The 57671-nt window shown below is 65.4% G+C and carries 42 protein-coding genes and 1 tRNA gene (1 of these 43 running past the window's edge); 18 read left to right on the top strand and 25 right to left on the bottom strand.

From position 1 onward, the window contains the following. The 5 genes from OKA04_RS08485 to OKA04_RS08505 all read left to right on the top strand — a co-directional run. Window positions 1-5110, top strand: partial view of an InlB B-repeat-containing protein gene (locus OKA04_RS08485; protein WP_264500720.1) — the 3' portion only. 3698 nt of this gene lie to the left of the window's left edge; only the last 5110 of its 8808 coding nucleotides appear in the window; its start codon lies beyond the left edge, outside the window; the stop codon is at window positions 5108-5110. Window positions 5111-5331: 221 nt separating this feature from the next. Then, window positions 5332-6762 carry a hypothetical protein gene (locus tag OKA04_RS08490; protein ID WP_264500721.1) on the top strand — a complete coding sequence of 477 codons (1431 nt, stop codon included), beginning with the start codon at window positions 5332-5334 and terminating at the stop codon, window positions 6760-6762. A gap of 70 nt (window positions 6763-6832) precedes the next feature. Continuing rightward, the gene (gene asnS, locus OKA04_RS08495; protein WP_264500722.1) at window positions 6833-8200 is read left to right on the top strand and encodes an asparagine--tRNA ligase; all 1368 of its coding nucleotides are present in this window, start codon (window positions 6833-6835) and stop codon (window positions 8198-8200) included. Between the two features lie 350 nt (window positions 8201-8550). After that, window positions 8551-12009: a helix-hairpin-helix domain-containing protein gene (locus OKA04_RS08500; RefSeq protein ID WP_264500723.1), complete on the top strand. Its 3459-nt coding sequence runs from the start codon at window positions 8551-8553 to the stop codon at window positions 12007-12009. Window positions 12010-12035: 26 nt separating this feature from the next. Then, window positions 12036-12707 (top strand): hypothetical protein, encoded by a 672-nt coding sequence (locus tag OKA04_RS08505; protein WP_264500724.1) that lies wholly within the window; start codon window positions 12036-12038, stop codon window positions 12705-12707. A gap of 435 nt (window positions 12708-13142) precedes the next feature. On the opposite strand, the gene groL is transcribed toward OKA04_RS08505, so the two are convergent. From groL to dnaK, 4 genes are all read right to left on the bottom strand, one after another. Continuing rightward, entirely contained in the window at window positions 13143-14771 is a 1629-nt protein-coding gene (gene groL / locus OKA04_RS08510; protein WP_264500725.1) for a chaperonin GroEL, read from the bottom strand. 40 nt (window positions 14772-14811) lie between these two features. Then, window positions 14812-15102: a co-chaperone GroES gene (locus tag OKA04_RS08515; RefSeq protein ID WP_264500726.1), complete on the bottom strand. Its 291-nt coding sequence runs from the start codon at window positions 15100-15102 to the stop codon at window positions 14812-14814. A 108-nt stretch (window positions 15103-15210) separates the two neighbouring features. Continuing rightward, window positions 15211-15969 carry a Fic family protein gene (locus OKA04_RS08520; protein WP_264500727.1) on the bottom strand — a complete coding sequence of 253 codons (759 nt, stop codon included), beginning with the start codon at window positions 15967-15969 and terminating at the stop codon, window positions 15211-15213. A 136-nt stretch (window positions 15970-16105) separates the two neighbouring features. Then, complete coding sequence (dnaK, locus tag OKA04_RS08525) at window positions 16106-18037, bottom strand: molecular chaperone DnaK (RefSeq protein ID WP_264500728.1); 1932 nt, start codon at window positions 18035-18037, stop codon at window positions 16106-16108. A gap of 358 nt (window positions 18038-18395) precedes the next feature. Between dnaK and OKA04_RS08530 the strand changes: the two genes are divergently transcribed. Further along, a tRNA-Ser gene (locus tag OKA04_RS08530) sits at window positions 18396-18482 on the top strand. Window positions 18483-18773: 291 nt separating this feature from the next. Here the strand turns inward: OKA04_RS08530 and nagZ are convergent. Continuing rightward, window positions 18774-19841, bottom strand: a complete 1068-nt coding sequence (gene nagZ, locus OKA04_RS08535; protein WP_264500729.1) for a beta-N-acetylhexosaminidase — start codon at window positions 19839-19841, stop codon at window positions 18774-18776. 108 nt (window positions 19842-19949) lie between these two features. Between nagZ and OKA04_RS08540 the strand changes: the two genes are divergently transcribed. Together OKA04_RS08540 and metX are read left to right on the top strand one after the other, a co-directional pair. After that, the gene (locus OKA04_RS08540) at window positions 19950-20504 is read left to right on the top strand and encodes a YqgE/AlgH family protein (RefSeq protein WP_264500730.1); all 555 of its coding nucleotides are present in this window, start codon (window positions 19950-19952) and stop codon (window positions 20502-20504) included. Window positions 20505-20732: 228 nt separating this feature from the next. Next, window positions 20733-21884, top strand: a complete 1152-nt coding sequence (gene metX / locus OKA04_RS08545) for a homoserine O-acetyltransferase MetX (protein WP_264500731.1) — start codon at window positions 20733-20735, stop codon at window positions 21882-21884. 170 nt (window positions 21885-22054) lie between these two features. Here the strand turns inward: metX and OKA04_RS08550 are convergent, their stop codons facing one another. The 8 genes from OKA04_RS08550 to OKA04_RS08585 are packed head-to-tail and all read right to left on the bottom strand — an operon-like array spanning window position 22055 to window position 30590. After that, complete coding sequence (locus OKA04_RS08550) at window positions 22055-22879, bottom strand: metallophosphoesterase (RefSeq protein ID WP_264500732.1); 825 nt, start codon at window positions 22877-22879, stop codon at window positions 22055-22057. Next, the gene (rlmB, locus tag OKA04_RS08555; protein WP_264500733.1) at window positions 22876-23472 is read right to left on the bottom strand and encodes a 23S rRNA (guanosine(2251)-2'-O)-methyltransferase RlmB; all 597 of its coding nucleotides are present in this window, start codon (window positions 23470-23472) and stop codon (window positions 22876-22878) included. Before rlmB ends, OKA04_RS08550 begins: the two co-directional genes overlap by 4 nt. A gap of 36 nt (window positions 23473-23508) precedes the next feature. Further along, window positions 23509-23814 carry a type II toxin-antitoxin system PemK/MazF family toxin gene (locus OKA04_RS08560; protein ID WP_264500734.1) on the bottom strand — a complete coding sequence of 102 codons (306 nt, stop codon included), beginning with the start codon at window positions 23812-23814 and terminating at the stop codon, window positions 23509-23511. Continuing rightward, window positions 23811-24002 (bottom strand): hypothetical protein, encoded by a 192-nt coding sequence (locus OKA04_RS08565; RefSeq protein ID WP_264500735.1) that lies wholly within the window; start codon window positions 24000-24002, stop codon window positions 23811-23813. The genes OKA04_RS08560 and OKA04_RS08565 overlap by 4 nt, the downstream gene beginning before the upstream one ends. A gap of 53 nt (window positions 24003-24055) precedes the next feature. Then, complete coding sequence (locus tag OKA04_RS08570) at window positions 24056-27328, bottom strand: efflux RND transporter permease subunit (RefSeq protein ID WP_264500736.1); 3273 nt, start codon at window positions 27326-27328, stop codon at window positions 24056-24058. Further along, window positions 27325-28464, bottom strand: coding sequence for an efflux RND transporter periplasmic adaptor subunit (locus tag OKA04_RS08575; protein WP_264500737.1), 1140 nt, complete (start codon window positions 28462-28464; stop codon window positions 27325-27327). The genes OKA04_RS08570 and OKA04_RS08575 overlap by 4 nt, the downstream gene beginning before the upstream one ends. Before the next feature lie 17 nt (window positions 28465-28481). Further along, window positions 28482-29876, bottom strand: coding sequence for an efflux transporter outer membrane subunit (locus tag OKA04_RS08580; RefSeq protein ID WP_264500738.1), 1395 nt, complete (start codon window positions 29874-29876; stop codon window positions 28482-28484). Between the two features lie 12 nt (window positions 29877-29888). Beyond that, window positions 29889-30590: a TetR/AcrR family transcriptional regulator gene (locus tag OKA04_RS08585; protein WP_264500739.1), complete on the bottom strand. Its 702-nt coding sequence runs from the start codon at window positions 30588-30590 to the stop codon at window positions 29889-29891. 345 nt (window positions 30591-30935) lie between these two features. Here OKA04_RS08585 and OKA04_RS08590 point away from each other — a divergent pair, with 345 nt between their 5' ends. Beyond that, window positions 30936-32135, top strand: coding sequence for a DUF5690 family protein (locus tag OKA04_RS08590; RefSeq protein ID WP_264500740.1), 1200 nt, complete (start codon window positions 30936-30938; stop codon window positions 32133-32135). Window positions 32136-32141: 6 nt separating this feature from the next. On the opposite strand, the gene OKA04_RS08595 is transcribed toward OKA04_RS08590, so the two are convergent. After that, window positions 32142-34904 carry a purple acid phosphatase family protein gene (locus OKA04_RS08595; RefSeq protein ID WP_264500741.1) on the bottom strand — a complete coding sequence of 921 codons (2763 nt, stop codon included), beginning with the start codon at window positions 34902-34904 and terminating at the stop codon, window positions 32142-32144. A gap of 35 nt (window positions 34905-34939) precedes the next feature. Further along, window positions 34940-36775: an autotransporter outer membrane beta-barrel domain-containing protein gene (locus OKA04_RS08600; RefSeq protein ID WP_264500742.1), complete on the bottom strand. Its 1836-nt coding sequence runs from the start codon at window positions 36773-36775 to the stop codon at window positions 34940-34942. Window positions 36776-36996: 221 nt separating this feature from the next. Between OKA04_RS08600 and OKA04_RS08605 the strand changes: the two genes are divergently transcribed. The 4 genes from OKA04_RS08605 (at window position 36997) to OKA04_RS08620 (ending at window position 42855) form a co-directional block, all read left to right on the top strand. Continuing rightward, window positions 36997-38877 (top strand): HAD-IA family hydrolase, encoded by a 1881-nt coding sequence (locus tag OKA04_RS08605; protein ID WP_264500743.1) that lies wholly within the window; start codon window positions 36997-36999, stop codon window positions 38875-38877. Between the two features lie 87 nt (window positions 38878-38964). Further along, window positions 38965-40251, top strand: a complete 1287-nt coding sequence (locus OKA04_RS08610) for an NAD(P)/FAD-dependent oxidoreductase (protein ID WP_264500744.1) — start codon at window positions 38965-38967, stop codon at window positions 40249-40251. Between the two features lie 121 nt (window positions 40252-40372). Beyond that, the gene (locus OKA04_RS08615; protein WP_264500745.1) at window positions 40373-41680 is read left to right on the top strand and encodes a hypothetical protein; all 1308 of its coding nucleotides are present in this window, start codon (window positions 40373-40375) and stop codon (window positions 41678-41680) included. A gap of 794 nt (window positions 41681-42474) precedes the next feature. After that, window positions 42475-42855, top strand: coding sequence for a hypothetical protein (locus OKA04_RS08620; RefSeq protein ID WP_264500746.1), 381 nt, complete (start codon window positions 42475-42477; stop codon window positions 42853-42855). 9 nt (window positions 42856-42864) lie between these two features. On the opposite strand, the gene ptsP is transcribed toward OKA04_RS08620, so the two are convergent. Beyond that, window positions 42865-44640 carry a phosphoenolpyruvate--protein phosphotransferase gene (gene ptsP / locus OKA04_RS08625; protein WP_264500747.1) on the bottom strand — a complete coding sequence of 592 codons (1776 nt, stop codon included), beginning with the start codon at window positions 44638-44640 and terminating at the stop codon, window positions 42865-42867. 134 nt (window positions 44641-44774) lie between these two features. Here ptsP and OKA04_RS08630 point away from each other — a divergent pair, with 134 nt between their 5' ends. Beyond that, window positions 44775-45041, top strand: coding sequence for an HPr family phosphocarrier protein (locus tag OKA04_RS08630; protein ID WP_264488916.1), 267 nt, complete (start codon window positions 44775-44777; stop codon window positions 45039-45041). A 770-nt stretch (window positions 45042-45811) separates the two neighbouring features. Here the strand turns inward: OKA04_RS08630 and hprK are convergent. After that, complete coding sequence (hprK, locus tag OKA04_RS08635; RefSeq protein WP_264500748.1) at window positions 45812-46765, bottom strand: HPr(Ser) kinase/phosphatase; 954 nt, start codon at window positions 46763-46765, stop codon at window positions 45812-45814. A gap of 234 nt (window positions 46766-46999) precedes the next feature. Further along, the gene (locus tag OKA04_RS08640) at window positions 47000-48223 is read right to left on the bottom strand and encodes an OmpP1/FadL family transporter (RefSeq protein ID WP_264500749.1); all 1224 of its coding nucleotides are present in this window, start codon (window positions 48221-48223) and stop codon (window positions 47000-47002) included. Between the two features lie 194 nt (window positions 48224-48417). Between OKA04_RS08640 and OKA04_RS08645 the strand changes: the two genes are divergently transcribed. The 4 genes from OKA04_RS08645 to OKA04_RS08665 all read left to right on the top strand — a co-directional run bounded on the left by OKA04_RS08645 (window position 48418) and on the right by OKA04_RS08665 (window position 50754). After that, a complete protein-coding gene (locus tag OKA04_RS08645) occupies window positions 48418-48741 on the top strand; it encodes a DUF3817 domain-containing protein (protein ID WP_264500750.1) in 324 nt (107 codons plus the stop codon). Window positions 48742-48774: 33 nt separating this feature from the next. After that, entirely contained in the window at window positions 48775-49527 is a 753-nt protein-coding gene (locus tag OKA04_RS24625; protein WP_343226876.1) for an FKBP-type peptidyl-prolyl cis-trans isomerase, read from the top strand. A gap of 121 nt (window positions 49528-49648) precedes the next feature. Next, window positions 49649-49981 carry a pyrimidine/purine nucleoside phosphorylase gene (gene ppnP / locus OKA04_RS08660; RefSeq protein WP_264500751.1) on the top strand — a complete coding sequence of 111 codons (333 nt, stop codon included), beginning with the start codon at window positions 49649-49651 and terminating at the stop codon, window positions 49979-49981. 35 nt (window positions 49982-50016) lie between these two features. After that, complete coding sequence (locus OKA04_RS08665) at window positions 50017-50754, top strand: DUF2459 domain-containing protein (protein WP_264500752.1); 738 nt, start codon at window positions 50017-50019, stop codon at window positions 50752-50754. Between the two features lie 10 nt (window positions 50755-50764). Here OKA04_RS08665 and OKA04_RS08670 read toward each other — a convergent pair whose 3' ends face one another. The 7 genes from OKA04_RS08670 to OKA04_RS08700 all read right to left on the bottom strand — a co-directional run bounded on the left by OKA04_RS08670 (window position 50765) and on the right by OKA04_RS08700 (window position 57665). Beyond that, window positions 50765-51127: a DUF5615 family PIN-like protein gene (locus tag OKA04_RS08670; RefSeq protein WP_264500753.1), complete on the bottom strand. Its 363-nt coding sequence runs from the start codon at window positions 51125-51127 to the stop codon at window positions 50765-50767. Continuing rightward, window positions 51124-51351: a DUF433 domain-containing protein gene (locus OKA04_RS08675; RefSeq protein WP_264500754.1), complete on the bottom strand. Its 228-nt coding sequence runs from the start codon at window positions 51349-51351 to the stop codon at window positions 51124-51126. Before OKA04_RS08675 ends, OKA04_RS08670 begins: the two co-directional genes overlap by 4 nt. Before the next feature lie 30 nt (window positions 51352-51381). After that, entirely contained in the window at window positions 51382-52074 is a 693-nt protein-coding gene (locus OKA04_RS08680; protein ID WP_264500755.1) for a GNAT family N-acetyltransferase, read from the bottom strand. A gap of 21 nt (window positions 52075-52095) precedes the next feature. Beyond that, window positions 52096-52392 carry a hypothetical protein gene (locus OKA04_RS08685; protein ID WP_264500756.1) on the bottom strand — a complete coding sequence of 99 codons (297 nt, stop codon included), beginning with the start codon at window positions 52390-52392 and terminating at the stop codon, window positions 52096-52098. A gap of 221 nt (window positions 52393-52613) precedes the next feature. Beyond that, the gene (locus OKA04_RS08690; protein ID WP_264500757.1) at window positions 52614-53018 is read right to left on the bottom strand and encodes a GreA/GreB family elongation factor; all 405 of its coding nucleotides are present in this window, start codon (window positions 53016-53018) and stop codon (window positions 52614-52616) included. Between the two features lie 411 nt (window positions 53019-53429). Further along, window positions 53430-54128, bottom strand: a complete 699-nt coding sequence (locus OKA04_RS08695; RefSeq protein ID WP_264500758.1) for a hypothetical protein — start codon at window positions 54126-54128, stop codon at window positions 53430-53432. A 24-nt stretch (window positions 54129-54152) separates the two neighbouring features. Then, complete coding sequence (locus OKA04_RS08700) at window positions 54153-57665, bottom strand: hypothetical protein (RefSeq protein ID WP_264500759.1); 3513 nt, start codon at window positions 57663-57665, stop codon at window positions 54153-54155. Window positions 57666-57671: the final 6 nt, after the last annotated feature.

Here is a 57671-nt window from a genome sequence, read left to right on the forward strand (position 1 = left end):
GGATGTGAGGCTGGCGAATATCACGAGTGGCCTGCCGCAGATGGTGGTGCGCCGCGACCTGTTGCCGAATGGCACGGGCACGAACAACGGTGCGGGATCGAGCTGGAATCCCTCTTCCGAGACGGTCTGGCCGAGTGGCTATCAGTGGGCCGCAGGAGTGGATTGGACCGGCCGCAACTACGACCGCGCGACGGATCCGCGCCGTCCGGTCGGTGGTCGCCTCTTCGCCTCGATGGGCCGCCCGCTGACGCCGGGCACCTACATCGTCGGCGTGCTGAACAATACCGGCAGCGACCCGCTCACCGGCGTGAACGGTGCTCCCGCGAACTACACCGTGGAGAGCCGCGGCGTGGGTGCCGGGCAGCCGGTCACGGTGGGCGAGATCCCCTTTGCCACCGGCAGCAGTGTCTCGGTCATGGACCTGCCTCGCCGCGAGGCCGCCTTCTTCAAGGTGACGGTGCCGCCGAATACGCCGCGCTGGGAATTCAAGCTCACGCCGACCGCAGGCGAGGCGATGATGGTGGTGCGCCGTGGCGTGCTGCCGGACTTCACTGCCGCGGACGACGGGAATATCTCGGGCAATGGCCCGCGCTCCTCGAAGATGCAGCGCACCGGCATGGAGCGCTATCTCCTGCTGCCGCAGGACAACCAGGACGCGATCATCCCGGGCGACTACTACATCGCGGTGGTGAGCGAGGGGGTGAATCCGCCGCATTCATCCGTGACGGGCACGGGCAACAGCAGCGCGACCTTCCGGATCGAGGAGCCGATGGCGGTGACGGATCTCGGCACGATCAGCGCGACACAGACGACGCGGCAGGTGGAGCTGGAGGCCGCGCAGGTGAAGGCGTATCAATTCACCGTGCCGGTGGGCACCATCAGCATGGAGCTGGGTCTGGAGAACCGGCAGGGCGAGGCCTTCATGGCCTTCATGTCCGGGACACGCATCCCCGAGCCCGACAACTATGCCCAGGACTACGGCATCGGCGGCGGCCAGAGCACCACTCCCGCGGGAGGCCTGGCGCGACGCACGACGACGGGACTCGTGACCATCACCGCGCCGCCGGCCGGTGTCTATACGGCGACGGTGCGCGCGGACGACGTGACGAATGCGGCGAGCGCACGGCTGGTGATCCGTGCGAACGTGCCGCAGGATCTTCCTCTCGGCGGCGGCACCACGCAGGTCACGGATCACGGTCCGAACTCGTGGAAGTACTTCCGCGTCGAGGTTCCTGCCGGCATCGCGGGCTGGGACCTCCGGGTGAAGGGCATCACCGGCGGCGACCTGAACTGGGCGATCCGCCGCGACCAGGTGCCGTCCGGCACCGGCACGAACAACGGTGCGGGCAGCACGTGGACCGCATCCAGCTCCGCCACCTGGCCGAGCGGACACCAGTGGGGCAGCACCACCGATTGGACGGGCCGCAATTTCGACGTCACGGGCGGTTCGCGCCGCGCCGTGGATGACCGGCTGGTGATGGCGATGGGCCGCCCGCTGGAGCCGGGCACGTATTACCTCGGCATCATCAACAGCGGCACCGATCCGGTGGCAGGCGGCAGTGGCAAGGCGTCGTCCTACACCATCGAGAGCCGCTTCATCGGCGAGGGCCATGCGATCCCGATCGGCACGCTCGGCTTCGCCGCGGGCAGCAGCGTCGCGGTGAATAGCCTCGTGCCGCGCGAAGCCGCCTACTACAAGGTTAGTATTCCGGAAGCCACCCCGAGCTGGGAATTCACCTACACGCCGTCATCCGGCGAGGCGCTGGTCGCGGCGCGGCAGGGATACATCCCGGACTTCGGGGCGGTGTACGACGGGAACCTGCAGAATGCCGCGGGACCCCGGCAGATCAAGGTGCAGAAGGCGGGTGCCGAGCGCTACCTGCTGCTCCCGCCGGAGAACCAGGACAAGATCGTCGCGGGTGACTACTACCTCGCGGTCGTCTCGGAAGGCGTGAATCCACCGGCCAGCGACACGATCGGCACCGGCACGAGCAGCGGGACGCTCGCCAGCAGCGGCAGCCATGCCGTCACCGATCTCGGCACGGCACAACTCGCGCCGATCACCCGTGCGGTGACGCTCGCGGGGGCGCAGGTGAAGGGCTATCAATTCACCGTGCCGGAGGGCGTGGTGAGTCTGGAGGTGCAGCTCAACAACCGCACGGGTGCGCCGCGCATGGCGCTGATCTCCGGAAACCGCCTTCCTTTCCCGGATACCACCGTGAATGAATTCGGCACGGGTGGCGGCCAGTCCGCGGCTCCTGCGGGTGGCTTCGGTCGCGTGATCGCGGACAGCCTGATCACCGTGCCGAATCCCCCGGCCGGAACCTACAGCCTCACGGTGCGTGCGGACGATTCCCCGACGGGAGTCTTCCCAGATGCCACGGCTGACCTCGTGATCGTGGCGCGGCCGCGCACGGCGATGAACTTCGCCGCCAGCCAGAATGGCAACGGCCTTTCGCACAGCGACACCAAGCAGCTCGCCAACGGCCAGAAGCAATTCTACGAGGTGAGCGTGCCCGCCACCTTGTCCGGCCAGCCGGTGCTCGGCTGGATCCTGAAGGTGAACCACGCCCAGGGAGACACCACGCTGAAGATCTACAAGACCTGGGGGAACACCGGCACCGGCATCACGGTCACGGGAAATACGGCACTCATCGTACCTCCTTTCCTCACCTTCGACGAGACGTGGTTCATCGAGGTCGCGGCCACGGGGCTGACGAACTACACGCTGACGAGCCAGCCGGTGACGCTGGAGCGCCCGGCATGGCAGATGCCCGCGGGCCACAACTTCACCTTCGGCGACAGCGGGAACGACAGCTCGGGCAATCCGCTGCCCGGCGACCGCGGCGTGGACATCGGCCAGGACGATTGGCACGTGTATGCGATCGACGTGCCGCAGGGAAATTCCGGCCTGCTGCGCACCGAGCTGCGTGCGATCAGCGGGAATCCGGATCTCTTCATCCGCGAGGACGGGGTGCCGACCACCGACCACGATGCGAATGGCGGGGCGTCCGGAGGTGCCTCGCTGGTCCACCGCGAGATGAAGGACGTGGGATCCGAGTATGGGAACTGGGTGCCCTTTGACGGCACCTCGGAGCGCCAGCTCCGCCCCGGCCGCTGGTATCTCGGCGTGAAGGCGAGCGGCGGCAGCAATGCCCGCTACCGCCTGATGGCCTCCACCGGCAACGTGACCGACCTCGACCTCGCGAATGCCAGCGTGACCAACCAGACGCTGATCGGCCGCGACTGGCGCTACTACCGCTTCACCGTGCCGGTGGATGCGCCGGCGACTTGGAACCTGGGCTTCACGCAGCAGGTGGGCGACGTGGTGATGTGGGTGCGCGACACCGTGCCCTCCGGCCAGAATTCCGGCACGGGATCGTCCAACGGCGTGATCGAGAGCTGGGCTTCCGACTCGAAGAACCAGGGGCCGTACACGGCTGCGGGCTACGATCCGCCGCAGGTGTATGGCTTCAATACGCCGCCGCTGCGCCCGGGACACACGTACTATGCGGGCTTCCGCGCGACGACGGATGCGACCTTCAGCGTGACCAGCACCACGACCGGCAGCGCCCCGGTGGCGACGCCCGTGAGCTTCTACAACGGGGTGATCGACACCACCATCGCGGCAGGCGGCAGCGCCTACTACAAGATCGGGGCGCCGGCCGAGGCCACGCGCCTGAAGTGGACCTCCATACATCCGGCCACGGTGCAGATCCGCGTGGAGCAGGGGACGCTGCCCGGCGCGACGGGCACGCAGCACTCGAGTAGCACGGTGGCGAACAGCACGCTGAACCAGGCGCTGACCGCGACCGGGTGGCCATGGCAATCCTCGCAGACCTACTACCTGCGCATCGTGAACAACGGCAGCAGTCCCGCGACGGTGAAGGTGAACGTGGCGGGAGTGAATGCCACGACGGAGGACGAGGACAACGATGGCCTGCTCGATGCGTGGGAGCGGCAGTACTTCGGCAATCTCAGCCAGAACGGTGCCGGGGATCCGGACGGCGATGGCGTGACGAATGCGGTGGAATTCACCGACGGCACCATCCCGAACGACATCAACTCGGCGAAGTACTTCCTGAACGTGAACGCGAACTTCGGCAGCGTGGCGAAGTCGCCGGACCTGCCGAAGTATGACCGGGGCACGCAGGTGACGCTGACGCCGACGGCGAATGCCGGGCTGATCTTCACCGGTTGGTCGGTCGGTGCGACGGGCACGAGCAATCCGCTGCAGTTCGCGATCATGGAGAACAGGAACATCACGGCGAACTTCGGCGTGAGCCTGCCGGAGGCGCTGGATACGCCGCTCGCCATCACCACGGGTGGCGACGGGATCTGGCTGGGCCAGACGGTGACGAGCAAGGACGGCACGGATGCGGCGCAGAGCGCGCCCATCGGCCACAGCCAGCAGGCGTGGATGGAGACGACGGTGAGGGGACCGGGCCAGATGAATTTCTGGTGGAAGGTTTCATCGCAATCCGGCGACTACCTGGAGTTCCTCGTCGATGGCGTGCTGAAGACCGGCCGCATCACCGGCGAGGTCGATTGGGCGGCGAAGACATATGCCATCGAGCCCGGCGAGCATGTCGTACGCTGGCGCTATGTGAAGAATGCCTCGGGCACCGCGGGCTCCGATGCCGCGTGGGTGGATGGCGTCCAGTGGCTGCCCAGCGCGGGCTACTCGCAGTGGGTCGCGGAGCACTTCACGCCGCAGGAAGCGGGGGACCCGTCGATCGTGGGACAGGATAGCGATCCGGATGGCGATGGCGTGTCGAATGTCATCGAGTATGCCTTCGGCTCCGATCCGCGGGCGAATGACCTGAGCCTCTCCCGCGTGACGCCGGAGGTGGTGCAGGTCTCCGGCCAGCGACGCCTGCGCCTGCGCTTCACTCTGCCGGAAAACCTGCCCGCCGACGTGATCTATCAGATCGAGCTGTCCGATGATCTCCGCGCGTGGACGTCGGTGGCCCGGCAGACGGGTGTGGCGGGGTGGCCCGGCACCGCGACCTCCACGGTGGCCCCGGCGGTGAACGGCCGCCGCGAGCACGTCATCACCTCTCCCAATGCCACGGCACGCTTTGGCCGGTTGAAGGTGACGATCCCCTGAGCAGATGAACTTCCGCCTGCTGCCTCCCGCGACGGAGGCAGCGGGCCTTCCGGCGGTTGCGATGGTGTGTGTGTTCCGAGTGCAGTGTCAGGCCCGCTTCTTATCCGTGACAATGGGTGATCGAGGAGGATCGCCCGGGGAGACACGGAGAAGCGGGCCTCACCCTTCACTCGGGACGGCAGCGACTTGTCAACTTCGCCTCAAGATGAGCAGATCCCGGGATGAAGCATGGTTCATCCCGGATTGCCGGTCTGGTTGTCATCCTGATCGTGCTGGCTGCGGCGGGATGGTGGTTTGTTAGGTCGGCTCCGCTGGGGGCCGGCGGCGGGGCTTCGCATGCGATGGACCTGCGGGCACCGGAGGCGACGGTGCGCTTCGACGATGGATCGGTGTTGGAGATCCTAGGTATCGCCGAGGGTGCGTGGGTGGATGGCGTGATGTCGAAGCCCGCGGGAGGTTGGGGCGCATCGTCCACGGGGAGGAATACGACGTCATTCGGGCAGGACAGGGACTACCTCGAGATCGAGCGCTTCACTTTGAGCAAACGTCTCGCCGGGGTTCGCCTTTCCTACTCGGCAGGGAGTCTGGTGATGTCCCTGCGCTATCTGGATGCCACGGGGAAGGTGGTCCCGGCCGCGGCGATGGAGTCCGGTGATCTCCGTCTCCGCCTTTCCGATGGGGCGGGCGAGTGGCTCGACGGCAGCGCTACCTTCGGAGCGGACGACGACCCGGAGGGACGCGGCGCGACATCCTTCGCCGGGTGGCCGCGGGGAGGGAAGGAACTCGTTTTCCAAGCGACACGCTCCGGTCTTCCTCCTGAGGAATTCCGCATGCCGAATCCCGTGGCCGGGGTCGCGCCCGCCGCGTGGACCGCTGTCCCACTGCCGCAGTCGAGATCGGGAGATCATTGGAAGATGAACTTCAGCAAGGTGTGGGAGGTCACGGTTCCGGGAAAGGGCAAGTGCCTGGTGCCGGACATCGACTTCCAATCGGACTTTCCGAGCAATGGATCGTTTTCGCCGGTCTCCGGATGGGTGGGCGAGGTGGCCGGCGCGCGGGGAACCCGCTCGGAGCGGGGCATATGGGTCAGGGGCCCGGGTGATCTTTCCTCAGGCTACCCGATGCCTCCGGATGAAGATCAGTTCAAGTTCCTCTACCGGATCCGCTACACCGAGTCCTATCCGATGCCTCGCAAAGGAGTCGGCTTCATCTTCAGCGGAGGCGTGGTCTCGGCGGACGGGACGACGATCGATCACGGGGCAGCCAGCAAGGACCTGGGAATCCAATCCCTGGAGCTCGGTGCCGTGGAGGAAGCGAAGGACTCCTTCTATCCTGGATCCCGCCAGTTCACCATCTCCCTGGAAGGGGCGTGGAAGGATGCGGCGGAAAAGAGCGCTGCGGAAGCTCTGTGGGGAGGATGGCAGGAATGGATGCCGGTGGTATTCGTGAACGGAGGGGAGCGCTCGTCCGGGGCGGTGGGATTCAAGGGATCGAATCAATCGTCAAGCTCCGGGGAAACGACCTTCAAATGGTCGGGGACCTGGACCGGGGACCTGGAGCCGGGTGACAAGGTGGAGATCGGCATCATGCCCCGTCCGCCGGATGAAGTCATTGAGTTCATCGTGGACCGGAAGTCGCTCACGCCGGAGTAGCGGGAGCTGCCTGCGGTTGGTTCGTCGCCGGATCTCTTGCAGCGGCCACGGCCCCTGCTAGAACTCCGCCATGCGCACTCTCGTCCGTGATTTGCTCCGCTCGACCGCTCCGTCCGATTCCATCCATGCCGCGGGGTGGGTGCGGACGCGGCGGGACTCGAAGGCATTCTCCTTCCTCGAAATCAATGACGGCTCTTGTGCGGGGAATCTCCAGGTGATTGCCGACGTGGGCATCTCCGGGTCGGAGCTGCTGGCAAAGATGAGCACGGGCGCATCCGTCGCGGTGGAGGGCAAGCTGGTGGCTTCGCAGGGCGGGAACCAGGCGTGGGAAGTGCAGGCGACCTCGATTCGTCTGCTGGGCGAGGCCCCGGATGACTTTCCCCTTCAGAAGAAGGGCCACTCGCAGGAGTTCCTGCGCAGCATCGCCCACCTGCGCCCGCGGACGAATCTCTACGGCGCGATGTTCCGCATCCGCAGCCGCATGAGCCAGGCGGTGCACCGCTTCTTCCAGGAGCGGTCCTTCTACTACGTCCACACGCCCATCATCACCGCGAGCGATTGCGAGGGGGCGGGGGAGATGTTCCGCGTGACGACGCTCGATCCGATCGGCGGCGCGAAGCAAAAGATCGAGGACGATTTCTTCGGCAAGGCCGCGCACCTCACCGTCTCCGGCCAGCTCGAGGGCGAGCTCTTCGCCACGGCGCTGGGAAATATCTATACCTTCGGCCCCACCTTCCGCGCGGAGAATTCCAATACCTCGCGCCACGCGGCGGAGTTCTGGATGATCGAGCCGGAGATGGCCTTCTGCGACCTGCAGGGCGACATGGATCTCGCCGAGGCGATGGTGAAGTATCTCGTGAGGGAAGCGCTGGACGGGCAGGACGGCGATCTGGCGATCTTCGAGAAGTTCGTGGACAAGGGCCTGCGCGAGCGCCTGGAATTCGTCGCGGAGAATCCCTTCGAGCGCGTCTCCTACACCGAGGCGGTGGAGATCCTGCTGAAGTCCGGCAAGACCTTCGAGTATCCCGTGGAGTACGGACTGAATCTCCAGAGCGAGCACGAGCGCTGGCTGACCGAGGAATTCTTCAAGAAGCCGACGACGGTCTTCAACTACCCGAAGGAGATCAAACCCTTCTACATGCGCCTGAACGATGACGACAAGACGGTGACCGCGATGGACCTGCTGGTCCCGGGTATCGGCGAGATCGTCGGCGGCAGCCAGCGCGAGGAGCGTCTGGACGTGCTGCTCGGCAACATGGAGCGCCACGGCCTGAGCGTGGATGACTACTCGTGGTACGTGGACACGCGGAAGTACGGCACCGTGCCGCACGCGGGCTTTGGCATGGGCTTCGAGCGCATGCTGATGTTCGTCACCGGCATGCAGAATATCCGCGACGTGATCCCCTTCGCACGCACGCCGGGGCACTGCGAATTCTGATGCGGGGCCGCATTCGTGGCGGCGATTTTTCTAACAAGAGCGGGATGGGAAGCTGCGGAATGCGCGGCTTCCCATTCTTGCTGTACGGGGGATGGGGGTTCATTCGCCCCGCATGTGTGGGCGGGAGCGGGAGATGTCGATTTTTGGACAAGGGGCAGCGGGGACCTACCCTCCGGAGGCAGGAATCTGTATGTCAAATCGGCCGAGATTGTTGGTAGTGAGCGGGAAATTTTCGTGTCAGGAGCAACAGAATAGTTGTCAGACAGGTTTTGGTGTGTATTTACATCCGAAACGCAAGTTGCCCGAAACCCATGAAAAACCCGCGCCCTCGCGCCCTCATTGTCGCTTTTTTGCGCCAGCCCCGAGGCTTTGCCTTGGTCATATCGCTCTCGCTGATGGTCCTGCTGACGGTCCTGGCGGTCGGCCTGCTGGGACTGTCCAGCCTGTCGCTGGCCACCTCGTCCCGTGAGTCGGACCTGGCCGAGGCGCGTGCGAATGCGCGGATGGCGCTGTCGCTGGCGATCGCCCAGCTCCAGAAGCAGACCGGGCCGGACCAGCGGGTGACGACCGCGGCGGACCAGCTCAGCACGGGCGATGGCTCGGAGAGCGCCGCCGCACCGGGCCAGCGGCACTGGACGGGCGTGTATCGCTCGTGGGGCACGACTTCCACGACGCGGCCCGCGCCGGAGTTCCTGACCTGGCTGGTGTCGGGCGAGACGCGCTCGCTGAATACGGTGGATGCGGCGAAGGGCGGCTCGGCAGGTGGCCAGGGCGAGATCTCGCTGGTGGGTGCCGGGACCGTGGGTAGCAACCGCCCGGAGAGCGAGGTGAGGGTGCCCGCGCTCACGGTGGATTCGCTGGCGGGTGGCGATTCCCGCATCGGCTGGTGGACGGGTGACCAGGGGATCAAGGCCGCGATGGCCACGCCGCCGATGTCGAATGAAACCTCCGTGGCCGCCGTGCGTTCGTCGCTGCAGGGAGCGCCGCGGAATGCCGTGGAATACGTCTCCGCAGGGACGGAGAAGCCCTTCGCCCAGCTCGACCTGAAAGACCCGAAGGTCTCGCTCGTGACCGGCTGGCAGCAGTCCGCCTTTCTCGCGACCGACCGGAATTCGCCGCGCGGTCTCTTCCATGACATCGCTCCTTTCTCCACCGGCCTGCTGACGAACCAGCGCACGGGCGGCTTCCGCAAGGATCTCTCGATGCAGCTCGAGCGCGATCCCGCCCGGGCAAACAGCCAGCTCACCACGGCCCGCGCGACCAACGTGCTCTACCGCTCCGGCGGTGAGAATGGCATCAATCTCCACGAGCTGTGGGCCTACTACACGCTCTACAAGGACGTGAAGACGAACGGCAGCTACCGCTACACGACCGGCGGCACCTTGCCCTCGAATACCCCGCACCTGCTCGTGGCCGATGGCCCGAGCAAATGCGTGGCGGACAGCTACTTCTACTTCAAGCAGCCGGTCATCACCAGCTACCAGGTGGTGCTCTCGCTGAAGACCGAGGTGGTGAACGGCCAGAACGAGCTGAACGTGGTGATGGACCCGGTCATCACCTTCTGGAACCCGCTCGACATCCCGGTGGTGGTGCCGACGAGTTCGTTCTTCTCGGTGAAATACTGGTCGATCCCGTACGACATCGTCGTGACTGTCGGCGGCAGGACCTACGTCTGCCCGCTGATCCGCGCCTTCTCCGGCAGCGACAGCAATTTCCTATCGCTGGTCGCGGGGAACGGCGTGCAGCAACTCGTCTTCAAGCCCGGCGAGGTGATCAAGGTGTCCCAGTCGGACGGATTGGTCGCGGGCGGGGTGAATCACTCGCTGCAGGCAAAGGCGGGCTTCAACTTCGGCAACGGCCTGCGCTACCCGCTGAAGGACGAGAACGGCAACAAGGTCAACGTGCCCGCGAACAGCACGGTGATCTACCAGGCTCGGCCGAACAACTACACGGCGGGATCCGCCGGCACCGGTCTGGTGCCTCCGGGCTACGGCACGCACACGCGCCACTTCTCCACGACGCACCATGAGGTGTACGTGGGATGGGATCGCAAGGGGAAGAGCGAGGGCAGCCTCGGCTACGGCGGGATGTATGTGGACTTCGACTTCGGCTACCGCCGGGTGAAGACGACCGAGCTGCGCGCGGAGAACACGGGTGGCAACAAGCCTGCCGCCGCACGCATGAATGCGAAGCAGCACCCGCAGGTCTTCCGCGCGATCACGGAGGCGATGGGCCGTCCGCTGTCCTCAGGCCAGCTCGCGGGAAGCAAGTCACCGATCGCGATCCTTTCCTACAATGCGAAAACGGAGGGCAGCACGGACGCCTCCGCGCGCACGCGCTACCTGGGCCGCTTCAATCCGCGCGCGCATCACGTGGACTTCTACGACCTGAGCCAGAGGGAGCGCGACCTGCTGCCGTACGAATACACGGTGGATCCGCTGGATAGCTGGAAGAACCGCGCGCTGGAGATCAGCCCCTCGGGGAATGCCTACTTCGGCGGCGGGATGAATGCGCAGCTCGGCAGCAGCTTCGTGACGACGCACTCGGTGCCGCGGGAGCCCATCGTCTCGCTCGCGGCACTCCAGCACTCGTGCGCGAATGGCTTCGAGATCCTCCAGCCGAAGGACGGATACGCCTGCCTGAATGCACGCGAGCCGATGCTGCCGCAGGTGTCGCACGCGATCGGGAATTCGGTCGCTCCGCCTATCCTCGCGCCGAACCAGGTGGAGAGCACGCTGAGCGGTGGCCGCGCGGTGGCGGATCACTCTTACCTCGCGAATCTCAACCTGTGGGATGACTGGTACTTCTCCGGCATCGCGCCGCAGGAGCGCCCAAGCTTCGGGCCGAAGACGCGCGCGCTCCGCCAGGTGGCGCAGGAATTCCTGGATGGCACCGCGAAGCTCCCGACCGTGCGCTACCTGCCGGAGACGGGGAACGAGGACATCAACCAGCTCATGATGAAGCTCTTCGCGGGTGTGAATCCGACGGAGGCCGCGACGCAGCTCACCGCCTCGCTGATCCGGGTGGATGGCATGTTCAATGTGAACTCGACTTCCGTGGAGGCATGGAAGGCCGTGCTGGGCAGCCTGAAGGGCCGCGAGATCGTGACCCGCACGAATGAAGGCCGCGAGAGCGTCGCCGCGCCGGGCGATGGCGAGGTGCCGGTGGCGGGCCTGATGTCGCCGGTGGACATGGTCGCGGATGGGAAGACCTCGCAGATCAAGGACGAGCGGCAGTGGATCGGCCGCCGCGTGATCACCGAGGACGAGATCGACCAGCTCGCCCGCGCGATCGTGAAGGAAGTCCGCAAGCGCGGGCCCTTCCTCTCGCTCGGTGATTTCGTGAACCGCCGCCTCGGCAGCGACCGGGATCTCGCGCGTGCCGGGGCGATCCAGAATGCGCTGGATTCCGACGAGGTGGACATCAATGCCGCCTGGAGGCAGGGCGACCGCGCCGTCGCGGAGACGGTGACGAAGCGCTTCGCCTTCCCCGAGGCGGAGGAGGGCCCGGCGGGCTATGGCATGCCGGGCGTGGTGAAGCAGGGCGATATCCTGACGCCGATCGCGCCGATCCTTTCCGCCCGCTCGGACAGCTTCGTGGTCCGTGCCTACGGCGAGAGCGTGGACAAGGACGGCAAGGTGCTCGCGCGTGCCTGGTGCGAGGCGACGGTCGAGCGCAGCCGGAACTTCGTCGATCCGGAGGACAAGCCGGAGACGGCCATCATCAGTCTCTCGCGCGATGCGAACCGTGCCTTCGGCCGCCGCTACGAGATGACCTCCTTCCGCTGGCTGCACCCTGATGAAGTGTGAGCGAGCCCACCTTTTACCCAAGACCGATGAACCGCCTAGCCACTCTATTCGCCCTGCTCCTGTCCGCCGTGGCCACGGCGCAGGACAAGCCCAAGTCCGGCGACCTGAAAGTCCGCTTCCTGGCGGAGCGCATGCCACCGGATCTAGGCCAGGTGCTCATGGCCACGCCGGAGGAGAAGTCCGCGGCATTCGACATCCGGACGAACAGCCTGTCCGAGCCGCAGGCGGCGCCCGCCCGTGTCTTCGCCGTGAAGCAGGCCACGGGGAAGGAGACCTCGCTGGCAAACGTGACGCTGCCGGATGCCGGGAAGTCCTTCATCGTGCTGCTGATACCGGGAGCCACGGGCTACAAGCCGGTGGTGATCTCCGCGGAGGATGCGTCCTTCAAGGCGGGCGACGTGTATTTCTACAACCACGGCGACAAGCCGGTGCTCGGCTACGTGGGCACGGCCACCTTCATCCTCCAGCCGGGCAAGGGGCAGACCCTCACGCCGAAGGGCGCGAAGGAGGGTAAGTACTACGACGTGGGCTTCGGCGTGCGCGAGAAGGAAGGGGACAAGGCACTGAGCACCACCCGCTGGCCGGTGGAGGACAAGCTGCGTTCGTACGTTTTCTTCTTCGTGAATCCGACGACCAAGCTCCTCGACTTCCGCGCGGTGGATGAATTCATCGAGCCGGAGAAGAAGCCGGGGACGTGAACGTCCAGGGCGGGTCCGTGGCTAGGGCATCTTGCCGTAAGCCAGTCGTGATTTCCATAGCAGGAAGGCCGGACGGGAAACCGTTCGGCTTTCTTTTTTTAAGGGGGGAGGGATGGGGGGGTGGTCGGTGGTCGAAATAGGTTATGGCGGGACTTGTGCGCCTACCTGCCAAGCGGGCCAGTGTGGCCGCGCGCTCCCAGCGGGAGTCCCTGGGAGCGCGTGGCCACTGGCCCGCTTGGATAGCCGTGGGCAGCAGTCCGATAGCACCCGTCCGACTCTTCACATCAGCCGCTCCCTCCGGGCAAGCATCCCGCCCATCAACCAATTCACTCCCCATGAAAACAAGAAAGCCGGACGGTTTCCCGTCCGGCTTCTGAATGTCTGGCGAATGACCCATGGCGACAGGATTGCCGCCGCGGTCATTCATCTCACGACTTAGTAGTCGCCCATGCCGTGGTCGTGGCCGTGGCCACCGCCTGCGGCGGGCTTCTCTTCCTTGATCTCGGTGATCAGGGCTTCCGTGGTGAGGAGGAGGCCGGCGATCGAGGCGGCGTTCTGCAGGGCGGAACGGGTCACCTTGGTCGGGTCGACGACGCCGGAGGCGATGAGGTCCTCATACTTGTCGGTGGCGACGTTGTAGCCGTGGCCTTCCTTGTTCGTCTTCACGTTGGAGACGATCAGGGCGCCTTCGCGGCCGGCATTGGCGGCGAGCTGGCGGAGCGGGGCTTCCACGGCGCGGGCGATGATGCCGGCGCCGGTGAGCTCGTCACCGGTGAGGCCGAGGTCACCCACGGCGGCCTGCGCACGGATGAGCGCGGTGCCACCGCCGGGGACGATGCCTTCTTCCACCGCAGCGCGGGTGGCGTGCAGGGCGTCTTCCACGCGGGCCTTCTTTTCCTTCATCTCGGTCTCGGTGGCAGCACCGACGTTGATGACGGCCACGCCGCCGGCGAGCTTGGCGAGGCGCTCCTGGAGCTTCTCGCGGTCGTAGTCGCTGGTGGTGTCCTCGATCTGGCGGCGGATCTGGTTCACGCGGCCGGTGATGGAGTCGGAGGTGCCGGCACCTTCCACGATGGTGGTGGCTTCCTTCGAGATGGTGACGCGCTTGGCGGAGCCGAGGTCGGCGAGCTCGACGGACTCGAGCTTGATGCCGAGGTCCTCGGTGATGACCTTGCCGCCGGTGAGGATGGCGAGGTCTTCCAGCATGGCCTTGCGGCGGTCGCCGAAGCCCGGGGCCTTCACGGCGGCGATGTTGAGGATGCCGCGGAGCTTGTTCACCACGAGGGTGGCGAGGGCTTCTCCTTCGACGTCTTCAGCGATGATGAGGAGCGGGCGGCCGGTCTTGGCGACCTTCTCGAGGAGAGGAAGCATGTCCTTCAGCGAGGAGATCTTCTTCTCGTGGATGAGCAGGTAGGCATTGTCCAGGATGGCTTCCATGCTCTCCGCATCCGTGACGAAGTACGGGGAGAGGTAGCCCTTGTCGAACTGCATGCCTTCCACGACGTCGAGGGTGGTCTCGATGCCCTTGGCTTCTTCCACGGTGATGGTGCCGTCCTTGCCGACCTTGTCCATGGCATCGGCGATGATGTTGCCGATGGTCTCGTCCCAGTTGGCGGAGACGGTGGCGACCTGGGCGATTTCCTTGGTGTCGTTGACTTCCTTGGAGATGGCCTTGAGCTGGCCGACGATGGCCTCGGTGGCCTTCAGGATGCCGCGCTGCAGGGAGATCGGGTTGGCACCGGCGGTCACGTTGCGGAGGCCTTCCTTGTAGATGGCCTCGGCGAGCACGGTGGCGGTGGTGGTGCCGTCACCGGCGATGTCGGAGGTCTTGCTGGAGACTTCGCGGATGAGCTGGGCACCCATGTTTTCATACGGGCACTCAAGTTCGATTTCCTTGGCGACGGAGACGCCGTCCTTCGTGATGGTCGGGGAGCCGAACTTCTTGTCGAGGATGACATTGCGACCGGCAGGTCCGAGGGTTGCCTTGACGGCACGGGCGAGCTTCTCGACACCGCGAAGGAGAGCCTGGCGGGCGGATTCGTCGAATTGGAGTTGTTTGGCCATGGTATGGTTGAGAGTTGAAAGTTGAGGGTTGAGAGGAGGATCAGGCGACGATGCCGAGGATGTCGGACTCGGAAATGATGAGCACTTCCTGGCCGTCGATCTTCACTTCGGTGCCGCCGTACTTGGAGATGAGGACCTTGTCGCCCACCTTCACGGTGAATTCGATGGTCTTGCCATCTTCATCCTTGCCGCCGGTGCCCAGGGCGAGGACTTCCGCTTCCTGCGGCTTTTCCTTGGCGGTGTCGGGCAGGACGATGCCGCCGGCGGAGATCGCTTCGGCGTCGATGCGCTTCACGAGGACGCGTTGACCGAGTGGTTTGATGGTAGCCATGTGTCTTTGGTATGTTTACGGTTGGTTGGGATGCCGCGCCGTTTTGAAGGGCGCGGAAAGGGTTCGGGAAAAGAGAATCAAGACTTGAGAAATCCAGCGGTAATGGGCTCAGGCTTCTGATCTTGCGTCTTCGAGTCTTGTGTCTTGCGTCTCCGCCAGGGCGGTGAGCCAGAAGTCGAATTCCTCGTCGAGGCGGGTGGTGAGGAAAGCTTGCCACGCGGGGAAGTCGCCGGAGTCGGCGGCCTCGAGCGCGGCGTAGTAGTCGGTGCGGAGTTGGGGCGAGATGGATACGGGCGGGTAACCGGCGGCGAGAAGCACGAAATTCATCGCGAGCCGCGCAGCCCGGCCATTCCCATCGGAGAAGGGATGGATGGCGGCAATGCCATGGTGGAGCCTGGCCGCGCGCTCGACGGGATCGGCGATGGCGGGCAGGTCGGCGAAGAGACGCTCCATCAGGTCCGGCACTTTCACCGGATTCGGCGGGACGAGCGTGGCTCCCGCGATGCGCACGGCGGACGTGCGGTAGCTCCCGGCGAAGGAATCATCCACGCCGCTGAGCACGATGCGATGGAGATCGAGCAGGTCGCGCTCGGTGAAGGCCGCATCGGGACGGGCGAATTCCTTCACCCGCTCCCATGCCTTCGCGAGATTGACCGCTTCCAGGTGATCCTTCAGCGGCTTGCCGGAAACGGTGACGCCCTTGGAAAGGACGACCTCCGTTTCGCGGAGCGTGAGCGTGTTTCCTTCGATGGAATTCGACTCATAGACCATCCGGACATCCCACGCCGCTGCCAAGCTCCGCACCGCGGCGGGAGCCAGCGGGCGGAGTTGGGAAAGGCGTTGGTGCTTGTCCGGGAGAGTGTCCATTGAGAGCGGGGCGGGCTTGGTGGCTCGCCCTTTCAGGGCTCCGAGTCTTCCTGTTCCGAGACCCGGGGCTGTGCCCCGGGCTGTAGGGATCGCCCCTTTCGGGGCTTTCAGAATTCCGTGTTCGATGGGGGTCAGCTTACTTATCTACCACCTCGGCCTCGACGACCTTGCCCTTAGCCTGGCGGGGCTCGGAGGAGCCGGACTCGGGGGCCTCGACGTCCATGTCAGGGGCACCGCCCGGCGCTCCGCCTGCGGCGGCCTGGGCCTGTTGGGCGGCGTTGTAGAGGTCCTGCAGGGCGCTCTCGAGGGTGGAGACGCTGGTCTTGATCGCGTCGATATTGTCGCTCTTCAGCGCATCCTTCACGGCGTCCACCTTGGCCTGGATGCCGGACTTGAGTTCGGCGGGGGCTTCGGCAGGCAGTTCGGAGAGCTGCTTCTCGACTTGGAAGACGAGGTTCTCGGCCTTGTTCTTCGTATCGACCACTTCCACGCGCTTGCGGTCTTCCTCGGCGTGGGCCTCGGCTTCGGCCTTGGCCTTCTCGATCTCTTCCTGGGAAAGACCGGAGGAACCCTGGATCGAGATCTTCTGCTCCTTGCCGGACTGCTTGTCCTTTGCGGAGACGTGGAGGATGCCGTTCGCGTCGATGTCGAAGGTCACCTCGATCTGCGGTTCACCGCGGCGGGCCGGGGCGATGCCGTCGAGCTTGAAGTTCCCCAGCAGCTTGTTGTCGGAGAACATCGGGCGCTCGCCCTGGCAGATGCGGATATCCACGGCGGGCTGGTTGTCGGACGCGGTCGAGAAGACCTGCGACTTCTTCACCGGCACGGTGGTATTGCGGTCGATCATCGAGGTGGCGCGCGAGCCTTCCGTCTCGATGGAAAGCGTGAGCGGGGTCACGTCGAGGAGGAGCACGTCCTTCACGTCGCCCTTCAGCACGCCGCCCTGGATGGAGGCACCGATGGCCACCACTTCGTCCGGGTTCACGCCGCGGTGCGGCTCCTTGCCGGCGAGTTCCTTGGCGACCTCGATCACCTTCGGCATGCGGGTCATGCCGCCCACGAGCACGAGCTCATCGACCTGCGAGCTGGAGATGCCGGCTTCCTTGAGGCAATCGCGGACGGGCTTCTTCGTGCGCTCGAAGAGGCTGTCGGTGAGCTGCTCCAGCTTCGCGCGGGAAAGCGTGAGCTGGATGTGCTTCGGGCCGGTCTGGTCGGCCGTGATGAAGGGCAGCGAAATGTCGTAGGACTGGCTGGAGGACAGCGCGATCTTCGCCTTCTCCGCCTCTTCCTTGATGCGCTGGAGCGCGTCCGGCTGGTTCGAGAGGTCGATGCCCTGGTCCTTCTTGAATTCGTCCGCGATCCACTGGATCAGCGTGTTGTCCCAGTCGTCACCGCCGAGCTGCGTGTCGCCATCCGTGGCCATCACCTCGAAGACGCCGTCATCGATATCGAGCACGGAGATGTCGAAGGTGCCACCGCCGAGGTCGTACACGGCGATCTTCTCGGAGGCCTTCTTGTCGAGGCCGTAGGCGAGTGCCGCGGCGGTCGGCTCGTTGATGATGCGGCGCACGTTCAGGCCGGCGATTTCGCCTGCGGCCTTCGTGGCATTGCGCTGGGAGTCATTGAAGTAGGCCGGCACGGTGATGACCGCGTCGGTGATGGTTTCACCCAGCTTTGCCTCGGCGTCGGACTTCAGCTTGCCGAGCACCATGGCGGCGATTTCCTGCGGCGAGTAGGTCTTCGTCTCGCCGCCGACTTCCACCTGGATGTGGGCGTCGCCATTCGCTGCCGCCACGATCTTGTAGGGCATCTTCTTGTCGGCCTCGGAGAGCTCGGAGAATTTCCGGCCGATCAGGCGCTTGGCGGAGAAGACGGTGTTCTTCGGGTTCGTCACGGCCTGGCGCTTGGCAGCCTGGCCGACGAGGCGCTCGCCGCTCTTCGTGAAGGCGACGATGGATGGCGTGGTGCGGGCACCTTCGGAGTTTTCCAGCACGACGGCTTCGCCGCCTTCCATGACAGCCATGCAGGAATTGGTGGTGCCGAGGTCGATACCGAGAATCTTGGACATAAGGTAGGTGGGTTGGGGAATTAAAGGTGGGTTTGGAGCCCGCGGCTGGGACGCTTGTTCGCCGTCGTTCGCGGGCACGGATTGCTGGCCGCCTTTTCGCAGGCCGGGTGCCAGCCGTTTGAAAGCTTCACCCCGGCCCTGAAAACCAATCGCTTCCGCCTCTGTCATGCGTGCGTGCACGCCCCGCAGGTGCGTCAAAACCGGCCAGCCTGTCGCACCGCGGGGCGACAAATTGTCCCGGTGCGACAACTGCGCACGACCCCTCTGGAGAGCCGGGAAAAGGGGGGATGAAAATCTCTTTGAAAATCGGGTTGCCAAGCGCGCGGCCCCTCCATAGGGTCCGCGCCCTTCCACTTAAGGGCAGGTGTCAGAGTGGTCGAATGAGCACGCTTGGAAAGCGTGTGTGCTAGCAATAGTACCGAGGGTTCGAATCCCTCCCTGTCCGCTTCCTTGATTTTCAGGGAACAAAGCCGTTGTAGTAACAACGGCGGTGACAACGGTGATTCAGATCAGCCGTTTTGTCGGGTCTTCCGAGATTCTCTATATGCTCGGTGGCTGATTCGATTCCGGTTGAATCGGTGGAGCTGGAGATTCCGGCGCGGCGCGACGCACGAATTACGAGATCAGTAGTAGCCCGGAGCAGATGGCTCCTGTCCTGCGGGTTTGGCTGCCAAGCATGGGCCGCGGGATGCCGCGGCGGTTCTCCGCCAGCAGCCGTCCGATCTCTAACAACCGCTCAATAGTCCGCCACAGGCGAGTTCGGTAGGGTGGCTCCGATTTCCGGGACGAGGGCGGCGAGATCGGCGATCTCTTGGGAAACCGAGTCCCACTTTTCCCGCGACCAGGGGATGGTGGGGTGGAGCTTCTTGCGGAATTTCGCCAGGCGCTTTTCGGCGTCGTCGGTGATGTAGGAGGAGACGGCGGCGAGTCGTTTCGCGGCGTCTTTCGCGCGCTCGGTGCGGTGGCAGATCATCGCGAGGTCATTGCCCGCCTCGATGGCGGCGACGACGTCGGTATTGTCCGGGTAGCGGTCGGCGATGGCGCCCATGTCGAGGTCGTCGGTGAGGACCAGATGCTTGTCGAAGCCGAGCTGGCCGCGGAGGAAGTCCGTGACCATGCGGCGGGACAGCGAGGCGGGCTTCTCCGGGTCGATGGCGGGGAAGAGCACGTGCGCGAGCATGACGGCATCCAGTTCCGGCATGAGCGCGGTGTAGGGGATGATGTCTTCCTTCAGCAGGTCCGTGATGGTGGCGTCGCTCACGGGCAGGTCGTGGTGCGGGTCGGACTTCGCGCGGCCGCAGGCGGGGAAGTGCTTGGCGCAGGAGCGCACGGAGCGCTTGCGCAGCCAGCGGTTCCAGTTGCCTGCGAGGTCGATCACCTTTTGCGGATCGCGGCCCCAGCAGCGCCCGCGGAGGGAATTCTGGAGGTCCGGGTGGTGGTCGAGGTCGAGCACCGGGGCGAAGTCGAGATTGAAGCCGAGCAGGCGGAGCTGGTCGCCGGTATAGACGCCGGCCTTGGCGGCGAGCATCATGTCGCCCTTCGCGGCGAAGGCATTGGCAGATGGCAGGGAGGGGGCGATGTCCTTCGTGCGGGTGACGCGGCCGCCTTCCTGGTCGATGGCCATGATGGGCTCGTCCTCGCAGAGCGTGCGCAGGGCGTCCGTGAGCTGGCGGGTCTGCTCGGCGGTGACGATATTCCTGCCAAAGAGGATGAAGCCGGCGGGCTGGAGCCGCCGGAACATCTCCGCCTCGTCCGGCTCGATCTCCGGTCCGCGCACGCCGAGCAGCAGCAGGTGGCCATTCATGGGCGGCAGGATGAATGAGGGCCCGCGGGAGAAAAGCGGGATTCTCAAATCCGTCCGGGTTTCCCGTTGGCGAAGCGGGGGCGGGGGCGTATTTTCCAAAGGATAGCAATGAGCGCGACCGACTCCCCCATCCACCTGCAGGGCCAGATCCTGCTGGCTGACCCGTCGCTGCACGACGGGATCTTCGACCGGTCGGTCATCCTGCTGGCGGACCACTCGGCGGAGGAGGGAGCCTTCGGGCTGATCCTGAATCATCCGACGGGCCACAGCGTCGGGGACTTCCTGAAGGAGCCTGCCTTCGAGCCGCTGAAGCACATCGCGGTGCACCTCGGCGGGCCGGTCTCGCGCGAGCATCTTACGTTTTCCGCCTTCTGGTGGACAGAGGACAATCGCCTGAAGTGGCACGTCCGCATCCCCGCCGAGCAGGCGATCAAGCACAGCCGCAAGCCGGGGACGCTGGTGCGGGCCTTCGTCGGCTACTCCGGCTGGACGGCCGGGCAGCTCGAGGGGGAAATCCGCCGGAACACATGGATCACCACCCGCCCGGGCAGCAACCTGCTGGGGCAGAGCCACGACCGCGAGCTGTGGGCGGAGATCCTGCGCTCGATGTCGCCGTACCACCGGATCCTGGCAGAAGCGCCGGAGGACCCGCGGTCGAATTGATGTGGTGGAGGTAGCTCCTGAAAGTGGCCGCGGCTTCCAGCCGCAGGCCGACAGGGGATGGGCTTACGGCAGGATGCCGTAGCCACGGTGGGGGAAAGTGGCCGTGGCTTCCAGCCGCAGGTCGGCAGGGGATGGGCTTACGGCAAGATGCCGTAGCCACGGTATGCCGCAGCCGCGGTGGGGATTCCGCTGGCCAATCATCCGGCCCCGACTTAGACCCGGCGCGCCGTGGCGGACACCGAGACTAAGTTTTTCACGATCAATGACGGGCCGATCCGTCTGCGCGAGGGCGGCGAGCTGCCGTCCGCGACCCTGGCCTATGAGACCTGGGGCACGCTGAATGGGGACGGCACGAATGCCATCCTGCTCTTTCACGCGCTGTCGGGCGCACACCATGCCTGCGGCCACAATCCCGCGATCCCGGGCACCGGCACGCTGTGGCAGCCGGAAATGCACGAGGGCTGGTGGGGCGAGATGATCGGGCCGGGCAAGGCGCTCGACACGGACAAGTATTTCATCGTCTGCGCGAACTACCTCGGCGGCTGCTACGGCTCCACGGGCCCGGCTTCGGCGAATCCGGACACCGGCAAGCCGTGGGGCTCCGCCTTCCCGCACGTGACCACGGCGGACCAGGCGGAGGTGCAGGCGAAGCTGCTGGATCACCTCGGCGTGGGGAAGCTCCATGCCGCGATCGGGCCGTCGGTCGGTGGCTTGATCGCGCTCGCGTTCGCGACGCGTTTCCCGGAGCGGGTGACGAACGTCATCTCGATTGCGTCGGGCTACAAGACGACCGTGCTGAACCGCCTGATCCTGTTCGAGCAGATCCTGGCGATCGAGAACGACCCGCATTTCAATGGCGGCGACTATTACGACGGTGGCAATGGCGGCCCGCTCTACGGGCTGGCGCTGGCGCGCATGATCTCCCACAAGACTTTCGTCCACCTGGATGCGATCGAGCGCCGCGCCCGGCAGGATGTGGTGCAGCCGGACGATATCCTCGCGTGGTACCGCGTCCGCGACCAATTCCAGAGCTACATGCTCCACCAGGGGAAGAAATTCGTGAAGCGCTTCGACGCGAACACGTATCTCCGCATCAATGACATGTGGTCGCGCTTCGACGGCGCGCACGAGGGCGACGCGGAGAGCCCGGAGGCGCTCTTTTCCCGCTGCCGGGAGGCGGGCCAGCGCTGGCTGGTCTTCTCCATCGACTCCGACTTCTGCTTCTACCCGGAAGAGCAGGCGGAGCTGGTGAAGCATCTGGAGAATGCCCAGGTGAACTCGATGCATGTGACCGTCCACTCGGACAAGGGCCACGACTCCTTCCTGCTGGAGCCGGACTACTACACGCCGCACATCTCGTGGGTGCTGGGGAAGCCGTGAGCTGAAAGGTCGGTCATGTGGCGGAGCCCCGGGAGCGACCCGACTGGCCGGCATCTTCGTGTCCTGAAAGCCTCGTTTTTGGGGAGGGATGGGAAAATTCCGGTCGCCCGGTCGTTCGACGGGACTCCACCTTGGATTAGGCAGATGGCGGCGGGCCGTGACAAGGAGCGTTAGACTCCGGGTGCCTGCCGCGGCAGGCGCCAGGTGCCGAGCACTTCGCCGAGGCGGTAGTCCGGGCCGCTCTTTTCATCGATGCGGCCGCAGCGGAGCTGGTCGCCATCGAAGTCCGCCCACAGGGCCGGGCAGGGATTCATGAAGGCGCCCAGATTCATGACCAGCCGCCCCCGCCGCTGCCAGATGCCGGCGCGGTGGAAATGGCCCACGATGATGATTTCCGCGCGGGGGAAATAGCGCTCGGCGAAGGCCGCGGCGGCGTCGCCCTGGGTCGTCCAGACGCGGAGCATCTGGAGGGCGCGGGTGGGCGGGCTGATGGCGTCCATCGCACGGTTCCACAGGCGCTTGCCCTTCGGATACTCGCGGGCGCGGAGGAGCAGGGCCATCTCGCGCGCGAGCACGATGCGGGCTGCGGGGTCGTTTTCCGCGGCCTGGTGGCGTGCCCACAGGGCGGCCACGCCGGGCTGCTGCGTCAGCGCCTCGCGGCTCCACGGCGAGCCATCGGCGAAGAGGGTATCGCCATGGATGATGAGGATGCGGCCGCCTGCCAGCTCCTCCCAGCCGGTGCCGGGCCAGCCGGGATCGTGATTCCCGGGGAGGAAGACCGGCTCGGCTCCCTCCTCGGCGCAGAGGCGCTTCAGGTCCTTCAGCATCGCGGCGGACTTCTCGAAGAAAAGCCGCGCCAGCTCCTGCCAGGTATCGCCATTGAAGATGACGGTGCGCGCCCCGGCGATGAGCGGGCGCAGGCTCTCCACGGACTCGATGCGCGAGACGCGGTGGCCGAGGTGGAGATCGGACAGGATGCGGACGGGGGGCGTCATGCCTTCGCGAGGGTCCTCTGGCGGACGGCTTCGTAGAGGCAGACACCGGCGGAGACGGAGACGTTCAGGCACTCCACCTTTCCGGCCATGGGGATCTTCGCGAGGAAGTCGCAGTTTTCCTCGGTGAGGCGGCGCATGCCCTTTTCCTCGGCTCCCAGGATGAGGGCCAGCGGGCCCTTCAGGTCGAGGTCGTAGATGTATTTGTCCGTGTGGTCGGTGGTGCCCACGAGCCAGAGACCGGCCTTTTTCAGGTGCTCCATGGTCCGCGCGAGATTCGTCACCTGGACGAAGGGCACGTGGTCCGCAGCACCCACGGAGATGCGGCGCACGGTCTCGGTGATGCCCACGGCCTTGTCCTTTGGCGCGACCACGGCGTGGACGCCAGCCCCATCCGCGGTGCGGAGGATGGCCCCGAGATTGTGCGGGTCCTGCACGCAATCGAGGATGAGGATGAAGGGGTCCTTCTTCTCCGCGATGAGCTGCATCAGGTCATCCTCATCGAGCGACGGCACGGAGGAGGCGGTGGAGCTTTCGTCCGGCTTGCGGGCGTGGCGGTTGTCCCTGGCTTCGTGCTCGCGGCGGCGCGGTTTCATGGCGGGAGATTGGAAAAGCCGCGCGCGCCGGGCAATTCACATTTCGAATCTCTCCCGAATCCGGTCTTTGACCATGGCCATCTCTTCGGGCTTCAGCTCGCCCAGTTTTCTCATCAGCCGAACCATCGGTAATGATTGGATCTGCTGGAAATGGAAGGCCCCAGCCTTGAGGAACGACTTCGGGATCGGTAGCTCCCAGTGGTTTCCTCGCAAGGCTGTCGTGTGAGGAACGACTGTAACCAGCGCGAGTTCGTCTTCGAAAGGAGCGCCAGTCAGTAGCAGGCATGGCCGGACCTTTCCGGCCATCCCCAGATCGACCTGCCACACTTCGCCCGGCTTCATGGAGTTTGCGCCTCTGCTTCCAATTCGTCGAGCATGGCAAATCCCAAGGCTGCCGAGTGTTCGCAGACCGCCAGATCAGCCGCTTCTTCCGGAGTCGAATCCATTTCCAGCAGGCGCAGGGAAAGCTCCCGCCGCTCTTCGCGGTTCAGCGAAGGAAGCTCTTCGAGAATCTGTCGGATGGAGATCACGCGAACAATCTAGGCAGAGCTTCCGGCGCAGTCAATCCAGCGGGTCAAGCCACTCACCCCTCTCTCCCGATGGCGTGCTCGTTCGCGTCGAGGACGAGTTCTTCCTCGTGGCGCTTCAGGGCTTCGGGGGTGTAGATGCGGTTGCGGAAGTCTTCAAAGAGCGCATAGACGCACGGCACCAGCAGCATGGTGTTGAAGAGATTGATCAGTCCGCCGAAGGCGAGGCTGACGGCCATGGGGATGAGGAACTTCGCCTGCACGCTGGTCTCCGTGATCATCGGCAGCAGGCCGATGAAGCTGGTGATCGACGTCAGGAAGATCGGCGTGAACCTCGCGCGGCCGCCCATCGCGACGGCTTCCCGCACGGTGTGGCCCTCGCGCCGGTAGCGGTTCATGAATTCCACCAGCACCAGGCTCTCATTGATCACCACGCCGGCCAGCGCGATGACGCCGATGATGCTCATCACGCTGAAATTCATCCCGAAGAGGATGTGCCCGCCCACCGCGCCGATCATGCCGAAGGGGATGACGCACATCACGATGAGCGGCTGGACGTAGCTGCGCAGCGGCAGCGCCAGCACCATGTAGATGCCGAAGAGCGCGAGGACGAAGCCCTTCGAGAGATCGCCCACGCTCTCGCGCTGGTCCTTTTGCTCGCCCTGGAAGCCCCACATGACGCTGGGGAATTTCTGCTTCATCTCCGGGAAGACGTCTGCCCTCATCCACTCCACCACCTCGTTCGCGTTCGCGTTCGGATTCGTGCGGTCGATGTCGGCGGTGACATTGATCGAGCGGAAGCGGTTTGCTCGGCGGATCATCGCGTAGCCCCGGCCCTCCTCGGCCTCCGCCACCTCGGTGAAGGGGATCTCGGTGCCGTCGGCGGTGCGGATCCTCATGTCGGAGAGATTCTGCAAACTACGACGTTCATCGTAGGGATAGCGCACGTAGACGCGCACCTCGTCGCGCCCGCGTTGCAGGCGCTGCACTTCCTCGCCGTAGAAGGCCTGCCGCACCTGGCGGGCGATGGTTTCCAGCCGCAGGCCGAGCGCCTCGCCGGCATCGGTCACGGCCAGCTTCACCTCGCGCTTGCCGTCGAGATTGCTGTCGCCGATGTCGATGATGCCGTCCTGGGTGGCGAGCCGCGCCTTCATGAATTCGGCGGCCTCGTCGAGCTCGTCCATGTCCGGGCCGGTGAGCTCCAGGTCGATGGCATTTCCCCCGGCGGACGTCTGGAGCTGGAAGGAAAGCTCCACCGCGCCCGGGATGGGGCCGACGCGCTTGCGCCAGTCCGCGATGATGGCATCGGCGAGTAGGTCGGGCCGGTTCCGCGAATCGGCTCCTTGCAGCTCGATGGTCACCTCGCCGACATTCACGCCGCGTGCTGCCTGGAGGCTGAGGCCGGGCGTGTAGGGCTGTGAGCCCACGCTGGAGAGCAGGTGCTTGATGATGGGGCGGCCATGCTCGTCCTGGATGTCCCGCTGGATGGCGAGGGCCGCTTCCTCGATCTTGCGGATCGCCGCCTCGGTGGTCTCCACCGGCACCCCATTCGGCAGCGTCAGCTTCGCGCTCACGATCTCCGCCTCCACGCGCGGGAAGAACTCGAACTTGATCAGCCGCCCGCTCGCGAGCAGGCCCAGCACGATCATCAGCACCGCCGCAAAGGCCGCCACCGTCGCGTGCCGCCAGTGGATCAGCCTTTCCAGGAGCGGCCCGTAGATGTGGACCACGAAGTGATCGAGGCCCTTCGCGATTTTCCGCTGGAGTCGCAGGAAGCGGTTCGGGTGATTCGGATCGACCGGCTTCAGGTGAGCGAGGTGCGAGGGCAGGATGAGATTCGTCTCGATCAGCGAGACGATCAGCACGGGGATGACGATCCACGGGATCTGCCGCCAGATATTCCCGCTGACGCCCTGCACGGCGAACATCGGCATGAAGGCGATCATCGTCGTGAAGACGCCGAAGGCGGCCACGCTCATCACCTCCCAGGTGCCGCGCGGTGCGGCGAGGTGGGCGGGCTCCCCCTGCTCGATGCGTTCGTTCACGCGCTCGCCCACGACGATCGCATCGTCCGTCACGATCCCGAGCACCAGGATGAAGGCGAACAGCGAGATCATGTTGATCGAGATGTCGCCGTAGGGCAGTGCCATCAGCGCTCCGGCGAAGGCGATGGGAATGCCGAGCGCCACGTGGAATGCCAGCGCGGGACGCAGGAAGAGCGCGAGCGCGATGTACACGAGCACGAAGCCCTGGAAGCCATCGCCGAGCAGCAGCTTGATGCGGCCCTCGAGCAGGACTGACTCGTCGTTCCAGATCTCCAGGTCCACGCCCTTCGGCACGTGGATGGACTCCTCGGCCACGAAGTCCTTCACGAGCTGGGCCACGCGCAGGGTGTCCTCGTCGCCGGTGCGGAAGATATTCAGGACGATCGCCGGGTGGCCGTCGTAGCGCGAGTAGAGGTCTTCCTCCTTGAAGCCGTCGATGACCTTCGCCACGTCGGACAGCTTCACCACGCTGCCATCGGGACGCGTGAGCACGGTGATCTGCTCGATCTCCGCGGCCTCGTAGCGGCGGTTCTGCGCGCGGATGAGGATCTCGCCCGCACTGGTGCGGACGGAGCCGCCGGGCAAGTCGATGGAAGTCGAGCGCACCGCATTCGCGACCTGCTCGAAGGTCATGCCATACTCGCGCAGCGTCGTCTCGGAGACCTCGATGGAGATCTCGTGGTCGCGCACGCCGGTCAGCTCGATCTGGGTGATCTTCGGCTCGCCGAGCACGGCATTGCCCACGGTCCTCTTCAGCTTCTCCCACGCGGTGGTGGGTTCCTTGCCGGCATAGACGAGCAGGTCGTCGCGCACCTTGTCCGCGATGGCGCGCAGCGTCCGCTCGTCGGTATCCGCGGTGACGGCGAGGCTCATCACCTGCTGGCGGATGAGCACGTCTGCGATGATCGGCTTCTCGACGCTCTCGGCGAAGTTCTGGATCGCATCGACGCGGCTCTTCACGTCGTTCAGCACCTTGCGGACGTCCTTGCCCGCGGCCACCTCCACGACCACCACGCCGCGGCCCTCCGCGCTGGTGGAGGTCAGGCGCTCGATGCCGTCGAGGTCCTGGATGGCCTCCTCCACGGGCACGCAGACGCCCTTCTCCACCTCCTCCGGCGTGGCATTCGGATACGGCGTCTGGACCGTGATGAAGTTCGACGAGATCTCCGGGAAGATCTCCTTCTTCAGCCGGATCCACGTGAATGTGCCCAGCACCAGCAGGGCGATCATCAGGAAATTGGCGGCGACCTTGTTGCGCGCCCAGAAGAAGATGAGGCCTTTCATGGCTCGTCAGTGGAGACTTCCTTCCCGTCGCGCAGCACCACCTTCACCTCCATGCCCTCGATGACCGAGGTCAGCGCGGTGATGCAGAGCTGCTCCCCGTCCTCGACGCCCTCGGAGACGAGCACGGTGTCCTTCTCGGTGCGGATGACCTTCACCTGCCGCGTGGTGACGGTGTGGCCGTCGCCGACGACCATCACGCGGTCCGTCTTGGCAAAGGCGCGGCGCGGGATGCGGACGACGTCGGGAATGGTGCGTCCCTCGATCTCGGTGTGGACGAATTGCCCCGGCAGCGGCGCGTCCGGCGAATCGCCGTCGATGCGGGCGACCACGATGATCGAGCGGTTCTCCCGCTGGATCTCGCCCTCGGTGCGGTCCACCACGGCCTTCCACGTGCGCGTGCCGCCGGACTCGCGCAGCAGGATCTCCTGCCCGCGGAGGTCGAAGAAGGCCGCATCCTGGCGCGGCACCGGCAGGCGGACCTCGTAGAAATCCGTCGCGTAGAATTCCGCCAGCGCCCCGGCCTTCGCGACGCGCGTGCCGAGATCGACGAGCTTCTTGCGGATGCGCCCGTCGTAGGGCGCGCGCAGCTTCGTGCGCTCCACGTCCTTCATCGCGCGCATCACCGCGGCCTCCGAGGCGGCGACGCGGGCGCGGCTCGCGGCGAGCTGGGGAATGCGGAGCACCAGGTCATTCGCGGTCTGGCCCGGATTCGCGATGCGTTCCCAATCCCGCTTCGCCTGCTCGGCGCGCATTTCCTCCTGCGCGAGCTGCAGCCTGGCCTCGGCCTGCGCTGCTTCCGCCTGGAAGAGGTCGGCCTTGTAGTCGGTGGGGTCGATCTCCAACAGGACGTCACCCGCCTTGAAATTCCCGCCTGCCTCGTAGTCCTGGCCCACGGCGATGACGGTGCCCTCCACCTCGGCGGCGGCGCGGGTCAGCGTCACGGGCTCCACGGTGCCTTGGGCGGGGATCATCACATGGATCTCCGTCTTGCGGGCGGTCACGGTTTCCACTTCCTGCGCCAGCTTCGGCGGCTGTGTGGGGAGGGGCGTCTTCTTGAGCTTCGCCAGCAGGGCAAACATGGCGAAGCCGCCGAGCAGGATGGCTGCGGCGAGGATGATGCGGAAAATGCGTTTCATCTGGGAGAATGAATCAATCAGGGGCCGCGCAGCACCACATCGCCACCCAGGGCGAGGTGCAGGTTCACGCGGTTGTCGAGCAGCAGGCGGCGCACGGAGACCAGCGCCGAGGCGGCCTCGATCTGGCGGTTCTGCGCGGCGATGTAGGTGAGCACGCCGCCGGTGCCGGTGCGGAATTCCTCACCCGCGCGCTCCGCGGCATCCTGCGAGAGGGTCACGGCATGCGTGAGCTCCTGCTCCTGGCGGCGCAGGTAGATCTCGGCGATGAGCGATTGCTCCACCTCGCCAAAGGCATCCAGCACCACACGCTGGAGATTTGCCGCGGCCTCGCGCTCGGCCGCCTCGGCCTGCTCGATGCCGCCGCGCAGTCGACCGCCCTGGAAGATCGGCTGCGTCAGGCTGCCACCGAGCGACCACACGCCCGCGGAGCTTTTCAGGATGTCTTCCAGTTGGTCGGTCGAGGTCCCGAGGCTGCCTGTCAGGGAGATGCTCGGGAAAAGTGCCTTCACCGCTTGGTCGCGGCGGCGTCCCGCGGCAGCGAGCTGACGCTCCGCGGCGAGGAGATCCGGGCGGCGCAGCAGCAGCTCGGAAGGCAGGCCCGCAGGCGGGATCGCGGGTAGCTTCGGCAGCTTCGCGCCGCTCGCGACATTCCCGGATGGATAGCGGCCGAGCAGCAGCTCGAGCTGCCTCAGCGCGCGCTCGCGTTCGCCGCGGCGGCGCTCGAGATCGGACTTCGCGGTGGAGAGCTCGGTCTGGCTCAGGCGGACCTGCGCGGCGGAGCCACCGTCATCGGCGATGGCCCGCTCGAAGCGCTCGCGCACCAGCGTGGAGGATTCCTCGCGGGACTTCACTGCTTGGTCCGCCAGCGCGACCTGCTCGTTCGACTCGGCGACGGCCAGCCAGGCCTTGGAAACCTGGGCGGCGAGCGACGAGCGCAGCGCGCGGTCATTCTGCTGCTGCGCCTCGGCATCGGCCATGGCCGCCTCGGCCCCGGACCTCACCTTGCCCCACAGGTCCACCTCCCACGCCGCCTGCAGGGAGACGCCGAAGGTATTCGCCGTGGAGGCCTGGCCGAGGAAGTTCTGCTTCTGGCGCGATGCCTGGGTGCCCGCGCCGAGCGTGGGAAAGCGCTCTGCTCCGGCGATCTTCGCGACCGCGGCGGCCTGGTCCACCCGAGCGGCGGAGGCTTGCAGGCTGGGATTCGCACGCTGTGCCTCATCCACCAGCGAGACCAGTGGGGAACCGCCTATGGTCTTCACCCAGCGATGGTCCACGCCGCTGCGTGCCTCGCGGGTGGCGGACCATGATTCCGGCGCGGTGCCTGCGGCATCCATCCGCGACGATGGCGAGTGCAGGGTGCAGCCACCAAGAAGTGCCGCCATGAAAATGGCGCTCGCGCGGGAGGGGATCATGTAGGGACGAGACTAGAACGGGAACTCGACCTGAGGTCCACGGGTCTTTTGTTCCTCTTGACCGTCTTCGCTGCCCTGCCGCATCCCGGCGGCGGCGAAGCGGATGAAGCGGGAAAGCGTCTGCTCCAGCGTCGGGGTCCCGGCTTCGCCACCCGACATGCGCAGCAGCTTCTCGCCGTGCGCCATGGTGTGGATCATCGAGCCGCCCATGAGGTGCATGCGCCACCAGATGTCATCCGGGGCCAGACCGGGCAGCGCCTTCGCGAAGGCCTTGTAGAAGCGCGAGGACATGTTGATGAAAAGCTGCTCCACCACCGGCGGCATATCGCAGCCGTGGCCGAACATGCGGCCCATCAGCTTGAAGAAAATCTTCTCGGTCAGCTCCGAGCGGCGCACCTGCGTGGCGAAGGGGCGGATGTAGGCGTCGAGGATTTCCTCGATCGGCAGCGGCTTGCCAGCGGCGCGGCGCTCCAGCGTGTCGAGGCGGGCGAGGCGCTCCTCGTTCACCGGATTGATCGAGCGGGTGAGGACGACGGCGATGAGGCCCTCGCGGCTGCCGAAGTGGTAGTTCACCGCGGCCACGTTCGCACCGGCCTTCGTGGTGATGTCGCGCACCGACACGCGGTCGAATCCGTCGTCGGCGAAAAGCTCTTCTGCTGCTTCGATCAAACGCTGCTTGGTGGCCACCTTCGAATCTCCTGCAACTGCGCTCATGGCCCGAAGCTCCATGCACCTCCCCCGGGTGTCAAACGATTGATTAAACTGCGGATTCGTCGATTTACGTAAGGTGTTTCAATCCATTGGATTGTGAGCTTGTGAAACAATTCACAAGCGTTTCGGAAGACTGAAATATCCAGCTCCTTCCCAAATCAAAGTGGGAAATCCGGTCTTCGCAGTGTGCTTGGGGCTGAATCGTCTCAATTGGAAGATTGGCGAGGGCGGATCGATCTATCAGTGTTTTGGGGAATGGGCTTTGGAACGCTGCGATCTTCCCTTGAGCGGAATCAATTGCTCTTCACGGTCTTCGCGTCCCTGGCGGCATTCTCGTGTTATTATTGCATGTATGCCTTCCGGCGGCCCTTCGCCGCGGCGGGATATGTGGATGCGCCGCTGCAGGTGGCGATCGCGGGCCGCATCATCGAGGCGAAGACGCTTTTCCTCATCGCGCAGGTCTTCGGCTACTGCGTGTCGAAGTTCGCGGGGGTGAAGGTCTGCTCGGAGCTGCCGCGCGCGCGGCTGGGTCTGGCACTGGTGGCCTGCATCGTGACCTCTTGGCTGGCCCTGCTCGCTTTCGCAGTGCTACCCGCGGGCTGGAAGCCGGTGGCGCTCTTCCTGAATGGCATGCCGCTCGGCGTGGTGTGGGGTCTGGTGGTGCGATATCTGGAAGGGCGGAAGGTCTCCGAGTTGCTGCTCGCGGCGCTCTCCTGCTCCTACATCCTGGCCAGCGGCGAGGTGAAGCGCGTGGGAGCGTGGCTGCTGGAAAAGGGCGTGGACGAGTACTGGATGCCCTTTGCCACCGGGGCGATGTTCGTGCTGCCCTTCGTGATATCGGTCGGCCTGCTTTCGCTGCTGCCGCCGCCGTCCGCGGAGGACGAGATGCTACGGGCGAAGCGCCAGGTGATGGGGCGGGGCGAGCGGCTGGCCTTTGCGCGGCGCTTCCTGCCCGGGCTGGTCATCCTCTGTGTCTTCTACCTTTTCCTCACCGCCTACCGCGACTTCCGCGACAGCTACCAGGCGGACCTCTTCGTCGAAATGGGCATCATGGACGCGGCGGCATTTTCCCGCACGGAGCGGCCCGTGGCCTTCGGCGTGATGATCCTGCTGGCCCTCGCCTTCCTGGTGAAGGGCGCACGCCGCGGCCTGGCCACGGTGTATCTGCTGATGATGGCCGGCATGGTGGTGCTCGGCGGGTCCACCATGCTTTTCAGCGCCGGACTGATCGGCGGCGAGACGTGGATGATGGTGAGCGGCTTCGGAGCCTATCTCACCTACGTCCCCTTTGGCAGCGTGCTCTTCGACCGCATCATCGCCGCCACCCGGTTCACGGGGACGGCGGTGTTTGCGATCTATCTGGCGGACGCGCTCGGCTACTCCGGATCGGTCGGCATGATGATCTACCGCGATATCTTCGCGGGAGAGATCAGCCGGCTGGAGTTCTTCCGTGACTTCAGCCTGTGGCTGGCCATGGGCGGCCTGCCCCTGCTTTTCACGGCCTCGGTGTATTTCCTCGGCCGTGCGAAGCAGGCACCCGGCATGTGACGGGGGTCAGTCCCCGGTCACGCGGAAGAAGCACTTGGGATCCGCGATGCGGTCCACCGGCACCAGCTCCTCATGGCTGGCACCGCTGGCGGTCACGCTGCGCACGTCCTCCCATCCGTCGAGGCGGGTGCTCTTCTGGATCTTGTAGGTCTTCCCGGACTCGGACTTCCAGCGCAGGCGCATCTGGTTTCCCTCAAGCTCGGCCTGCTCGAACTCAAGGGGAGCTTTTCCCTGCACCGTGAAGGTGACGCGGTTGGAAACCTCGGTGTAGGAGTCGTTCGTGAACATCGCCACGAAGTATTTTCCCGGGGCCAGGTCCGGCAGTTGGAAGGTCACGCTGCCGCTGGTGGCACCGTTGAAGTAGAGATACGAGGTGAGCACGTTCACGCCGGGGATCTCCCCGTCCTTGAAGATGCCGATCCAGTCCTTCGGGATGCCCGGGCCATTGCTGAAGTGGACGGTGAAGTCGCTGCCCTGCTGGACCTGTGCGGCCTCCATGCTGACCGTGGAAATCTGCGAGCCAACGGAGAAAGGCACGCGCGTGGCGATCTCCTGATACTGGTCATTCACCATGAAGGCGGCGTAGTAGTAGCCCTTCGCGAGTCCGGGGAAGTCACGGAACCCGGACGCCTCCGCGGCATACTTCCAGCTCACGGACGGCGTCGGGCCGGGATTGATGCCGACGCGGTAGATGCCGATCCAGTCCTTCTCTCCCGTGGGTGCGCCGGAGAAATTGATGCGCACCGTCTCGCCCTCGTCGTAGGCTTCGCTGCCCGGCGTCATCGTCACCATGTTCCCCACGTAGATGGGCACGCGCGGGGCGATCTCCGTGTAGCTGTCCGCGGAGAAGAAGGCGGCGAACCACTCGCCGACGGGCAGGTTGTAGGTGAAGTTCAGCGTGCCGTTCCGGATCGCCGCGGCGGGTGCGGTGCGGGTGCCATTCAGGTAGAACCACGACGGGGATGCCCCCGCGCGCGGCGTGGTGCCCTTCGGGAAGAATCCGATCCAGTCGCGGGTGCTGCCGGTGCCGTTTTCAAAGGCGACCGGGATGTCCTCGTTCGGCGGATAGACGGACTTCTGAAGTGCGATCTTCGGGTCGGACGGAACGCTGCCCGTGACAGTGAAGGTGATGGCGGACGACCACGCGGACCACAGGGTATTCGCATCCCGGTGGCGGACGCGCGCGTGGTAGGTGCCGTCCGGCAGGCCCGAGGCGGGGATGGTGTAGCGCAGGATATCCAGGCCCGCGTGGGTGTCCACCGGCTCATAGAGCGGCGAGCCGGAGTCGCCGTAGAAGTTCTCCACGTCGCGGATGCGGTCGATCTTGAGATTCGAGAATCCGGCGTCGGCGGCGACCTGGAACCAGGTGCTGTTCATCGCCTCGCCGCTCGTCGTCTGGTAGGCCGTGCTGGCCAGTTCCACCGGCAGCGTGACGGGGGCGGCGAAGGTATTCGTCAGCGATGGCTTCGCGGGCGTGGCGGTGATGCCACGCTTGCGCGTGAAGTGGTCCACCAGTCGGCTGTTGTAGGACCAGCGCGTCGCGGTGGGGAAGCGGATGTTCGCCTCGGAGAAACAGCGCACGTCCATGGTGCGCGCATCCAGGTCGAACTCGACGAGCTGCCACGTCCAGTGGGCGACGGTCTTCTGCACGTCGTCGTAGTCCGCCTCGTTCGACTGGCCCCAGTACTGGTCCCACGCGCTGCCGCCGGAGATGATGTGGTAAACGGGCCACTGCCTCGTCTGGCCGCGGGCGTAGAGGTGGTGGTGCGCGCCGATGTTCAGCACGTGCTTCTGCGTCTGCGCGAGGATGGGCATCGCGGTGTTCCGCATCCAGGTGGAGATGTCGCCGATGTACTGCTCCGCCTGGTAGGGCTTGTGGCAGAGGCTGATCATCCAGTCGACATTCGCCGCCGAGTCCGACGCGGTCACGATGTCCTGCACCCACGTCGTCTGCGCGGTGGTGATGTGCTCGCTGGACGTGTGGACGAAGGCGATATTCGCAAGCTGGTAGGCGTAGTAGACTTCGGGATCCGGGCTGCTGACGCCGGCGCAGGTCAGGTCGTCGTAGCGGAAGATCGCCTTGTAGTTTGCGAGGCCGGGATCGCTGTAGGTCTCGTGGTTCCCGATCGTGGTCATGATCGGGATGTTCGGCGAGATCCAGCCGCAGAACTTGAAGTGAAGGTGACGGTAGTGCTCCAGCGTGCCGACGTCGACCTGGTCGCCGGGCATCAGCACCAGGTCGATGGCTTCCTCGATCGGGACCGAGTAGAGGTCCTCGATCTTCTTCTTCGCGCGCTCCACCAGTCGCTCGTAGCGGCGTTGTGCCGGGTCGATGACCTGGTTGTCGCCGATGATCAGCACGCGGAATTTCCCGGTGCCGGTGCCGATGGCCTTCGGCGTGCGGAAGCGGAAGACCTCCGAGGTGACATTCTCGGTACGAGCCTTGTAGTAGTAGTAGGTGTCCGGCTGGAGTCCCGTGAGCCGCACGCAGTGGTAGGTGTAGTTCGTCCCCATCCGCGTCGGCGCCGAGGTGGCGGTCCGCGTCAGCGCGTCGGCGGCGGTGCCGAAGTCCACATGCGTCTGGGCGTCGGCATTCGTCCACCACGATACCCAAATGGAGTCCGGGCGCGGGGTCTGGAGGTAGGGCCGGAGCCCGGCGGGGGTGCCTTGGAAATCATAGTCGATCGCACCAAGGGCCCAGCTCGGGCGGAAGACAAAGGCGCCGGTGGCACCGAATCCAATCAGGCGCAGGAACTGCGAGCGGTTCATCACGGAATAGTCAGGAGTAGGGTAAGGGGGCGATCTCAGGGTTGGGGGACGACTTCGTAGATCTTGTAGAAGCGGCGTGCGGGGACGGGTGTGGGGAGGTCCTCGGAGAAGGTCGTGGTGTCATCGCCTTCCGATGGGACGGCATTGCCGACCTTTTCCCAGGCGACGAGCGGATCGCCCGCGAGGGTGGCCGAGGCGTAGACGTCGTATTGGACGTCCGCCTTGGAATCCCACGTGATGGTGAACCGCTCGCCATTCACGGGGTCGGTGGTGCGGGCCACGGAGCGCACGGCGATGGGGCCGTCCGGCACCACCGGTGCTGTCACGGTGAAGGGGATGGGGCCTTGCTCGACGACGTAGTTCCCATCGACGAAGAGCACCGCGTAGTAGTTCCCCGCGGGCATGGTGAAGCTCAGCGTGCCGGAGGTGTGGTTGCCGCCGGTATTCTGCGTGCCATTGAGATAGTTCCACTGCACGGAGTACTCGTTCGGTGCGCCGGGTGTGTTGTTCTGGGCGTAGATGCCGACCCACGATGCGGCATTTCCGCCGGTGCCGCTCCAGGTCGCGATGGTAGGCTCGCCGGCCACGTAGGCCTGCTTGTCGATGGAGAAGGCGGCGCTGTTTCCGGTGGCGCGGAGCACGCGGCGGGTCGTCGCGGTGGCGCTGCCGTTGTTCACGTTGATCGTGTAAACGGTCGAGGCCGAGGGCACCGTGAAGGTGCGCGAGCCGATGCCCGAGTCAGGATCGGTGTCCGCGGTGACATCCGTGGTGGTGGTGCCGTCGGAGATGGTGACCGTCGCGCCGACGGGCAGGACATTCCAATCCAGCGTGACCTCATGGGCCGGGGCGAGGGCGATGCGCCGGTCCGCGGTGAAGGAGAAGACGCGGCCGTTCAGGATGGTGACCTGCCGCGTGGCACCGCCGTCCAGCGTGAGCGTGTAGGTGGTGTTTGCCGTGGGATTCACGGTCGTCGAGCCATAGCCCGTCTGCGTGTCGGTCAGCGGCAGCACGTTCACCGCGCCCGTGCCGTCATTCAGCGTGAGCGTCTCCACCGCTCCGGCATTGAGGATGTCCCAGGAGAGCGTGATGGGGTGGCCGTCCACCACGTCCACGTCGGAGTAGAAGCCATTCAGCGACGCGCTCGGCCGGTCGCTGGAGAAGGTGATGGTGTCCATCATCCCGTAGTACTGCGAGCCGGTGGTGTCCGGGCCGGTGACGATGCCGGTGACGGGGGAGTACTTCGTCTGGTCGGTGCCGCCGAGGCGGATGCCGATCTTCTTGCCCGCTTCCGCCGCGGTGGCGGTGAAGGTCACGGACACATCGGTCAGGCCGTTGTTTCCGGTGACCACCTGGATGATGTGGTTGTTCGGAATGGGGCCGCCGTTTGCCACGGACTGCGCGGCGAATTCATCGGAGAACCAGTGGTCCATCGCGACCGGGGTGCCATCGGCGGTGAGGCCGAGCGACCACATGATCCGGGCATTCCGGCAGTTCGCATAGCCTGCTGCGGAGAAGATCTGCGCGCTGACGGTGTAGGTCGCGCCCGCGACGAAGGTGCTGCCGCTGCCGGTGAGGTCCTGGCGCACCGGCGTGGAATTGAAGGTGGAAGCGAAGGTGCGGTTCGTCGGAAAGGCGCCCCCGGCGAAGTAGGTGGTGTTCCAGCCGAAGCCTCCGTCATTGCCGCCGCGGACGGTGCCGCCGATGCCTGGCGGGGTCGCGTTGCTCGCCCAGTAGGCGGCGTTGTTGTCGGTGCCGTTGGCCGTGTCGAAGCCGCCGTTTTGCAACTCGGCGGCAGGGAGCAGGGCGGTGGCGAGCAGACCGGCGACCGCCATTGAAGCATGGCGGAGCAGGGAGAGATTCCGGGTTTTCATTGGTGAGGTCTTGGGAGTTCGCATGCCGGCTGCAGACGCGGTGAAAGGGACCGGTAGCCGACGCTGATCACATCGCGGGAAGCGCCGCCTTGGCGAAAGTGGCATTATCGACGGCAGCGGGAGCAAATCCGCCGAGCCACGTGGCGGGCCGTGCGGGGAGGCCACGGGAATCGGAGCTTGCGATTCCGGGCGGAGGCGTGTTTTGCCTCATCTGCCCGCAGATGAATCGTAACTTCCGCAAGCTCGTGGGGATCCGCTTTCCGCAATGGTCCTCCTATGGTCCGCGCACGATGGAGGGCGTGGTGGAGTCGATGCGGCAGCACGAGACGTGGCGGATCGCGACGGAAAACGACTCCTACGGCGAGATGGAGGCGGTGAAGATCGACGAGCACTGGCATGGCGACGGGCTGGTGCTCTTCCGCGCCACGGAGCGCGAGCTGGCCAGCTACCGCGAGCGCGGCACGGCGGTGGTGCTGACCAGCACGGAGGGCCCGGACCTGGGCTACCCGCGCGTGGTGCCGGACAATCACGAGATCGGCCGGCTCGCAGCGCACCACCTCATCGAGTGCCAGCTCCCGCACTTCGCCTTCCTCGCGCGCGGCGAGACCTTCTACCGCGAGGAGCAATACGCTCCCGGCCTGCGGGTCTATGCGCGGCAGCGGCTGAAGGGCTTCCGCGCGGGCCTGCAGGAATACCGGCACGAGCCGGTGGTGCACTATCTGCGCGGCAGGCCGCTGTGGGAGTCCCACGGCTGGCGCGAGGTGCAGACGGAGGTGATGGCCTTTCTGGAAAGCCTGCCGGAGCCCTGCGGGCTCTTTGTCGCGGACGATTCACTGGCCGCGGTGGTGCTGCGTGCGGCGGACATGCTGGGCCGCCAGGTGCCGGAGCAGCTTGCGGTGATCGGCTATGGCGATGATGCGGCGTATTGCTTCGCCACCTTCCCCGCGCTGAGCAGCATCGAGCACCCGGCGCGCGAGATCGGCCGGCAGGCGGCGGAACTGCTGCGGCGGCAGATGGCGGGCGAGGCGGTGGAGCCCGGCTCGCTCATCGTCCCGGTCAGCCGGGTAATCACGCGCGAGTCCAGCGACATGCTGGCCATCACCGACCCGGACATCCGCGAGCTGGTGCGCTACATCCGCCTGCGGGCCCCGCACGAGGCCGTGCGCGTGGCCGAGCTGACGGACCTGACCCCGCTTTCCATGACCACGATCAAGGAGCGCTTCGCCGCGGCCCTGGGCCACGGGCCGAAGGAGGAGATCCAGCGCGTGCGGGCACGGCACCTGAAGCACCTGCTGGGAGACCTGTCGCTCACCCTGGCGGAAATCGCGCGCCGCATGCAATTCGGCTCCGCGCACGAGCTGAGCCGCTTCTTCCTCGCGGAGACCGGCCAGCGCCCGAGCGACTTCCGCGCCAGCCTGAGCGCCTCTGCCGCCCATGTGGCAGAGCGGGCGGTGGTCTTCGACATGGATGGCACGCTCTTCGATACGGAGCCGGTTTACTGCGAGGCCTACCGCACGGCCTTTGCCCGGCAGGGTGGCGAGCTGACGAAGGACGAGTATTTCCGCGAGTTGGTCGGCCGGTCGAATGAAGACATCGAGGAATACCTCGCGGCGAAGGCCCCGCGGGGATTCGACCTCGCGGGCTTCCGCAGCGGCTGGCGTGAGGACTGGCGGGTGCTGGTGAATGAGGAGCCGCCGGTGCCGATGCCCGGCGTGGCGGCGCTGCTGGAGGAAATCCTGGAAGCCGGGGTGCCGCTGGCGCTGGCCAGCTCCAGCGACCGCGAGGACATCGATCTCTGCCTCCAGGCGTCCGGGCTCGACCGCTACTTTCCGATCCGGGCGTCCGGGGACGAGGTGGCGGCAGGGAAGCCCGCGCCGGATCTCTACCTGCTGGCCTGCCGACGGCTGGGCATCGGCCCCACGCGTTGTCTGGCCATCGAGGACAGCCGTCACGGGGTGGCCGCCGCGCTCTCCGCCGGGCTGGCGGTGGCGCAGGTGCTGCCAAACGGGGGCACCGCCCGCGAGGGCGTGCGGGGAGTCGCCAGCCTGACCGAACTCCTCGGCGGCGAGTGGCAGACAATGGTGCCGAGAGATAAGTCGTAAGGATCTAAAGATAAGCGGAATGCGAGCTTGTGAAAGTTTTCACAAGCTCCGATTGCATTTGGCGCGGGACCTGCAAGCTTTCGCGGCATGTCAGCCGCAGACCGGGGAGCTAGCCGGGTATTGATCATTGGTGGAGGCTTCGCAGGCCTGGAGTGTGCAATGAAGCTGGCGGGAGACTCCCGCTTCGCCGTGACGCTGGTGGATCGGACGAACCATCACCTTTTCCAACCGCTTCTGTATCAAGTGGCGACCGCCTCGCTGGCCGCGCCGGATATCGCCCGCTCGATCCGCCAGATCCTCGCCGACGCTCCGAATGTCACGGTGCTGATGGACGAGATCAAGACGCTCGACCCGGTGGCAAAGACTGCCGACGGAGCCTCGGGCACGCACTACGAATACGACTACCTGCTGCTCGCGGCAGGAGCGCGGACGTCGTTCTTCGGGAAATCCGAGTGGGCGCAGCACACGCTGGGGCTGAAATCGCTGGCCGATGCGCAGGGCGTCCGCCGCTCGGTCCTCGCCAATCTGGAGATGGCGGAGCTGACCACCGATGAGGAATACCGCAAGCGCCTGATGACCGTGGCGATCGTGGGTGGCGGGCCTACCGGCGTCGAGCTGGCCGGGGCCTTCGCGGACCTGATCCACCGCACCCTGAAGTCGAATTTCCGCCGCATCGATACCTCGAAGCTCCGCGTGGTGCTCATCGAGGGCTCCACCCGCGTGCTCGAGGTCTTCGACGAGGACCAGAGCGAATACACCCGCCGCCGGCTGACGAAGCTGGGCGTGGAGGTGTGGACCAGCATGCGCGTGGACGACGTGCAGCATGGCTGCCTGCACTTCGCGGACGGCACGAAGCTGGAGTCCGAGGCGATCATCTGGGCTGCGGGCGTGGAGGCAAATCCGCTGACCGCGATGCTGGGCGTGCCGATGGCCGACCGCGCCGGGCGCGTGACGCCGAATCTGGATCTCTCCCTCCCGGGCCTGCCGCACGTCTTCGTGGCGGGCGATCTGGTCCGGATGAAGGACGGGGACGACAAGCCGGTGCCCGGGCTCGCCCCCGCCGCCAGCCAGATGGGCCGCCACGTGGCGAACCTGCTGAAGGGTCAGGCCGAGGGACGCCCGCGGGACCATTTCTACTACTACGACAAGGGCTTCATGGCCATCATCGGCAAGAACCACGCCGTGGTGAAGGCCGGGAAGATGAAGATGAAGGGCTTCATCGCGTGGTGCGCGTGGCTTTTCATCCACATCGCCTTCCTCATCGGCTTCCGCAACCGCCTGTCGGTGCTGCTGGGATGGGCCTTCGCCTACCTGCGGGACAATCCGCAGGCGCGCATCATCGTCCACCCGCCGGGGATCACCCCGAAGGGCTGAGCGGCGGCGTTGATGGCCTCCCGATTGCGGATCTCGCTGGAGTAGTTCGGGTTCCGATGCTTTTTTGTGTCTGCGAACAAACGAATCCGGTGACCGGCGGCGTTTACACCCATACTTCTCCATGAGCTCGAAAAACAGCAACCTGACCCTTGTCGGAGCCATCGTCGTGGCCAGTGCCGGTGCCTTCGTGGCCGGTCGCATGACCGCCCCGGACGCCGCCGAAATCGCCGCGGCTGAGAACGGCAGCGGCAGCCTGTCGAGCAAGACCTCGTCGCGCGGCGGGCTGGGAGGGGAGTCGGATGCAGGCTCTCCGCGTCGCAGCCTGGCGGAGCGTGCGGCCTCGGCGAAGGGCGGATCCAACCTCTCCGGAGAGGAAGCCCGCGCGAAGATGGAGGCGCTGATGCGCACCACCGACCCGATCGAGCGCAGCAAGGCATGGCTGGAATTCGTCAATTCCGTGACCCCGGGCGAATTTGAGTCCGTGGTCGCTTCCTTCCGCTCGCTCGGCATGACGGAGAGCCGCATGACGGAGTATTCCATGCTGCTCAGCGCGTGGGCGAAGTCGGACCCGCTGCAGGCGCTGGAGTATGCGAAGGCGAATACCGGCAACCGCTTCGCCCGCAATACCATCCTCACCACCTGGGCTGCCTCCGATCCGGAAGCCGCGATCCGCTGGGCCGAGCAGAACCACACCGCCCAGGAAGGCGAGGGGAATCCGTGGATGATCGGCGTGATCCAGGGTCTCGCCGCGAATGACCCGGTGCGGGCCTCGCAGCTCCTCGCGGGCATGAATCTCTCCGAAGAGCGCGGCGAAGCGCTCGGCATCATGATCCCGACCATCCTTTCCCAAGGGCCCGACGCCGCGAAGGCCTGGGCTACCGCGATGACCGATGAGTCGCTGAGGGAAGGTGCTATCTCCCGCATTGCCGACGCCCTCGCGGCGAAGGACCCGGCAGGCACCGCCGCCTGGCTGATGCAAAATCCGGGCGAAGCCGCCGACCGCACGATGGATGACGTGATCACCACGTGGATGGAGCAGGACAAGGACTCCGCCGTGGCCTACTACAAGGGCCTGCCCGCCGGTGACATGCGCAGCAATGCCCTGCGCGGCGTGGCGAACAGCATGGCGATGCAAGACCCGCGCGCCGCCGCCGACTTCCTCGACGCGAATGCCGGAGACGCGAACGACCGCGTTTACGAACAATTCGTCTGGCACTCCTTTGGCAATGCGCCGGAGATCGCCGTGAACTACATCGGCAAGGTTTCCAACGCGAACCAGCAGGAGCGGATGTACGGCCGCATGCTCGATGGCTGGCTCCGCCGCGACTACAATGCCGCCTCGCAGTGGATCAGCCAGAATTCCCTGCCGCAGAACGTCTCCGACCGCGTCCAGCGCCGCATGCAGGAAATGCAGCAGCGCCAGCAGTGACCCGGAGGTCGGAGGTCGGAAGTCAGAGATCAGAGGTCGGTGATCTGAGATCTGAGATCTGAGATCTGAGATCGGCTCAAGCACCCGCTCACCCTTTCTCTAACAGCTCGCCCCACCCCGTGCCATCGTGGTCCGCATCGCTCCGCGTGCGGTTCGCCGGTCGGGTGAAGCTAGGAGATGGCTCCCGCCTCCGCTGGGAGCGCGTGCCACCGGCTCGCTTGGACAGCCCGGCGAAGTGACCCTCAAAGCCCGCCGCCATAACTGCTTCGCCGCACGCGGAGCGATGCGGACCACAATGGCACAGGGCCTCCGTCGGCATGGAGGATTGCTTCGGGCCGGTCTAATGACCGGCGCTCCCAAGAGGCTGCCGCAGGCGGAGTGCTGGCTTCAGCCGGCTTGGACAGACCTGCGAAGTGACCCTCAAAGTCACCCCTCACCTGGTGCCCCCGCTGGGAGCGCGTGCCACCGGCTCGCTTGGACAGGCCGGCGAAGCGACCCTCAAAGCCCGCCGCCAGAATTGCTTCGCCGCACGCGGAGCGATGCGGACCACGATGGCCTAGGGCCTCCGTCGGCATGGAGGGTTGCTTCAGGCCGGTCTAATGACGGGCGATCCCAGGAAGCGCTGGCTTTAGCCTGCTTGGACAGCCCTCTGGACCTGAAGTATTGGCTTACAGGTCGTCCGCCCTGTCAGGAGTGGGACGTTTGACTGCTCGTGGCGAGGGATTGCCCTCTCCTGACCTCTTTGATTGGTTGGATACATGAGATCCCGATGGTTTTCCCCGTTCTTGGTCGTCATGGTGCTGCAAGTTTCGTTGTTTCCCATGGGTGCTGCCTGCGGATTTGACCCGGCGGGGACTCCGCCCGACAGAACCCTCGAATGGACGTTCCTTGATGTCTCGAAGCGAACGGTCCCGGTCATCGATTTCGACAAATCCTCGCTGGAAGACGCGTTGGATTTCCTGAACACCCCGGAGATCCCGAAGAGCTATCGCGTGGAGATCGATGCCAAAGGTTTCGAAGAGAAATCGAACCGGACGATCACCCTGAAATGCAAAGGGAAGACCATGCTCGATGTGCTAATCGAAGTGGCTGACCAAGTGGATGCCAATCTGGTCTTCAGCCCCGGACGAATCTCGCTGGTTCCTCGTGGGGAGGCTGATAAGGCCCAGCGCTGAAAGCCTCGATCAATCCAGCAGCTCCGGATAATACTTCCGGGCGAGTTCCACCGTGGCGCTCATGATCTCCGGGCTCAGGGAGGTCTTCAGGGCCTGGTTTGCCATTTCCTGGCACTCGGCGTGGCTCAGGGCGCGGATGGCGCGGCGGACGCGCGGGACCTGATGCGGGCCCACGGAGAGTTCTTCCACGCCTAGGCCCATGAGCAGCGGCGTGAGGCGGATATCGCCGGCCATCTCACCGCAGACACCGGTCCAGATGCCCGCATCGACGGCGGCATCCACGGTCCGCTTGATGAGGCGCACGACCGCGGGGTGGGTCGGCCGGTAGAGATCGGCCACGTGGTGATTCACCCGGTCCACCGCCACGGTGTACTGGATGAGGTCATTCGTGCCGATGGAGAAGAAATCGACCTCCGGAGCGATGAGGTCGGCGATGACGGCGGCGCTGGGCACCTCGATCATCACGCCGGTCTCCAGCTTTTCGTCAAAGGGAACGCCTTGGGCGGCCAGTTCGTCCATGCACTCCTTCAGGTGGTCCTTTGCCCGGCGCACCTCGCCGAGGCCGGAGACCAGGGGGAACATGACGGCCAGCTTGCCGTGCGCGCTGGCCCGCAGGATGGCGCGGAGCTGTTCCTTGAACATGCCCGGGCGATCCAGCGAGACGCGGATGCCGCGCCAGCCGAGGAAGGGATTTGGCTCCGGCTCGGTCAGCGGCTCCACCGGCAGCTTGTCACCGCCCGCATCCAGCGTGCGGATGATCACGGGGTGGGGTGCCAGCGCCTTCGCGAGACGGGCGTAGGCCTCGGACTGCTCCAGCTCGCCCGGCATTTCCTCGCCATCGAGCAGCAGGAATTCCGTGCGATACAGCCCCACGCCCTTTGCCCCGCTCTTCTGGACGAAGGCGACCTCGTCGATGAACTCGATATTCGAGGAAAGCGTGATCTTCCGCCCGTCGGTGGTGGTCGTGTCCTCGTCGCGCTGGGCTTCCAGGTCCTGGCGGACCTTTTCCTTGCGGTCCTGCAGCTCGCGGTAGCGCTGCAGCGTCTCCGGAGAGGGGTGGAGAATGAGGCGGCCGGAGTAGCCATCGAGGATGGCCGGGGTGAGCGTGCGGACATCGAGCACGGCATCCTCCACGCCGACGATGGCCGGCAAGCCGAGCGAGCGGGCGAGGATGGCGGTGTGGGAATTCACGCTGCCGAGCTCCGTGGCGAAGCCGAGCACGTGGCGGCGGTTGATCGCGGCGGTGTCCGAGGGCGTGAGATCGTAGGCGACGAGGAGGTGCTGTCCGTCCGGCTCGGTGTGGCGCGGCATTTCTTCCTCGCGGAAATTCCGCAGCACGCGCTGGCAGACATCCTCCAGGTCCGCGGTGCGCTCGCGCAGGTAGGGATCCGGCACGCGGCGCATGGCCTCCAGGAAATGCTGCATCACCGCGTAGAAGGCGAACTCGGCATTCTGGCGGCGGGAAGCGATGGCCTCCGCCACGCGGTCCAGCATCGCGCGGTCCTCCAGCACCATCAGGTGGGCCTCGAAGATGCGGCTCTCTTCCTCGCCGGAGATGGCCTTGATGCGCTCCTGGAGCTCGTCGAGCTGGACTTTCGTCTCCTCCAGGGCGACGCGGAAGCGTTCCTTTTCCGCCGGGATCTCTCCCTCGGTGATCTCGTAGACCTCCGGGGCGGAGAAGCCACGGGCCACGACGTGTACGGGGCCGATGCCGATCCCCGGGGATACGGGGATGCCTTGAAGCACGGTTTCCAGTTTGTCAGCCATCGGCGTTTCTGTGGCCATGCTGTGAGGGCGGGACCGCCGTTCAAAGAACAAAAATCGGGGCCGGTGACAGCATCGTCTCCCGGGCGGAAAAAAACCCTTGGAAGGACGGGGGGCAACCTCCTACGCTCCGCCCGTCCCCGAACGATCCTTCCATGCCGCAGCGCGAATTCACCATCCAGAACAAACTCGGCATCCACGCCCGTCCCGCAGCCCAATTCGTGAAGACGGCCAGCCGTTTCTCGTCGGAAGTGCGCGTCGAGAAAGATGGCGAGGAAGTCGATGGCAAGAGCATCATGGGCCTCATGATGCTGGCCGCCGGCCACGGATCCGTCATCAGCGTGGCCGCCGATGGCAGCGATGCCGATGCCGCCCTCGATGCTCTGGCCGACCTCATCGGCCGGAAGTTTGAGGAAGAGTAAGGCTTTTCCGGTGAGGCGACCCCGACCGCACGGCTGGGTGTTGGCTGCATTGCCGGTATGCATTGCTTTCCTAGGCAGCGTCCCATTGTCGGGACGCATTTCTTCTTTTCTGCGAGAGTGCCGGCTTTTGTGGGAGCCGTCCTTCCTGGGAGCGCCGGTCATTAGACCGGCCCGAGTGGGCCCTGACTGCCCGCCATCACCACAAAAGCCCGCATCGCCCCCCACTGGGAACGCGGAATTCATTCCGCCCGAGTCGTCTCTCAGTCCTGCATTCATCAACCACTGATGAACACGGATGGACACAGATGAAGAGGGGGATGGGATGGAGGCTTTCGTGGAATGGAGGCCGCCAATGGGCCGACCGCGACCGTGTGCCATCGTGGTCCGCGTCGCTCCGCGTGCGGTGTGCCGGTAGGGAAGCCGATGATGAAGACCGCCATCATCCCCCGTCTGCAAACAAGCCACCGGTAAAAGCCCTTCCCGGCAAAATCCGCCACCCCGAAGCTGCAAGATAAAGCCCGCCTCCAGAACTACTTCGCCGCACGCGGAGCGATGCGGACCACGATGGCACCTGGTGATGGCGAGCTGTTAGAGGGGACTCGGGCGGAATGAATTCCGCGTTCCCAGTGGGGGGCGATCCGAGGCCGTTAGATGTTGGCAGGCAGCGAGGAACCACTCGGGCCGGTCTAATGACCGGCGCTCCCAGGAAAGGCTGCTCCTCCGACTTCCGATCTCTGATTTCTGATCTCTGATCTCCGCCTCCCCCCCCCTCACACTTCCCCGGCCATGTGGCGGAGGAGGCGTTGGTTGAATTCATCGGCCATGTTGTAGCCGAGGCGGCGGAGCTGTTGGTCGAGCGCGGCGATGGCGACCATGCGGGCGGTGTCGCGGCCGGGGGCGACGGGGACTTCCACGTGGGGAACGGGCTGGCCGAGGATCTCGTAGGACTTCGGCTGCAGGCCGAGGCGGTCGATTTCGTTCTGGTCGGCGTGGGCGATGAGCGTGACGACGAGGTCGAGGCGCTTTTCCGGGCGGATGGAGGCGAGGCCGTAGAGGTTCGCGACGTTGACGATGCCGATGCCGCGGATCTCCAGATAGCCGCGGGACAGGGCGGGGGCGGAGGCATTCAGCTCACCGCCGACGAGCTTGATGCGCACCATGTCATCGGCGACGAGGGCACCGCCGCGCTCGATGAGGCCGATGGCGGTCTCGCTCTTGCCCGCGCCGCTCTTGCCGATGATGAGCACGCCGATGCCGCGCAGGTCGACCATGCAGCCGTGCATGGTGACGTTTGGCGCGAATTCATGCTCCAGCCGCAGCGTCGCGGCATTCAGGAACTTCATGGTCACCAGCGTGGTGCCAAAGACCGGGATGCGGTGCTCGGCGGCGATCTGCATGTGCTCCTCGGCCAGCGAGGCCCCGCGGGAGACGACGATGCCGGGGATGTCCCGCTCGCACATGCGGCGGAAGCGCTCCGAGCTCATCTGCGGGGTGAGCTTTTTCAGGTAGGAGATCTCGGAGTTTCCCAGCACCTGGATGCGCTTCTTCGCGAAGTAGCTGAAGAATCCGGCGAGGGCCAGGCCCGGGCGGTTGGGCGCGGGCTCGCTGATCGGGCGCTCGAAGCCGTGCTTCTCCCCCAGCAGGGTCAAGGACAGCGCCGTCGCATGGCGCTCGAAAAACTCTCCGATGGTGATCGAGGCCGTTTGCTTGACGCGGGGTGTCATTCGCCCCCGAGCCTAGCGGGCCGGAGGGCGGCATGGCGATGGGAAAAGCGGTCAGAAGCCACGCGGGTGCGCGAAGGCGTGGTGGGCGCTTGCTCTTCTTCGTAGCGGATGCGCTGCGCTTCCGGCTGGGCGGAGTTTGTCTGGAGATCGCCGCGTTGATTGAGCAGGCGGCCCGCACCCCGCCGGAACGACGAAGTCGTCCAGCTACATTTTGGGAAGCCGCCGAGCAATCGCTCAGAAGCCCGCGGAGAGGCCGATGGAGACGATGTCCCCGCTTCCAGCCGCCTTGCCCTGGAAGACTCCGGTGGCCGCGCTGCCGTCGGTGATGAATACATCGTCGGCAAAGATGTGCGTGTAGCCCACGTCGAGCGTCCAGCAGGGGGTGAATTCCCACGAGAAGCCCGCGCTGAGCCAGAAGCGGTCCGCATCCGGGATGCGCAGGGTGATGTCCGCCTCATTCGCCGGGGCGCGGTCGTACGCCACGCCAGCGCGGAAGGTCCACGTCTCGCTGGCCCGCCAGGTGGTGCCCACCGCGAAGCGCCAGGTGTCCTTCCAGTTTTCCCGGGTGACGGGCGGCTGGGCGGGTGCGCCGATGATGTGCGGGGCGAGTTGCTGGAAGGTGCTCCAGTCCGTCCACAGCACGTCGCCGTGGATGGACCAGTCCTCGAAGTCGTGCACGGCGCTGAATTCCACGCTGGCAGGGAGCTCGACGGCTAGGGTGGCGCGGCCATTGAAGGCCGGGATCACGGAGACGGCGCGGCCTTCCAGCTCCAGGTCGATCTTCGACCGGTAATGCAGTCCGAAGCGGGTGCTCTCCGTCGCCTGATATAGTAACCCGAGATTGTAGCCATGTCCCCAGTCGTCGCCCGCCAGGTCCAGCGTCGGCAGGCCATTCGGCAGCGTCGCGGTCAGCGAGCCGTCGCCATGCAGGGCATTGTAGCCCGCGCCGATGGACCACTGGTCGGTGATGCGCCAGGCGAGCGAGGGATTCAGATTGAAGGAAACGAGCTCGCTGAAGTCGGCCACGGTGCGGCCGGGAAAGGAGAGCGGGTAGTCCGACTTCAGGCCAAAGGTGGTGTAGGCGCCGAAGCCGATGCTGAAGTCGTCATTCAGCCGCTTCGCTAGGTAGAGATAGGGGATGTAGGCTTCGTCCGTCACATTTCCGGCATGAGCGGGGACCACGGTGCCCGGCGGGGCGGGGGCGGGTGGGGCGTAGGTGCCGCTCACCTCGATCTCCGGAAAGATGGCGCTGGTCCCGATGGCGAAGGACCATTCGTCCTCCAGCAGGATCATCCCCGCCGGATTCGACGCGATCACGCTGGCATCGTCCGCGATGGCGGCCTCGCCGGAGAACGCCCGCCCGAGGCCGGATGCGGAGCGTTCGTGGAGCTGGAATCCCGCGCCGTGGCAGAGCGGGGAAACGAGGCCGAGTGAGCAGAGGACGAGTCGGGTGTTCATGAAGCGCGGAGCGATGGGTTGGACAGGCACGAGTCTCGCGATTCTGGGCATGCAATGCGGGATCACACAAGGAACGCGGCTCCCTTTTTGTCTATCGGCCCATTAACGGCGGGGGCTGCAGGGCGTGCCGTGGCGATCTTTCCGGCCTCCGGATGATTGACATCGTCCCCCGTGCTGCTCCCTTCAGCGCCGTCATGAGCGCACCTGATCTCCGCGACCCCGTAGGCCGTGTCCGCATTGTCGGCATGGTGGAAGGACTTTCGTTCCTGGTTCTTCTCGCTTGTTCGGTGATCAAGCGCGTGGCGGACAAGCCGGAGATCGTCTTCATCCCCGGCGTGATCCATGCGGTGCTGTTTTTCCTCTTCCTCTTCGTGCTTTTCCAAGCATGGGGGAGCAAGGCACTCACGACCAAGCAGTCGGGTCTGGCATTCCTCGCCTCGGTTCTTCCCTTCGGCCCCTTCTTCATCGACCGCAAGCTGGCGGTGAGTGAGACACAATCGGCGGATTCGGCGGATTGACAGGCTGGCACTCCGGGCCAAACCTCCCGGCCCATGCCCGCCGCACCTGCCGACGTAGCCGCCCCGCCCGCCGATGCCATCACGAGCCCCACGGGCTTGGCGTCGAAACTCATCGAAGCTGGCACCGGCACGGAAAATCCGGGCCCGGCCGACACCGTCACGGTCCACTACTCGGGCTGGACGACGGACGGGAAGCTCTTCGACAGCTCCGTGGAGCGCGGCAAGACGATCTCCTTCCCGCTGAATGGCGTCATCGCCGGCTGGACCGAGGGCCTGCAGCTCATGGTCACCGGGGAGAAGCGCCGCTTCTGGATCCCGGCGAACCTCGCGTATGGCGAAAACCCGCGCCGCGGAGCACCTGCGGGCATGCTGGTCTTCGACGTCGAGCTCTTCGAAATCAAGAAGGCCCCCGAGCCGCCGCCGGTGCCGGAAGACGTGGCCGCCCCGCCGGCCGATGCGATCACCACCGCCAGCGGCCTCGCCTCGAAGGTGCTCTCGCCGGGCAATGGCAGCCGCCACCCGAAGGCCACCGACCAGGTGGAAGTCCACTACACCGGCTGGACGACCGCCGGTGAGCTTTTTGACAGCTCCGTGCTCCGCGACGAGCCGGTAGTCTTCCCGCTGAACCGCGTGATCGCGGGCTGGACCGAGGGCGTGCAGCTCATGGTGGGTGGGGAGAAGCGCCGCTTCTGGATCCCGGCGAATCTCGCCTATGGCACGAATCCGCCTCCGGGCGCGCCTGCTGGCATGCTGGTCTTCGACGTGGAACTCCTCGATATCCTCTGATCCCGTCCGGGTGGGGGCTGCCCGCCTGTTCCCGTGGTCGCGGTGGTGACACCGCGGCAGCCACGGGGAAAGCCGCCCTCGCCATCGTTTCACACTGCCCACTGAAATCCATCTTCCGAACATGAGCTCGTTTCCCACCTCCTTTGACGGCGTGTCCGTCGCGACGAAGGCCAATGTCTATTTCGACGGCAAGGTCATCTCCCACTCGCTGATCCTCGCGGACGGCCGGAAGAAGTCGCTCGGCGTCATCTTCCCGGGTGAGTTCCACTTCGGCACGGCTGCTCCGGAAGTGATGGAGATCACGGCCGGCTCCTGCGAAGTCGTGCTGGATGGCACCACGGAGACGCTCGCGGTGTCCGCCGGCAGCTCCTTTGACGTGCCCGGCGACAGTGGCTTCACCATCCGCGTGACGGGTGAGCACTGCGAATACATCTGCTCCTTCGGCACGCCTTGATCCGGCTGTCCGGGGAAGTTATTTCCGCCCGCACCATGTCGCTGCTCCGCCGCCTCCTGCTGCTGCCCGCGCTCCTGCTGGCGTCCTGCACCCTGCATCTGCCGGTGCCGGATGCCGCTGCGGGGCATCGGGTGGAGACGCGCACGATGCCCGTGGCGGCGTCGGCGGATACGGTGCCGATCTACCTGCTCTCGGACAATCTGCACACCGCGCTCGTCTTCGACCTGAAGTGGCTGGAGCAGAGCGGCTACGTGAAGCCACGCGAGATCGGCGAGCACAAGTGGGTCACCATGAGCTGGGGCGAGCGCACCGCGTATGTGCAGGAGCGTTGGCTCACCCCGTATCAGGTCTTCCGCGCGCTCTGCACGCCCTCGCCGTCGGTGATGGAGATCATCCCCATCGACTGGACGGTGGAGCAGGTCTGCCATCACCAGAAAGTCTTCATCGCGGACGTGCCGCGCTCGTCGGGGCCTGCGCTCGCGGCATTCCTGAATGGCTGCGCGGCGAAGAAGCCCGATGGCACGCCGGACACCGTGGGCCCCTCGAGCTGGGGCGACGGCCGCCTGATCCGCTGCCCGGAGAACTACTCCTACTACTTCCCTCGTATCTGCAACGTCTGGACCGCCCAGTCACTGCAGGCATGCGGCTACTCGATCCGCACCGGCTCCGCCCTCTCCGCCAGCGGCCTCGTCCGCCAGGCGACCTCGGAGAAGAACGGCTTCGTGAAGATCTGGGACCCGGAGGAGAAGAAGGCGGCTGCTGCGGCGAGGTGATTCTTTCGGTTCAGGCCAGAGGGGGAAAAGTAACCCACGTCCGATCACGGAGCTGAAAGCAACGATTCTCAAATGCGCTCTCGTCCACGCGTTCGAGCAACCACTGAAGCCGGGACAAGATTGCGTTTCGGTTTGGCTGCCGAAGGGCGATGACCACGACCCCGGCATGGGAGCTGAACAAATGAGGGACCGTATGAAAAAAGTCCCGATCAGTGGTTAATAAAACCGCGCCATGCGATTGGGCTTTGGAAAACAACGAGGGGTCTTCAATGCCTTCATCAGCGGTTCCCCTGACGTCGAGAACCTGATGGCCAGCCTCTTCAAGAAGGCCCGCAGCGGCCTTCGGGAAGTTTTCGTCGAGCAGGAACGTCATGCGACGGCCTCGTATTCGGAGATCTGATAATCAGAAAGCCGACTGGCAAACTCCAGCGCCGCTGCCACGTCTTCTGCCGTGATCGATGGATAGTCCTCCAGGATGGTCTCAAGCGAGTCGCCCCCGCTCATGGCTCCGAGGATGGTGGAGACCAGCACCCGGGTACCCCGGATCACCGGCTTGCCGTGACACACCGCGGGGCTGATCTGGAGGCGGGGATTCATGAGGGGAGGTTGCCACGAAGTTCGCCGACTTCAAGCCGTCGATTCCTCGCCCGGCGTGACCACGGGGGCGCGAGTGCTCCCATCTTCTCCGGCGATCGGGCCGATGGCGCTGCTGTCCTTCATGCACGGGATCAGCGGGCCTTTGAAGATGACACCCCGCGAGCGCAGGATATCGAGGACGAAGTCCCGGCGGAAGCCGCCCAGATGGAGGTTCGCGATGGGGTGTTGCTGTCCATGTTCGTCTCCCCATTCGGAGCAGATGCTGAAGCCGAGCCGACGGTAAAAGGTCCGGGGTTTCGCCAACGTGTAAATGAAGACGTTGAATTCGTCGGACGGCAGCGAGCACAGGCGGAGCAGCGCGAGCGTGGTGCCGATGCCCTTGCCCTGATGCTCCGGCAGGACGAGGCCATACCAGAGCATGGCGACATTCTCGCTCTCCATCGATATGCCACCCATCCCGATGACGCTGCCCTGTCGCTCCGCAACGACGATGCACCGGTCCGACTGTCGCAATCTCTCCAGAAATTCCGGCTCTCCCCCGCTGGGAAATCCCGACTCCAGGGCGCGGTAGATCCCCACGCATGCGGCCTCATCTTCCTGCCGGTAGATCCGGTAGCGCACGTCCTGCGCGAACCTGCGGATGGCCCGGCTCTCGGCGGTGGTCCGGGTGGACCATCGCAAGCGCCAGTCAGCGAAGCATTCGCGGAGAAAAGATACGCACATGAGGGAGGGCGGGGCGGCAGATCAGTGATCCGCCGATTTGTATCTTCGCCACTCGCCTCCTACCGAGTCGCGTTCCGCGATCCAACCGGGTGGCAGGTCGGCGATCGATTCCAAGGTGGTGTCGAGTGTCAGGGCAGATCCCATGCTGATCACCCGGCCATCCGCGTGGTCCCCGGTGGTATTGCAAAGGAATGCCCACGAATGGTCGTCGGAGTAGTGGATGGCCATCAGCACGGGTAGCTTTTCGTCGATGACCTGACGCGTGGTGATTGCCGAGACATTTTCCCCTTGGTCAAAGGGCCATTCCGAAGGGGTCATCTGGGTAGGGTGGGGAGCAGGGTTCGTGGCTTGGGGTGGCTGATCGTCACACCCACATAACATGCAAAAAGAAAGAGGCAGCATGACGAGTCCGCGGATCATGATGCTGCCTTTCTGAATGGTACGCGCTTTCCGGGGCAAGCCGATTAGTCCGTCACTCTCATCCGGCTCAAGCGCGGGCGGATGGATGGCCCGCGCTTGAGTGGAGGATGATGGAGGAATCACGCTCCCGCGGCGACGAGCTTCACCACGGAGGTGATGCTCATCTCTCGCGTGCCGACGGGAGTTTCCCACGCGATCATTTCACCGGTGCGGCGACCCAGCAGGGCGATGCCCACGGGGGTGAAAAGCGGGATGCGGTCGGCATCGACATCGGCGTCCGCAGGGAGCACGAGCTCAAGTTCATACCAGTCGTCCGCATCATGTGGGGACGTCAGTTTCACGCGGTCGCCGAGTGCCACGCACCGGGCGAGTTCACGGGCGTCGGTGATGGTGGTGCCTTCCTTCAGCAGGGCGGCGAGGCCCTGACGTTGGGCCGGTGTCAGGCGGGGATGGGTGTCGGATGACTTCGAGAGATGGTCGAGACGGGCGTACTCAGCCGCGTCGAAAAAACGGAACGGTTTCATCGGATTGAAAAAGATATGATGAGCCTCCCCGGCGACAGATGCCGGAGGGCGGGGTTCAACGGGAACGCAGGGCAGGGCAAGCTCGGGAAGTATCCCGCATCAAAGAGCTTGCCCGCTCAGGCCCGGAAGGCCGCAAGCCGGTGCGAGCACCAACCGTCACAACACCACGCCCGAAGGCGCGATGCAGGGTGAACGTGATTGGGCGCAGGAGCGTGCATGAACGCCTCATCCTAGCCGAGGATGGTCCCGGGACAAGTTGGAAAGCATCGGGCAGATTCATCCGGGCTGCCGCAGGCGGAGCGCCGACTTTAGTCGGCCCGGTTGACCACCATCACGCTCCGTACACAACAAGCGCGCAGCCAAGCGATGGCCGCGCGCTTTTGGAGAGAAGATTCGTCGTCTCCTATGAGATCAAGGTGTCACCGGCTTCGGCGTATCGTCGAGGAGTGTGACGAGCGTGGGGACCTTGGTGCCGGGGCGGACGGCGCAGATGAAGACCTGCCGGTACTCCTTGAGATACTTCATCTTCGTCTCGCTGAAGGGCACCCAGGATTCGCCCGCCTTGTAGAGGAAATTGGTCTGCGCCATGTTGTAGGGATCGACCTTCGCGACAGGAGGGACGGTGGTGATCTTGCCGGGTGCGACGGCGATCTTGTGCTCACCGGCCTGTAGCGCGATGGGCAGTGCGGTGAAGGAAATGGCGCGCGATTCGCCGGGCGGGAAGGCCGCGATGCTATCGTCCAGGAAGACGATGCTGCAGGGCGGCTTCTTCGTATCGCCGCGCGGCTGGATGATCGCGATCGCTTGCTTCAGGTTCGGCGGGACGGTGGCGGAGGCGAGCAGGTTGGCGGCGTCGGCCGTGCCGGTGCGGTAGATGTTCAGCTTCCCGTCGATGAGGGCGACGGCCTGTCCTGCGGGCAGCTCGCCGGGCGCGAGCACCAGCGGGATGAGGTGGTCCGGCGAGTCCGGCGCGAAAAGCTCCGTCGCGGGATTCGCCGGGTCGTTCAGGAAGGCGCGGACGGTGAGCTTGCTGGCGGAGTCTTCCTGGGCGGACGCAGAGAGCGGGATGAGGCAGGCCGCGGCGAGTGAAAGGATGCGGGTCGGGTTCATGGCTTGGGTTAGCAGTCGAGGATTTCAGATTTCCGCGGTCGAAAGCCAGCGGAATGAAATCATCTCCAGGCGGCGGCCGAAGGTCTTGTTCGCGTCGTTCGATGAGGTGGTGGCGTTCACGTGCGGCTCGTCGGCCGGGTCGATGTATTCCGGCATGCGCTGGACGACTGCCTCCGCGTAGGCGCGGGTGACGTGGCCATCGCGCACGGCCTCGCCGCAGACGCGGATGACGAAGGTGTCCGAGCGCACGGTGGCGGCGGGCTCCAGCAGCTTGAGGATGTCGCCTTGGGTGATCCACCCGGGAGCGCCCGCGGCGGGATTTCCCGTGACGACTTCCGGCGTGGCAAATCCGTAGTCCGAGGTGCCGATGTCCGCGGTGGTGATGGGGATCTGCGAGGCGTAGGCATTCTCATTCAGCTTCGCCTGCTCGATGGCCGCTTCCAGCGCGCCGCGGCGGGTCTTCTCGGAATTCGAGCCGATTCGGCGGTTCACGAAGTCGGACATGGAGAGGAAGGGGCCGCGCTCCTTCACCTGCTCCACGATGCGGACGGCGAGCTCGTCGAGCTGGGCATCGCTGAGCTGGCGGAATCCGCTCCACATCGTCTCCTTCGCCGTGTCCGTCATGGCGGGCTCGGCGGGATTGCTGAGGCCGGCATTCGGCATCGTCATGGAGAGCAGGGGCGTGTTCTCCGTGCCCACCGTGGTGAGTCCGGTGCCAGCGAGATCGAAGACGGGGACGCTGCTCTCGCGCAGGGCGGCGAGGCGTGCCTTCCAGGCCTTCACGTTCGTGGAGTTCACATTGAATGCCCCGCGCACCATCTGGTAGGCGGCGGCCTTCTGATAGGTATCCTGCGCGGGCATGCCGCCGGAGAAGAGGTCGGACTTCACCTCGTCCAGCGATTTGCCCACGGCGAGGTGCGGGGTGAAGGACTGCGAGAGCAGCGGACGCGACTCATCCATGAAGTCGGTGAAGCACTTCTCCGGATTGCGGTCGCCATCGGTGGCGAAGGTGGAGAAGTAGAAGCTGTCGTAGAGCGCGTGATTCGCGAGGAAGGAGTGATCGAGCAGGCGATAGCCCGTGCCCGCCTGCCATGCGGATGACGTGGTCATCACCGGCGGCACGGTGGAATTCCCGATCGGCTGGGTGAGATACGGCGCGTAGCCGCTGGCGAGCACGTTCGTGCGGCGGAAGTCCGAGATGGCCAGCATGGGGCCGCCGGGCACCTCCAGCATGCTGCCGGACTTGATGCCCTGGTCCGGGGTATTCCCGGTGATGAAGCGCGTGCGGTTCCGCGCGTCGCTCTGCAGCAGCTTCGAGACGGTGCTGCGGGTCACGCCCTCGAGGCTCAGCTCGTAGGACTGCGCGCCGGCCTTCTCGTTCTTCAGGTTGGTGAAGTTGAGCGGGATGGCGGCGTTGTTGAAGAGGAAGGGCTTGCCCGCGTGGATGCCATTCACCAGCAGGTTCCCCGGGGCGCTGGTCTGCGAGCGCACGCCGGCTTCATTCACGCCGCCGCTGGTGGTGCGTGCCGAGGCGGTGAAGAGGGCGAAGGGCTTCGCATTCGCATGGCGGCTGATCATGGCATCGCCGCCGCCTTCGTTTGCCACGAAGGAATCGAGCGCCGTGGTGCTGAAGCGCGTCTGCTTCATCAGCTTCTCCAGGTCGCTCAGCGTCGGGTAGATCATCTGGATGCCACCGTAGTTCCGGGTGGTGCCGTTCACGGTGATCTTCGCGGCCACCTCGAAGGAGGCGTTTCCTCCCAGCGTGGGATTCGCGACGCCGCACGTCACACCGATGGCGGTGTTCTTCGGACGGCGCGGGTAGGTGACCACGGCGCGGTTCAGCCAGTCGATGTCGTAGCCCACCGTGTTCCCGAAGAAGCCAGGCTTCGTCTTGATCGAGCGCGTGAGCTGGTTGCCGAAGTCGAAGAAGGCATTCGGCGAGCCGGTGCGGCCGAATTGCGAGGTGGGATCGATGAAGGGCGAGCAGAGCAGCGTCTGTCCCGGCTCCATCACCACGGGATTCTTCGGATCGGAGCTTTCGCGGTCCGCCTCGCGCTCGATCTGTGCCTCGGCCTTGCCGCCGTTGCTTTCGGTGACGGTGGTGTCGAAGCTGCGCCAGTTCGAGATCTTCAGCACGATCGACTTCGCGATGCCGCCTTGGGTGCGGCCCTGGTCATAGAGTTCGTTGAAGGGGATGAGATTCCCGCCATTGAGCGCCACGCCATCGAGCTGGAAATTGAAGCCGAGCGGCAGGCTTTGGAAGGAGACCTCCAGCATGTCGAAGGAGATCCTCACGTTGTAGGGATTGTACAGCGTGACGATGGGCGTGTAGATCATGTGGAGCTGCCCGTCCTGGCCATTGTCAGCACTGTGGTGCGGCGGGCGGGTCAGCAGGCTGAAGAGCACCTGCACCTTTGCGATCACGGGACCGGGGGTGAAGTACTTCGGCTGCACGGGCTTCGAGCCCACGCTCGGGATCATCACGTTCTCCAGCGGCGCCTGATTGAAGGTCGGGCGGGTGTCCGGGGTGGTGAGCTTCTTGAAGGTATTGTAGCAGGAGGAGAGGCGCGTCCACTGCGGGTCCGACTCGCCGCCCACGGCATGGGTGCTGGCGTAGAGGCCCTTGTTGTTGAATGCCGTGGGGATCGGAGCGCCGCCCGCGGGCTGGGGCAGCTCGAACATCGAGGAAAGGTCCTTCTTCAAGCCGCCGAGCCGCACGTCCGCGAGCACGCCGAGCGAGTAGGGCGTCACATCATCGCGGATCTGCTTCAGCTGGTCGATGCCGCCGGGGCCGGTCAGCTCGCCTTGGTTGAGGCCGGTGACCTTCCGGCCCGTGAGGTCCGCGGTGGCAAAGGCATTCGCGTCCGAGTCACTCCCGAGGAAGCCGAGGTCGCCGCCGAGCATGGCGGTGTAGGGGCGATGCCCGGCGAGCAACGAGCGCTGGCGGGCGAGGGTGTCCGACTGCGAGGGATCTCGGAAGAGCAGGATGCGCGACTTCTGCGACTCATCCGAGACATGCCATGCATAGCCGCCGGACTCCTTGCTACCCTCCGCGAGGGAGACCCGGCCGGCACGCAGCGCACCGGCGGCGGGCAGGGTGCCGCCGTAGGAAGTGGTGTCCGCCAGCGTGATGGCGTCCTGCTCCCAGGTGGAGTCCGCAAAGCCAAGCGAGGTGGCATCGCGCGGGGTGGCGGTGGAGACCATCCATCCCTTGAAGCGGTTTTCCTTCTCGCCATCGTAGTCGGGCGAGCCGCCGGGGGCCTGGATGGAAGACGTGAGGTCCCAGGATTTCCACACGCCCATCAGCCGGGGCTTGCCGGGAGTATCGCTGTGGATCTCCGCATTCGCCGTGATCGCCTGGTCCGGGCCGAGGGATTTCTGGAGCTCGCCGATTGCCAGCATCAGGGCGAGGCGGGCATTTGCCTGTGCCTCGCTCCGCGCGTCGCCCTGGGTATTTGACCGCAGGGAGATGCTGGAAAGCGAGAGCAGCCCGATCGCGAGGATCGTCATCAGCACCATCAGCGACAGCGTGATCACCAGCGC

It is taken from the genome of Luteolibacter flavescens, assembly GCF_025950085.1.
Taxonomy (GTDB): Bacteria; Verrucomicrobiota; Verrucomicrobiia; order Verrucomicrobiales; family Akkermansiaceae; genus Haloferula; species Haloferula flavescens.

Excerpts from the sequence above, each read along its gene's own strand:
- OKA04_RS08490 (WP_264500721.1), top strand. The coding sequence starts at position 5,332 with ATGAAGCATGGTTCATCCCGGATTGCCGGTCTGGTTGTCATCCTGATC.
- asnS (WP_264500722.1), top strand. The coding sequence starts at position 6,833 with ATGCGCACTCTCGTCCGTGATTTGCTCCGCTCGACCGCTCCGTCCGAT.
- OKA04_RS08505 (WP_264500724.1), top strand. The coding sequence starts at position 12,036 with ATGAACCGCCTAGCCACTCTATTCGCCCTGCTCCTGTCCGCCGTGGCC.
- groL (WP_264500725.1), bottom strand. The coding sequence starts at position 14,771 with ATGGCCAAACAACTCCAATTCGACGAATCCGCCCGCCAGGCTCTCCTT.
- OKA04_RS08515 (WP_264500726.1), bottom strand. The coding sequence starts at position 15,102 with ATGGCTACCATCAAACCACTCGGTCAACGCGTCCTCGTGAAGCGCATC.
- OKA04_RS08520 (WP_264500727.1), bottom strand. The coding sequence starts at position 15,969 with ATGGACACTCTCCCGGACAAGCACCAACGCCTTTCCCAACTCCGCCCG.
- dnaK (WP_264500728.1), bottom strand. The coding sequence starts at position 18,037 with ATGTCCAAGATTCTCGGTATCGACCTCGGCACCACCAATTCCTGCATG.
- nagZ (WP_264500729.1), bottom strand. The coding sequence starts at position 19,841 with ATGAATGGCCACCTGCTGCTGCTCGGCGTGCGCGGACCGGAGATCGAG.
- OKA04_RS08540 (WP_264500730.1), top strand. The coding sequence starts at position 19,950 with ATGAGCGCGACCGACTCCCCCATCCACCTGCAGGGCCAGATCCTGCTG.
- OKA04_RS08550 (WP_264500732.1), bottom strand. The coding sequence starts at position 22,879 with ATGACGCCCCCCGTCCGCATCCTGTCCGATCTCCACCTCGGCCACCGC.
- rlmB (WP_264500733.1), bottom strand. The coding sequence starts at position 23,472 with ATGAAACCGCGCCGCCGCGAGCACGAAGCCAGGGACAACCGCCACGCC.
- OKA04_RS08560 (WP_264500734.1), bottom strand. The coding sequence starts at position 23,814 with ATGAAGCCGGGCGAAGTGTGGCAGGTCGATCTGGGGATGGCCGGAAAG.
- OKA04_RS08570 (WP_264500736.1), bottom strand. The coding sequence starts at position 27,328 with ATGAAAGGCCTCATCTTCTTCTGGGCGCGCAACAAGGTCGCCGCCAAT.
- OKA04_RS08575 (WP_264500737.1), bottom strand. The coding sequence starts at position 28,464 with ATGAAACGCATTTTCCGCATCATCCTCGCCGCAGCCATCCTGCTCGGC.
- OKA04_RS08580 (WP_264500738.1), bottom strand. The coding sequence starts at position 29,876 with ATGATCCCCTCCCGCGCGAGCGCCATTTTCATGGCGGCACTTCTTGGT.
- OKA04_RS08585 (WP_264500739.1), bottom strand. The coding sequence starts at position 30,590 with ATGAGCGCAGTTGCAGGAGATTCGAAGGTGGCCACCAAGCAGCGTTTG.
- OKA04_RS08590 (WP_264500740.1), top strand. The coding sequence starts at position 30,936 with ATGTATGCCTTCCGGCGGCCCTTCGCCGCGGCGGGATATGTGGATGCG.
- OKA04_RS08595 (WP_264500741.1), bottom strand. The coding sequence starts at position 34,904 with ATGAACCGCTCGCAGTTCCTGCGCCTGATTGGATTCGGTGCCACCGGC.
- OKA04_RS08600 (WP_264500742.1), bottom strand. The coding sequence starts at position 36,775 with ATGAAAACCCGGAATCTCTCCCTGCTCCGCCATGCTTCAATGGCGGTC.
- OKA04_RS08605 (WP_264500743.1), top strand. The coding sequence starts at position 36,997 with ATGAATCGTAACTTCCGCAAGCTCGTGGGGATCCGCTTTCCGCAATGG.
- OKA04_RS08610 (WP_264500744.1), top strand. The coding sequence starts at position 38,965 with ATGTCAGCCGCAGACCGGGGAGCTAGCCGGGTATTGATCATTGGTGGA.
- OKA04_RS08615 (WP_264500745.1), top strand. The coding sequence starts at position 40,373 with ATGAGCTCGAAAAACAGCAACCTGACCCTTGTCGGAGCCATCGTCGTG.
- OKA04_RS08620 (WP_264500746.1), top strand. The coding sequence starts at position 42,475 with ATGGTGCTGCAAGTTTCGTTGTTTCCCATGGGTGCTGCCTGCGGATTT.
- ptsP (WP_264500747.1), bottom strand. The coding sequence starts at position 44,640 with ATGGCCACAGAAACGCCGATGGCTGACAAACTGGAAACCGTGCTTCAA.
- OKA04_RS08630 (WP_264488916.1), top strand. The coding sequence starts at position 44,775 with ATGCCGCAGCGCGAATTCACCATCCAGAACAAACTCGGCATCCACGCC.
- hprK (WP_264500748.1), bottom strand. The coding sequence starts at position 46,765 with ATGACACCCCGCGTCAAGCAAACGGCCTCGATCACCATCGGAGAGTTT.
- OKA04_RS08640 (WP_264500749.1), bottom strand. The coding sequence starts at position 48,223 with ATGAACACCCGACTCGTCCTCTGCTCACTCGGCCTCGTTTCCCCGCTC.
- OKA04_RS08645 (WP_264500750.1), top strand. The coding sequence starts at position 48,418 with ATGAGCGCACCTGATCTCCGCGACCCCGTAGGCCGTGTCCGCATTGTC.
- OKA04_RS24625 (WP_343226876.1), top strand. The coding sequence starts at position 48,775 with ATGCCCGCCGCACCTGCCGACGTAGCCGCCCCGCCCGCCGATGCCATC.
- ppnP (WP_264500751.1), top strand. The coding sequence starts at position 49,649 with ATGAGCTCGTTTCCCACCTCCTTTGACGGCGTGTCCGTCGCGACGAAG.
- OKA04_RS08665 (WP_264500752.1), top strand. The coding sequence starts at position 50,017 with ATGTCGCTGCTCCGCCGCCTCCTGCTGCTGCCCGCGCTCCTGCTGGCG.
- OKA04_RS08670 (WP_264500753.1), bottom strand. The coding sequence starts at position 51,127 with ATGACGTTCCTGCTCGACGAAAACTTCCCGAAGGCCGCTGCGGGCCTT.
- OKA04_RS08675 (WP_264500754.1), bottom strand. The coding sequence starts at position 51,351 with ATGAATCCCCGCCTCCAGATCAGCCCCGCGGTGTGTCACGGCAAGCCG.
- OKA04_RS08680 (WP_264500755.1), bottom strand. The coding sequence starts at position 52,074 with ATGTGCGTATCTTTTCTCCGCGAATGCTTCGCTGACTGGCGCTTGCGA.
- OKA04_RS08685 (WP_264500756.1), bottom strand. The coding sequence starts at position 52,392 with ATGACCCCTTCGGAATGGCCCTTTGACCAAGGGGAAAATGTCTCGGCA.
- OKA04_RS08690 (WP_264500757.1), bottom strand. The coding sequence starts at position 53,018 with ATGAAACCGTTCCGTTTTTTCGACGCGGCTGAGTACGCCCGTCTCGAC.
- OKA04_RS08695 (WP_264500758.1), bottom strand. The coding sequence starts at position 54,128 with ATGAACCCGACCCGCATCCTTTCACTCGCCGCGGCCTGCCTCATCCCG.